General features: G+C 52.8%; 53 protein-coding genes. 34 read left to right on the forward strand and 19 right to left on the reverse strand.

Features of this window, described 5'->3' with window-relative positions; genetic code table 11:
• From FJM65_RS08340 to FJM65_RS08365, 6 genes are all read left to right on the forward strand, one after another.
• On the forward strand, nucleotides 1-877 hold an 877-nt coding region (locus FJM65_RS08340), incomplete at its 5' end, for a hypothetical protein (RefSeq protein ID WP_219855960.1).
• A gap of 104 nt (nucleotides 878-981) precedes the next feature.
• Nucleotides 982-1542 carry a DUF922 domain-containing protein gene (locus tag FJM65_RS08345; RefSeq protein WP_140621063.1) on the forward strand — a complete coding sequence of 187 codons (561 nt, stop codon included), beginning with the start codon at nucleotides 982-984 and terminating at the stop codon, nucleotides 1540-1542.
• An 83-nt stretch (nucleotides 1543-1625) separates the two neighbouring features.
• The gene (locus FJM65_RS08350) at nucleotides 1626-2102 is read left to right on the forward strand and encodes a hypothetical protein (protein WP_140621064.1); all 477 of its coding nucleotides are present in this window, start codon (nucleotides 1626-1628) and stop codon (nucleotides 2100-2102) included.
• A gap of 69 nt (nucleotides 2103-2171) precedes the next feature.
• Entirely contained in the window at nucleotides 2172-2585 is a 414-nt protein-coding gene (locus FJM65_RS08355) for a hypothetical protein (protein WP_219855961.1), read from the forward strand.
• 158 nt (nucleotides 2586-2743) lie between these two features.
• Nucleotides 2744-3100, forward strand: a complete 357-nt coding sequence (locus FJM65_RS08360) for a bleomycin resistance protein (protein WP_140621065.1) — start codon at nucleotides 2744-2746, stop codon at nucleotides 3098-3100.
• Between the two features lie 455 nt (nucleotides 3101-3555).
• A complete protein-coding gene (locus FJM65_RS08365) occupies nucleotides 3556-4119 on the forward strand; it encodes a DUF4256 domain-containing protein (protein ID WP_140621066.1) in 564 nt (187 codons plus the stop codon).
• Nucleotides 4120-4410: 291 nt separating this feature from the next.
• Here the strand turns inward: FJM65_RS08365 and FJM65_RS21220 are convergent, their stop codons facing one another.
• On the reverse strand, nucleotides 4411-4587 hold the full coding sequence (locus tag FJM65_RS21220) for a hypothetical protein (RefSeq protein ID WP_181163677.1): 177 nt from the start codon (nucleotides 4585-4587) through the stop codon (nucleotides 4411-4413).
• Nucleotides 4588-4673: 86 nt separating this feature from the next.
• A complete protein-coding gene (locus FJM65_RS08370) occupies nucleotides 4674-6068 on the reverse strand; it encodes a type III PLP-dependent enzyme domain-containing protein (RefSeq protein ID WP_140621067.1) in 1395 nt (464 codons plus the stop codon).
• A 178-nt stretch (nucleotides 6069-6246) separates the two neighbouring features.
• Here FJM65_RS08370 and rocF point away from each other — a divergent pair, with 178 nt between their 5' ends.
• From rocF to FJM65_RS08395, 5 genes are all read left to right on the forward strand, one after another.
• Nucleotides 6247-7218, forward strand: coding sequence for an arginase (rocF, locus tag FJM65_RS08375; protein WP_140621068.1), 972 nt, complete (start codon nucleotides 6247-6249; stop codon nucleotides 7216-7218).
• A complete protein-coding gene (gene argS, locus FJM65_RS08380) occupies nucleotides 7218-9008 on the forward strand; it encodes an arginine--tRNA ligase (protein WP_140621069.1) in 1791 nt (596 codons plus the stop codon). The genes rocF and argS overlap by 1 nt, the downstream gene beginning before the upstream one ends.
• A 119-nt stretch (nucleotides 9009-9127) precedes the next feature.
• Nucleotides 9128-9493 carry an endonuclease domain-containing protein gene (locus FJM65_RS08385; RefSeq protein WP_140621070.1) on the forward strand — a complete coding sequence of 122 codons (366 nt, stop codon included), beginning with the start codon at nucleotides 9128-9130 and terminating at the stop codon, nucleotides 9491-9493.
• 172 nt (nucleotides 9494-9665) lie between these two features.
• A complete protein-coding gene (locus FJM65_RS08390) occupies nucleotides 9666-10163 on the forward strand; it encodes a glutathione peroxidase (RefSeq protein ID WP_239022883.1) in 498 nt (165 codons plus the stop codon).
• Nucleotides 10164-10291: 128 nt separating this feature from the next.
• Nucleotides 10292-11227, forward strand: a complete 936-nt coding sequence (locus tag FJM65_RS08395) for a 1,4-dihydroxy-2-naphthoate polyprenyltransferase (RefSeq protein WP_140621072.1) — start codon at nucleotides 10292-10294, stop codon at nucleotides 11225-11227.
• A gap of 53 nt (nucleotides 11228-11280) precedes the next feature.
• Here FJM65_RS08395 and FJM65_RS08400 read toward each other — a convergent pair whose 3' ends face one another.
• From FJM65_RS08400 to FJM65_RS08425, 6 genes are all read right to left on the reverse strand, one after another.
• Nucleotides 11281-11799, reverse strand: coding sequence for a hypothetical protein (locus tag FJM65_RS08400; protein ID WP_140621073.1), 519 nt, complete (start codon nucleotides 11797-11799; stop codon nucleotides 11281-11283).
• 11 nt (nucleotides 11800-11810) lie between these two features.
• A complete protein-coding gene (locus tag FJM65_RS08405; RefSeq protein ID WP_140621074.1) occupies nucleotides 11811-12797 on the reverse strand; it encodes a DUF6624 domain-containing protein in 987 nt (328 codons plus the stop codon).
• A 112-nt stretch (nucleotides 12798-12909) separates the two neighbouring features.
• Nucleotides 12910-13461 carry a hypothetical protein gene (locus FJM65_RS08410; protein ID WP_140621075.1) on the reverse strand — a complete coding sequence of 184 codons (552 nt, stop codon included), beginning with the start codon at nucleotides 13459-13461 and terminating at the stop codon, nucleotides 12910-12912.
• Nucleotides 13462-13610: 149 nt separating this feature from the next.
• Nucleotides 13611-16067 carry an outer membrane beta-barrel protein gene (locus FJM65_RS08415; RefSeq protein ID WP_140621076.1) on the reverse strand — a complete coding sequence of 819 codons (2457 nt, stop codon included), beginning with the start codon at nucleotides 16065-16067 and terminating at the stop codon, nucleotides 13611-13613.
• Nucleotides 16068-16364: 297 nt separating this feature from the next.
• Nucleotides 16365-16973: a bifunctional nicotinamidase/pyrazinamidase gene (gene pncA / locus FJM65_RS08420; RefSeq protein ID WP_140621077.1), complete on the reverse strand. Its 609-nt coding sequence runs from the start codon at nucleotides 16971-16973 to the stop codon at nucleotides 16365-16367.
• 9 nt (nucleotides 16974-16982) lie between these two features.
• A complete protein-coding gene (locus FJM65_RS08425; RefSeq protein ID WP_449421257.1) occupies nucleotides 16983-18416 on the reverse strand; it encodes a DEAD/DEAH box helicase in 1434 nt (477 codons plus the stop codon).
• A gap of 645 nt (nucleotides 18417-19061) precedes the next feature.
• Between FJM65_RS08425 and FJM65_RS08430 the strand changes: the two genes are divergently transcribed.
• The 3 genes from FJM65_RS08430 (at nucleotide 19062) to FJM65_RS08440 (ending at nucleotide 21820) form a co-directional block, all read left to right on the forward strand.
• The gene (locus FJM65_RS08430) at nucleotides 19062-19817 is read left to right on the forward strand and encodes a YebC/PmpR family DNA-binding transcriptional regulator (RefSeq protein ID WP_140621078.1); all 756 of its coding nucleotides are present in this window, start codon (nucleotides 19062-19064) and stop codon (nucleotides 19815-19817) included.
• A gap of 61 nt (nucleotides 19818-19878) precedes the next feature.
• The gene (locus FJM65_RS08435) at nucleotides 19879-21003 is read left to right on the forward strand and encodes a CaiB/BaiF CoA transferase family protein (RefSeq protein ID WP_140621079.1); all 1125 of its coding nucleotides are present in this window, start codon (nucleotides 19879-19881) and stop codon (nucleotides 21001-21003) included.
• A gap of 118 nt (nucleotides 21004-21121) precedes the next feature.
• Nucleotides 21122-21820, forward strand: coding sequence for a hypothetical protein (locus tag FJM65_RS08440; RefSeq protein WP_140621080.1), 699 nt, complete (start codon nucleotides 21122-21124; stop codon nucleotides 21818-21820).
• Nucleotides 21821-22134: 314 nt separating this feature from the next.
• Here the strand turns inward: FJM65_RS08440 and FJM65_RS08445 are convergent, their stop codons facing one another.
• Both FJM65_RS08445 and FJM65_RS21225 read right to left on the reverse strand, forming a co-directional pair.
• Entirely contained in the window at nucleotides 22135-22878 is a 744-nt protein-coding gene (locus FJM65_RS08445) for a phenylalanine 4-monooxygenase (protein WP_140621081.1), read from the reverse strand.
• Between the two features lie 134 nt (nucleotides 22879-23012).
• On the reverse strand, nucleotides 23013-23156 hold the full coding sequence (locus FJM65_RS21225; RefSeq protein WP_181163678.1) for a hypothetical protein: 144 nt from the start codon (nucleotides 23154-23156) through the stop codon (nucleotides 23013-23015).
• 156 nt (nucleotides 23157-23312) lie between these two features.
• Here FJM65_RS21225 and FJM65_RS08450 point away from each other — a divergent pair, with 156 nt between their 5' ends.
• Both FJM65_RS08450 and FJM65_RS08455 read left to right on the forward strand, forming a co-directional pair.
• Entirely contained in the window at nucleotides 23313-24398 is a 1086-nt protein-coding gene (locus FJM65_RS08450) for an alkaline phosphatase family protein (protein ID WP_140621082.1), read from the forward strand.
• A 67-nt stretch (nucleotides 24399-24465) separates the two neighbouring features.
• Nucleotides 24466-25557 carry a hypothetical protein gene (locus tag FJM65_RS08455; protein ID WP_140621083.1) on the forward strand — a complete coding sequence of 364 codons (1092 nt, stop codon included), beginning with the start codon at nucleotides 24466-24468 and terminating at the stop codon, nucleotides 25555-25557.
• Nucleotides 25558-25598: 41 nt separating this feature from the next.
• Here FJM65_RS08455 and FJM65_RS08460 read toward each other — a convergent pair whose 3' ends face one another.
• The 3 genes from FJM65_RS08460 to FJM65_RS08470 all read right to left on the reverse strand — a co-directional run bounded on the left by FJM65_RS08460 (nucleotide 25599) and on the right by FJM65_RS08470 (nucleotide 28588).
• A complete protein-coding gene (locus tag FJM65_RS08460) occupies nucleotides 25599-27488 on the reverse strand; it encodes an ABC-F family ATP-binding cassette domain-containing protein (RefSeq protein WP_140621084.1) in 1890 nt (629 codons plus the stop codon).
• A 116-nt stretch (nucleotides 27489-27604) separates the two neighbouring features.
• Nucleotides 27605-27994 (reverse strand): SPW repeat domain-containing protein, encoded by a 390-nt coding sequence (locus FJM65_RS08465; RefSeq protein WP_140621085.1) that lies wholly within the window; start codon nucleotides 27992-27994, stop codon nucleotides 27605-27607.
• A 90-nt stretch (nucleotides 27995-28084) separates the two neighbouring features.
• Nucleotides 28085-28588, reverse strand: coding sequence for an RDD family protein (locus FJM65_RS08470; RefSeq protein ID WP_140621086.1), 504 nt, complete (start codon nucleotides 28586-28588; stop codon nucleotides 28085-28087).
• Nucleotides 28589-28912: 324 nt separating this feature from the next.
• On the opposite strand from FJM65_RS08470, the gene murI reads away from it, so the two are divergent.
• The 12 genes from murI (at nucleotide 28913) to FJM65_RS08530 (ending at nucleotide 46489) form a co-directional block, all read left to right on the forward strand.
• Nucleotides 28913-29728 (forward strand): glutamate racemase, encoded by an 816-nt coding sequence (murI, locus tag FJM65_RS08475; protein WP_140621087.1) that lies wholly within the window; start codon nucleotides 28913-28915, stop codon nucleotides 29726-29728.
• 345 nt (nucleotides 29729-30073) lie between these two features.
• Entirely contained in the window at nucleotides 30074-31177 is a 1104-nt protein-coding gene (locus FJM65_RS08480) for a complex I subunit 1/NuoH family protein (RefSeq protein ID WP_140621088.1), read from the forward strand.
• A gap of 174 nt (nucleotides 31178-31351) precedes the next feature.
• A complete protein-coding gene (locus tag FJM65_RS08485; RefSeq protein WP_140621089.1) occupies nucleotides 31352-31957 on the forward strand; it encodes a NuoI/complex I 23 kDa subunit family protein in 606 nt (201 codons plus the stop codon).
• Nucleotides 31958-32055: 98 nt separating this feature from the next.
• The gene (locus FJM65_RS08490) at nucleotides 32056-32610 is read left to right on the forward strand and encodes an NADH-quinone oxidoreductase subunit J family protein (protein ID WP_239022884.1); all 555 of its coding nucleotides are present in this window, start codon (nucleotides 32056-32058) and stop codon (nucleotides 32608-32610) included.
• Between the two features lie 2 nt (nucleotides 32611-32612).
• Nucleotides 32613-32924 carry an NADH-quinone oxidoreductase subunit NuoK gene (nuoK, locus tag FJM65_RS08495; protein ID WP_140621090.1) on the forward strand — a complete coding sequence of 104 codons (312 nt, stop codon included), beginning with the start codon at nucleotides 32613-32615 and terminating at the stop codon, nucleotides 32922-32924.
• An 8-nt stretch (nucleotides 32925-32932) separates the two neighbouring features.
• Nucleotides 32933-33730 (forward strand): cation transporter, encoded by a 798-nt coding sequence (locus tag FJM65_RS08500; protein ID WP_140621403.1) that lies wholly within the window; start codon nucleotides 32933-32935, stop codon nucleotides 33728-33730.
• Between the two features lie 121 nt (nucleotides 33731-33851).
• Entirely contained in the window at nucleotides 33852-36014 is a 2163-nt protein-coding gene (nuoL, locus tag FJM65_RS08505) for an NADH-quinone oxidoreductase subunit L (protein WP_239022885.1), read from the forward strand.
• 123 nt (nucleotides 36015-36137) lie between these two features.
• Entirely contained in the window at nucleotides 36138-37880 is a 1743-nt protein-coding gene (locus tag FJM65_RS08510) for a complex I subunit 4 family protein (RefSeq protein WP_140621091.1), read from the forward strand.
• Nucleotides 37880-39385, forward strand: coding sequence for an NADH-quinone oxidoreductase subunit N (locus FJM65_RS08515; protein ID WP_140621092.1), 1506 nt, complete (start codon nucleotides 37880-37882; stop codon nucleotides 39383-39385). Before FJM65_RS08510 ends, FJM65_RS08515 begins: the two co-directional genes overlap by 1 nt.
• Before the next feature lie 7 nt (nucleotides 39386-39392).
• Nucleotides 39393-41288: an amidophosphoribosyltransferase gene (locus FJM65_RS08520; RefSeq protein WP_140621093.1), complete on the forward strand. Its 1896-nt coding sequence runs from the start codon at nucleotides 39393-39395 to the stop codon at nucleotides 41286-41288.
• Nucleotides 41289-42033: 745 nt separating this feature from the next.
• Entirely contained in the window at nucleotides 42034-45060 is a 3027-nt protein-coding gene (locus FJM65_RS08525) for an amidohydrolase family protein (protein ID WP_140621094.1), read from the forward strand.
• 85 nt (nucleotides 45061-45145) lie between these two features.
• Nucleotides 45146-46489, forward strand: coding sequence for an amidohydrolase family protein (locus tag FJM65_RS08530; RefSeq protein WP_140621095.1), 1344 nt, complete (start codon nucleotides 45146-45148; stop codon nucleotides 46487-46489).
• A gap of 64 nt (nucleotides 46490-46553) precedes the next feature.
• Here FJM65_RS08530 and FJM65_RS08535 read toward each other — a convergent pair whose 3' ends face one another.
• Nucleotides 46554-47591, reverse strand: a complete 1038-nt coding sequence (locus tag FJM65_RS08535; protein ID WP_140621096.1) for an alkaline phosphatase D family protein — start codon at nucleotides 47589-47591, stop codon at nucleotides 46554-46556.
• 178 nt (nucleotides 47592-47769) lie between these two features.
• On the opposite strand from FJM65_RS08535, the gene FJM65_RS08540 reads away from it, so the two are divergent.
• Both FJM65_RS08540 and FJM65_RS08545 read left to right on the forward strand, forming a co-directional pair.
• The gene (locus tag FJM65_RS08540; RefSeq protein WP_140621097.1) at nucleotides 47770-48669 is read left to right on the forward strand and encodes a hypothetical protein; all 900 of its coding nucleotides are present in this window, start codon (nucleotides 47770-47772) and stop codon (nucleotides 48667-48669) included.
• Nucleotides 48670-48798: 129 nt separating this feature from the next.
• Complete coding sequence (locus FJM65_RS08545) at nucleotides 48799-49299, forward strand: META domain-containing protein (RefSeq protein WP_181163679.1); 501 nt, start codon at nucleotides 48799-48801, stop codon at nucleotides 49297-49299.
• Nucleotides 49300-49354: 55 nt separating this feature from the next.
• Here the strand turns inward: FJM65_RS08545 and FJM65_RS08550 are convergent, their stop codons facing one another.
• On the reverse strand, nucleotides 49355-49762 hold the full coding sequence (locus tag FJM65_RS08550; protein ID WP_140621099.1) for a hypothetical protein: 408 nt from the start codon (nucleotides 49760-49762) through the stop codon (nucleotides 49355-49357).
• A 357-nt stretch (nucleotides 49763-50119) separates the two neighbouring features.
• On the opposite strand from FJM65_RS08550, the gene FJM65_RS08555 reads away from it, so the two are divergent.
• Both FJM65_RS08555 and gnd read left to right on the forward strand, forming a co-directional pair.
• A complete protein-coding gene (locus FJM65_RS08555; protein ID WP_140621100.1) occupies nucleotides 50120-51643 on the forward strand; it encodes a gluconokinase in 1524 nt (507 codons plus the stop codon).
• A gap of 59 nt (nucleotides 51644-51702) precedes the next feature.
• Nucleotides 51703-52602, forward strand: a complete 900-nt coding sequence (gene gnd / locus FJM65_RS08560; protein ID WP_140621101.1) for a phosphogluconate dehydrogenase (NAD(+)-dependent, decarboxylating) — start codon at nucleotides 51703-51705, stop codon at nucleotides 52600-52602.
• 263 nt (nucleotides 52603-52865) lie between these two features.
• Here gnd and FJM65_RS08565 read toward each other — a convergent pair whose 3' ends face one another.
• Genes FJM65_RS08565 through FJM65_RS08575 form a run of 3 tightly spaced genes read right to left on the reverse strand, consistent with a single transcriptional unit; the run spans nucleotide 52866 to nucleotide 54543 of the window.
• Nucleotides 52866-53537, reverse strand: a complete 672-nt coding sequence (locus FJM65_RS08565) for an outer membrane beta-barrel protein (protein ID WP_140621102.1) — start codon at nucleotides 53535-53537, stop codon at nucleotides 52866-52868.
• Between the two features lie 10 nt (nucleotides 53538-53547).
• Nucleotides 53548-53832: a GNAT family N-acetyltransferase gene (locus tag FJM65_RS08570; RefSeq protein WP_140621103.1), complete on the reverse strand. Its 285-nt coding sequence runs from the start codon at nucleotides 53830-53832 to the stop codon at nucleotides 53548-53550.
• Nucleotides 53833-53841: 9 nt separating this feature from the next.
• Nucleotides 53842-54543, reverse strand: a complete 702-nt coding sequence (locus FJM65_RS08575; RefSeq protein ID WP_239022886.1) for a carboxypeptidase-like regulatory domain-containing protein — start codon at nucleotides 54541-54543, stop codon at nucleotides 53842-53844.
• A gap of 317 nt (nucleotides 54544-54860) precedes the next feature.
• On the opposite strand from FJM65_RS08575, the gene FJM65_RS08580 reads away from it, so the two are divergent.
• The gene (locus FJM65_RS08580) at nucleotides 54861-55427 is read left to right on the forward strand and encodes a pseudouridine synthase (protein WP_140621104.1); all 567 of its coding nucleotides are present in this window, start codon (nucleotides 54861-54863) and stop codon (nucleotides 55425-55427) included.
• Nucleotides 55428-55435: 8 nt separating this feature from the next.
• On the opposite strand, the gene FJM65_RS08585 is transcribed toward FJM65_RS08580, so the two are convergent.
• Complete coding sequence (locus FJM65_RS08585; protein ID WP_140621105.1) at nucleotides 55436-55675, reverse strand: DUF3820 family protein; 240 nt, start codon at nucleotides 55673-55675, stop codon at nucleotides 55436-55438.
• Between the two features lie 134 nt (nucleotides 55676-55809).
• On the opposite strand from FJM65_RS08585, the gene FJM65_RS08590 reads away from it, so the two are divergent.
• The gene (locus tag FJM65_RS08590; protein ID WP_140621106.1) at nucleotides 55810-57060 is read left to right on the forward strand and encodes a multidrug effflux MFS transporter; all 1251 of its coding nucleotides are present in this window, start codon (nucleotides 55810-55812) and stop codon (nucleotides 57058-57060) included.
• The last annotated feature ends 611 nt before the right edge of the window (nucleotides 57061-57671 follow it).

Raw genomic sequence — 57671 nt, forward strand, 5'->3', positions numbered from 1 at the left:
CAGAAGTACAAGCAGGCAAAGATTGTTTACCTGGAGCGAAAGCTCTCTAAACTTAAAAAAGAAGCTGCTTAAGAGAAGTTATATAGAAGTTAGGCCCAATATGAAGAAACATAAAAAGAGCATTTGTATAGTTGCATTGTTTCTGTCTTCCTGTGGCGGTGGAGAATGGGATACGTCTTTGCATGTTCAACGAATTCTGAATAGTACCAAAGTTATCTATGAATATGATGCGTGGGGTGGTCGCGACTCACATCAGTTTGGAATTGTGATAATGGACTCGTCAGAAGATTTCGAAGTAAACAAGGTGCGGAATCTACCGATTTCATATTTCACGGAAGTTCCTAACAGTAGCCGAATCCATGCGATAAACCTACAAAAAGCTGATGATAACAATACTTCTTTGAATCCTATAGAGAAACAAGAAGTACGTATTTCTGACATTCATTTAGAGATTGATAACTATAAAGAGTATAGTGGGTACTCGGACGCAGGCTGTGGCCTAAATGAATATCAATTTCAAACTTTTAAAGAAACGAAAGATAGTCTGTACCTTTTTGGCCTTCAAAAAATCTTTGGGATAAATCTGGAAGGAAAAGAGAATGTTGGTTTTCAAAAAGGTAACATAAAGCTCATTACTGACTCAAATGGTAAACTTATGCGTTTGGAAATAAAAGAGCTATTTAAGGGAAAAGCCAATAAGCATAAGTATAAAAAAGGCACGGCAGAAGTCATTGAGAGAAAAGAGAACAGTCCAGTTGTTTGCTTAAGAATCTATTATTTCAAGCCACTAAAAAACATTTACTCAAGCGAATTCACAGACTACGGAATTTTTAAGCCAATAATTAATAATACTATGCCTAACCAAGCACATGAGTAAAGCTGCGGCTACGCCTTGCTCACCTCATGTACGAGACCGCTGGGCTTAATTACTGCAATTTTTAGTTCTATATGGATTTTATGATTTAAGTAAATACAACCTTCATGATATTAATTATTTGTACTAATATTTTGAGCTTATTCATTTGCTGGCAGGACAATGTAAAATTAAAATGGAATGATTTCCAAGGAGAACCTAACAGCAAGTTCAAGACAACACTTAACACAGATGCTGGGGCGGTGACAGCAATAAGAACTGTAAGAACTCCGATTTCAGATGAAAAGGGATTTCTGAAATATGATATAGCAGTATGTTTTATGAAGGATTTATCTTTCACTACAGATACGACATCCTCTGAATTATTGCAACATGAACAGTTACACTTCGACATAGCGGAACTATACGCCAGAAAAATAAGAGAGCGTATATCTTTTTTAGTCGCAAAAAAAGTTAGAGACCAAAGAGAATTTGACAAAGTGTTTGATTTAATCCTTTTAGAGAAAGATGAACTTTCAAAGCAGTATGATATAAGGACGGGTAATGGGGGTGTAGACTTTGTACAACAAGAATGGAACATTAAAATACAGAAAGAACTGAATGAAATGAAAGCCTTTGCGACTTATACAAGCCAGTGTAGTTGCGAAACCATGAATAAAAATAACTAATCCCAACCAAGTATAGCAGGTATGCTTCGGCTACGCCTTGCCATCCGCTATACCAGACGTTAGTCAGGATCAAAAGTATAGAAGTGATAAAAAGAGCAATAATAGGTATTTTGATATTCCTTGTTGGAGTCGCAACAGCAGTACTTCTCGAGCAGAGTTTGAGAGTATTTATTCAAGATTTATACAAAAGCCTCTCGGGACAATCTATATACTTTGTTGGCAAAGACTTTAATCTTTTTGCGAGTCCTATTTACTACTGCAGCTTCGGTATTCTCGCACTTGTTCTTTGGAGTGCAACAGCAAAAGCAGAAAAAAAAGGAAGCATAGCATTATTGCTATTGACTGCTGTAGCTTTCTTTACCGCATTAATAGTTATCTGTTTTATAGATAGTCATTTAAAGCTTGCTCAATGTACAGCTTGTTTTGACGGAAGAAGGGGGCTTCACTATAATGATATAAACTATGACTTCATTCAAGTACTGAGTATCTTGATAGCATTGTTGCCAAGCTTAAAGAGATTTTGGACTAAAGTAAGAATGCCAGCGCCCAACAAAGTATAGCAGTACGGCTTGCTGACGCTTCACCATTCTGCTACACGAGTAACGTTATACGCAATCAAAATCATAAAAATGAAAACCTTCAGACATAGCTATTGCGACCCTTTCAAGCCTGATGTTATAGAATTAGGCGACATAGAGAGTCAAGAGATTATTAGCAGATTTGAGCAATTGCCTTGGGACGAAATCATAGCCAGGATGGGGAAAGCAAAGCAGTCAGATATACACTATTCTCCTTCATTAGAGTTTGAAGATAAAACTACAAAACATGGAGTGACTATAAGTGGTGTCGGAACTTCAAGCCTTGAAGAGTTTTGTGTATTTTACAAAAGGCCTAAAAGGGTAAAGAAATTCTTTGGATTTATTGAAAGCGACAATCCCGAATATCTTACTGATGTGACTGGTCAGACAAAAGAAGATGTAATTGACGTCTTGAACGCTCTCATCAATGGGAAGTATGATTTCTTAGACAATAAAATAAAATGAAAGCGTATAACAAGAGCTAAAAATCATAGCTGCCTATAGGACAGCATCGCTTTTTAGCCGAGCCGTTGGCTGCAACCTTTCCGTTCATAGCAAAGAATGCTTTCGACAATACACATGACAGCTTCGTGCAATTTACCTTTACCTCAAATAAAAACGTTATGCTGACGAACATCAATCCAAAACTACCAATGAGCAACAAAGCTGCGACTAAAGACTTTTACATCAATAAATTAGGATTCCAAAACGTGGGAAGTTCAGACTACGACGGTTATTTGATGGTCGAAAAAGACAATATAGAAATTCACTTTTTTGAATTCAAAGAGATTGACACTAAAGAAAACTATTCAGGAGTTTATATCCGAACAGATAACATTGACAATTTATATCAGTCATTTATTGACAATGAAGTAAATATACATCCGAATGGACCTTTAGAGACAAAGCCGTGGGGACAAAGAGAATTTGCTTTGCTTGACCCTGACAACAATTTATTGACCTTTGGGCAGAGCGTATGAGCAACGTTTGACGACAGGAACAAACAGCAGCTTTAGAAAATAAGGGCTGAAGAATGTGTGCTGAACTAATTAACTGTATTAAGCAGCAGAAAGTAGATGAAGTATAAGTTTTCCAAATACCCTTACTGCCTAAAGCTGTAAAACGTTGGTAACATAGTAATCAAAGATCCCAAAATGTCGAAAAGCTACCATGTAACCCGAAAAGACTTAAACAGATTCTCGAAACGAGAGCTTGACGAAATGGCTGAAGACGAAAGTTCTTTGCTGAACGAGTATGCTGAAAAAAGTAGTGTAAAGAGAGACGTTAAGAAGAAGAGAACAAAAGAAAAAAATTAAATACGACGGTACACCAACAAAACCCATAAGTTAGCCTCGCCATCGTATGGCTAACTCCCTTCCCCCTCATCTCAGGCAGTGCAACCCATCCTAACCAAACAGATTTATACTCTATGAACATGGCAAATAAACAGCAACTGGCCCCGCAGCAGCGCGAAGAGCTGCTCGGCATACTTAAAAAGCGCTTCGAGAAGAACATGCACCGCCATGCAGGCCTGGCATGGGCTGATGTGCAGGCAAAGCTGGAAGGCAGTATCGCAACGCTGTGGTCGTTGCAGGAGATGGAGAAGACCGGCGGGGAGCCGGATGTGGTGGGCTATGAGGCCAAAGCAGATAAGTATGTTTTCTGTGATTGCGCAGCCGAAAGCCCTAAGGGTCGCAGAAGCCTGTGTTACGACCACAAGGCGCTGGAGGCACGGAAAGAGCACAAGCCCCAGAACAGCGCCGTTGGTATGGCTGCGGACATGGGTATTGCGCTGCTGACGGAAGAGGAGTACCGGAAACTGCAGAAACTGGGCACCTTCGATACAAAAACCTCTAGCTGGGTGAAAACGCCGGACAATATAAGAGAACTAGGTGGCGCCCTGTTCTGCGACCGCCGCTACGACCAGGTTTTCCTGTACCATAATGGGGCGCAGTCATACTATGCCGCCAGGGGCTTCCGTGGGGTGCTCAAAGTATAAATTCTATACTTTCCAGCCGGTCCGGCAGGTTCATACCACTATCAGTTGGTTCGTGCGCAGTACCTGTTATAGATCTACAGCAGATTCCCCTCCTCTGGACTAGCCAAAACGAGAGTTTTGAGCTAGCGAGCGTAGCTCATAGGGGTGGGTTTTAGGCTATTGGTTAACTGAGGAACTGATCGATACGCATTCTTCAATCGATATTGGTATCTGTACTTTTACGCTAAACACAAAAAAACCGGCGCCAGGCCGGTTTTCTTATATATGGTTTAGTTGTAGCGGTGCAGGAGGCTAGATAGCAGCCTTGTCAGTAGTTGCAGCCTGCTCTTGCGCAGAGGCAGTTACAGTAGCGGCTTTTTCCTGAGCCTTTGTCTCCACGGAAGCGTAGTTGTACGCCGGGCAGTACGTTTTGCATGAGGCCATACCCAGTGCCAGGCACAGACTTCCCATTAAAATTACTTTTTTCATGATCTTGTATTTTGGAGGATTCTGTTTCAAAAATAGTATAAAAACTTTAAAAGCAAAAAAACTGGTTCAAAAATATAAGGCAGCTCCTATGCTTGATATCCTAATATTTTCATCATCGAGTCGCTGGACTGCTCCGGGGCAAACTGCCAGTGTTTCAGCTTGCCGTTCTCGTCCCTGTCGATGAGAATGTGCTGTGGCGAAGGAATAAGGCAGTGTTTAATGCCGCCGTACCCGCTCAGCTGCTCCTGGTAGGCACCCGTATGGAAAAAACCAATATACAGCGTTTCGCCTTTCGGAACCTTCGGAAGGAAAACCTGGAAAGAGTGCATTTCAGAATTGTAATAATCCTGGCTATCGCAGGTCATGCCGCCTATTTGTATTTTACGGTATTCCTTGTTCCAATGGTTCACTGCCAGCAGCGGCCAGCGCTGGTTTAGGGCCCAGGCGTCCGGCAGGTTCGTGATAAACGAGCCGTCGATCATGTACCACAGCTCCTTGTCGTTCTGCAGCTTCTCGTCTAGTACCGAGTAGATGGTAGCGCCGCTCTCGCCCACGGTGAAAATGCCAAACTCAGTAAAGATGTTCGGCTCCGGCACGCCCTCCTCGTTGCAGATGCGCTTAATGGTGCGCAGGATCTCCTCGGTCATGTACTTGTAGTCATAATCCGCCTGAATGGAGGTCTTGATCGGGAAGCCGCCGCCAATGTCAATCGTGTCCAGCTCGGGACATACTTTCTTCACCTCGGCATACTTGTGCACAAAGCGGCTAAGCTCCGACCAGTAGTAGGAGGTGTCCTTTATGCCCGTGTTGATGAAGTAGTGCAGCATTTTCAGCTCAAACTTAGGGTCTGGCTTGATCTGCTTCTCGTACAGGTCGATCACGTCGTTGTAGCGCACGCCCAGGCGCGAAGTATAAAACTCGAACTTCGGCTCCTCGTCTGAGGCCAGGCGAATGCCCAGTTTGGTTTTCTCCTGCACATGCTCTTTGTAGTACTCTATCTCGCCCAGGTGGTCCAGAATCGGCATGCAGTTCACAAAGCCCTCGTTAATGAGCTCAGAGATCCACTTGCGGTAGCGCTCATGCTTAAAGCCGTTGCAGACAATAAACGTGTTCTTGTCAATCTTGCCCTTCTCGTACAGCGACCGGATGATCTTGATGTCGTAGCCAGAGGAGGTTTCGATGTGAATGTCGTTTTTCAGTGCTTCTTCCAGCACGAAAGAGAAATGCGAGGCCTTGGTGCAGTAGCAGTAAGTATAAGTGCCCTGGTAGTCCAGTTTCTGCATTCCCTCGTTAAACAGGCGCTTGGCTTTTTGTATCTGCGAGCTGATCTTAGGCAGGTAGGTTAGCTTGAGCGGCGTGCCATACTGCTTTATAAGCTCCATGAGCGGAATCTCGTTAAAAAGCAGCTCGTTTTGCTCTACGGTAAACTCAGCGGTGGGAAAATCAAACGTCTGATGTATGAGATCGGTGTATTTATCCATTTATGGTACTTGAGTATAAGAAAACATGCAATATTGATGGTTATTTACCATCTTTGCAAAAACTTTGTTTAGATATTATGTGAAACGCAGGCCGATTAGGTATTATTTCGGAACAGGCAGAGAAGTAGAATGTTGCAGCGGAGCGTTTCATGTAATATGCACCAAACTCCGATAAAACATGAAAAAGATAAAACTGATAGAGGTAAGGTCTGAGCTGGGGGCCGGCACGCGAGGAGCCAGCATGGGTATAGACGCACTGAGGGTGGCCTGCTGGGACAAGGGCTCTGACTACTTTAAGCGCTTTAACTCTATCAGCGTGCCGGACCTGAACTATACGTTGTTCGACCCGGACGTTTTCCCGAACGCGCACCGCATCGACAGCATCCTGACGGTGCAGAAGAACATTGCCAGAGCCGTGGAGCAGACCATCGCCCAGGACATGTTTCCGCTGGTGCTGGCCGGCGACCACTCTAACGCCCACGGCACCATTGCCGGTATAAAAGCCGCCTACCCGGATAAAACCCTGGGCGTTATTTGGGTGGATGCTCACGCCGATATCCATTCGCCTTATACTTCGCCGTCGGGCAACGTGCACGGCATGCCGCTGGCCATGGCCCTGAACGTAGATAACCTGGACCGCCAGATAAACGACCCTGCCCCGGAAACGGTATTTTTCTGGAACTCCCTGAAAAAGCTGGGCTACGACGGGCCGAAGCTAAAGCCGGAGCACCTGGTATACATTGTGGTGCGCGACACCGAGGAGCCGGAGGATTTCTTTATCAAGAAGTACGGCATCAAGAACTTTACCTACGCCGAGTTTACGCAGAAAGGAGCCGAACAAGTGGCCCGCGAAGCCCAGGAGCGCCTGAAGGACTGCGACATTATTTACGTGTCTTTTGACGTGGACAGCCTGGACTCCAAGTTCTCGAAAGGCACGGGCACGCCAGTAGAGGTGGGCCTGACGGTGCAGGAGGCAAAGGACCTGAACTATTACCTGCTGCAGGACCCGCGCGTGGTGTGCTACGAGATGACCGAGATCAACCCGACGCTGGACAGCGAAAACACCATGGCAGAAAATGCCTTCGAAATTTTAGAGACGGCCACGGAGGCCATTTTACAGAAAGAATCTAAAAGTACAGCCATAAAGTAATGCACTTACAAAACGCCATTAGCCAAAGCATCAGCCAAGCCCTGCAGGCTGTGTTCGGAGTAACTGTTGACGCATCTCAGATTGCCCTGCAGCCTACCCGCAAAGAGTTTGCGGGCTCGTTTACCTTCGTTACCTTCCCTTATACCAAGCAGGTGGGCAAAGGCCCCGAGCAGATTGGGCAGGCCTTGGGCGAGTACCTGAAGGAGCAGGCCAAGGAGGTAAAGAACTTTAACGTGGTGAAAGGCTTCCTGAACCTGGAGGTGGAGGAGCGCGAGTGGCTGGACCTGTTCCGCGGCATCATGACCGACGAGAAGTATGGCTTCGGTGAGCCAAGCGGGCGCAACGTGATGGTGGAGTATTCTTCGCCAAACACAAACAAGCCGCTGCACCTGGGGCACCTGCGCAATAATTTCCTGGGCTACTCCGTGTCGGAGATCCTGAAGGCCAACGGACATGAGGTGATGAAGGTGAACCTGGTGAACGACCGCGGCATCCACATCTGTAAATCGATGCTGGCCTACGAGAAGCTGGGCAATGGCGAAACGCCGGAGAGCAGCGGCCTGAAAGGCGACCACCTGGTGGGCAAATACTACGTGCTGTTTGATAAAAACTATAAAGAGCAGATTGATGCGCTGGTAGGACAGGGCATGGACAAAGAGGAAGCCAAGAAAAAAGCCCCTTGGATGCTGGAGGCGCAGGAAATGCTGCTGAAGTGGGAGCAGGGCGATGCGCATGTGGTAAACCTCTGGAAAACCATGAACAGCTGGGTATACGCCGGCTTTGACGAGACCTACCGCACCATTGGCGTTGATTTCGATAAGTTTTATTACGAGTCACAAACGTATACTTTAGGAAAAGAGCTGGTGGAGGAAGGCCTGCAGAAAGAGGTGTTCTTTAAAAAGGACAATGGCTCTGTGTGGGTAGACCTGACCGGCGAAGGCCTGGACGAGAAGCTGCTGCTGCGCGCCGACGGCACCTCGGTATACATTACCCAGGACCTGGGCACGGCGCAGCTAAAGTATGATGATTTCCCGTACGACCAGTCGGTGTACGTGGTGGCTGATGAGCAGAACTACCATTTTCAGGTGCTGAAAGCCGCGCTCAAGAAGCTGGGCAAGCCTTATGCCGATGGTATCTATCACCTGTCTTACGGCATGGTAGACCTGCCTTCGGGAAAGATGAAATCCAGGGAGGGTACGGTGGTGGACGCCGACGAGTTGGTGCAGGAAATGATCGACACGGCACGGCAGCAAACCGAGGAATTGGGCAAAATAGAGGGCTTTACGCCGGAGCAGGCGCAGGAGCTGTACCATACGTTGGCGATGGGCGCCCTGAAGTACTTCCTGCTAAAAGTAGACCCGAAGAAGCGTATGCTCTTTAACCCGCAGGAGTCTATCGACTTCCGTGGCAACACCGGCCCTTTTGTGCAGTATACGCACGCCCGCATCTCGGCCATACTTCGCAAGGCCGGGGAGATGGGCATCACGTATGAGCCTGCTTCTTTCGACAACTTTGATAACCTGCACGAAGTGGAGCAGGAGGTGATTACGCAGCTGGTGAACTTCCCGGCTGTGGTGAAAGAGGCTGGCAACCTGTACGCGCCTTCTATCATTGCCAACTATGCTTACGAGCTGGCCAAGGCTTACAACCGCTTCTACCAGGAGATCTCGATCTTCAACGAAACGGATGAGCAAGCCCGTAGCTTCCGCGTTGCCCTGTCGGCCATGGTGGCCCGCTTTGTTCGCGAAAGTATGAAGCTCCTGGGCATTGAGGTGCCGGAACGCATGTAGGACCAGTGATTTTCTGAGTAGGTCATGGATGGGGAGGCCGTGGTTCTATGGTAGTTGAAATCGCATTGCTGAAAAGTCCCCCTTTGAAGGGGGCAGGGGGATGATAATCGTGCAGGAGTATGTCAAGCAATTCGCACTACAATAAAAGCCTTAGAACTTTTGCTAAAGCTCTTCGGTCTGAATCTACTAAAGCGGAGGTAAGGCTCTGGTGCGAAGTGTTAAGCAAAGGCAAAACAAGTTATACTTTTCTTCGTCAGCGGCCTGTTGAGAATTATATTGCTGACTTTATGTGTAAGGAGCTAAAACTTATTATTGAGGTTGATGGTTATTCGCATAATTTAAAGTTCGCTGAAGACGAGGGCCGGGATAAGAATTTAGAAAAGCTCGGCTATACTACATTAAGATTTAAGGATGAGGAAGTGATGAAGGATTTAGCAAATGTAGAACGTACTATAAGATGCTGGATAAAAGACTCACAGGTGTAAATCATCCCCCTGCCCCCTTCAAAGGGGGACTTTGTAAAACGTTTTCGACATACATCAAGTCATAAACCCAATGAACATGAAAAGCCTGCATAAACTTTTAGCGCTGGTGTTTGTATTAGGTGTAGCTGTGTCCTGCCAGCAGGGCAATAGCGCTAACCTAAAACAAGAAACTATGGCAACAGAGACTACCCCTAACACACAGACCGGCGATTTTTATACTTTCAAGATGAAGACGCTGGACGGAAAGGACGTGGACTTCTCGCAGTACAAAGGCAAAAAAGTGCTGCTGGTGAACACCGCCTCCGAGTGTGGCTTTACGCCGCAGTACGAAGATCTGCAGCAACTGCACGAAACGCACGGCGACGATGTGGTTATACTTGGTTTTCCGGCCAATAACTTTGGCGGGCAGGAGCCGGGCTCTAACGAGGAGATCGCCTCTTTCTGCCAGAAGAACTATGGCGTTACGTTCCAGATGTTTGAGAAAATATCGGTGAAAGGAGAGGACCAGCACCCGCTGTATACTTGGCTGGCGCAAAACGCCCCGGACCACGAGGAGCCAAGCTGGAACTTCTGCAAGTACCTGGTAGATGAGAACGGTAAGGTAGTGGCTTTTTTCCCATCCAAAGTAAAGCCGATGGGTGAGGAAATGCTAAGCGCCATACAACAGTAAGTATAGTAGATATTTTGCCTGGCGCAAGCGTCCGCTTGTGCCAAAATGTTCCTCAGGAGATACTGCTGTACAAGGCACAAGCGGACGCTTGCGCCAGAAATTAGCCAGTTTTTAGCACAGTATAGAAATTGAATACATCCCAACACACAAGTACCCCAAATCCAGGTCTGGTAAAGGCCTGGATTTCGGCTTTTAGGCCACGCACCCTGCCGCTGGCGCTTTCCTGTATCGGTATGGGCGGCTTTATGGCGGCGGCCAACGGCTATTTCGATGCTACGGTGGTAAGCCTTTGCGTGCTCACCACACTGTTTCTGCAGACCCTCTCCAACCTGGCCAACGACTACGGCGACTCCAAGCACGGGGCCGACAGTGTGCACCGCGAGGGGCCGATGCGGGCCGTGCAGGCGGGCCACATTCAGGCGGAGCAGATGAAAAAGGGTATGCTGGTGTTCAGCCTGCTCTCGCTGGTGTCGGGACTGTTGCTGCTGTGGGTGGCTTTTGGCGCGGAAGGTATGCTGCTGTTCCTGCTGTTTCTGGTGCTGGGGCTGGCCTCTATTTGGGCGGCCATTAACTACACCGCCGGCGACAAACCCTATGGCTATGCCGGGCTGGGCGATATCTTCGTGTTTATCTTCTTCGGGTTGGTGGGGGTGCTGGGTACCTATTTTCTGCAGGCGCAGGCGCTGGAGCCAACCGTTATACTTCCGGCGCTCATCTGCGGCTTTTTTGCCACAGCGGTGCTCAACGTCAACAACATTCGCGACATAAACTCTGATGTGCTGGCGGGCAAGCGCTCCATACCTGTGCGGCTGGGGCCAAAGCGGGCGCGTGTGTACCACCTTATACTTTTGGCTGGCGGTGTGTTGAGTGCTTTTGCCTATGTGCTGCTCAATTACCACAGCCCGTGGCAGTTCCTGTTTATACTGGCCCTGCCGCTGGTGCTGGTAAACGGCGTTAACGTGTGGCGCAAGCAAACTTCCCAAGAACTCGACCCATACTTAAAGCAGATGGCCATGACGACGCTGCTGTTCGTGCTGCTGTTTGGGGTGGGGCAGGTGCTGTAGCTTTAAAGTATAAAAATAAAAAGCAGCCCTTGCGGTGGCAGTTGGTTTATACTTTAGCAAGGCGACCAGTACGCTACCTTGTACAGCCTGCCATGCCGGAAACTGAACATCAAGCCATCTTCTGATTCTCTGGAAAGCAGCAAAACCCTTGTGCGGCCGTCGCCTGAGTCGTCCTGTTTGGTTTGTGCTTCCTGCCCAAAGATCTCCAAAAAATCTTCCCAGGTGGTGTGCTGGTTAAGCTTATACTTGCCGTATTGCAGCGCTAGGGTGCCATTGTCGTTGAAAACGACTGATTCAATACTATACCCATCCTCGGGGTTGCCTATAAACACCACCTGGTCGTAGCGCAGCTGCTCGAATTTCTTACCCTGCTCCCTAGCCGAAAAGTAGCCACAGTCATAATTTGGCTCAATGGTGCTGCGTGGCTGCCCAAACGCCTGCTCAATTGCGCTCCGCGTGGAGTTAAATGCTAAGCCTTTTAGCCTGATCTGTGTGAAGTCAAGCTCGGGTTGCTGGCCCAAGCAGCCTGTAAACTGGAGGAATAGTAGCGAAATAGTGAGGAGTGTTTTCATGCGCTAGGGGTTTAGGGCTTTTGCTTTTGTTTCGCTGCCTGTGCCTGCAGGTAACGTTCTCTGTACATTTTTTCGATCTCTGGCAGCCTTTGCTTATACGCTGCCAAGTCCCATGTCATACCGTCTTCCTGCAGCGCCTCTTGCAAGGGACCTAAACCAACTTCGGCTCGAAGGCTGTCTACGTTTTCCGGGTCCTGAAGCGGGATGATATAACTTTTAGCGGGATCGTCGGAAACAATTTTTTGGGTGCCGTAGATTTGGCGCTTGCCTTGGTTCATGAGTATCCTGTCTTGCAAGAAGGCGTACTGCCAGGGTTTAGCGTTGCCCTCTGTTACAGCCTTGCGCATAATCGGCAGGTATTTTTGCTGCACAACAGTGTCTTCTGCATGCTGAATAGCCAAAAAGTATACTTGGTTGCCAAAGTATCCCACTTTATCCACGCCCAGCCAGCCATACTTGTTTATAATTTCCTGAATGGCCATGGCGCTCGCAGCGTCTATTTCTTTCATTCTGGTGCGAAGGTCTAGGGCTTCGTTGCTCTCTTTGCCATACTTACGGTAAGCCTCCAGCACCAGCAGCCGTATACTTTGGTCATGTGCGTTAATGGCCAATAGCGCTTTTCTTGCTTTTTTGTGATAGCCCTGCTCAATGCGCTTGATCTTGAAGAGCAAGCTGTTCCACTCTTTAGCTGTATGCAAGGCCGCAAAACTCTTATCCGTTTGAATCTCATCCAGCAGCAAGCTGTCAGTAACAACTCTATCAAGTGCTGCAAAAGCCTTTGCCATATCGCCGTCTGCGGTGGCTGTAAGGGCGGCCTGGTAATCAGTGGCCTGTTCCTTTAAGTAGGCTGTAAAAAGTTTAGGGTAGGTATCTTCAAAGCTTTTATACTTGTTTTGCTCAAGATGAGAAAACGAAAGGCTGACTAACTCAGAGTAAGTCTGTGCAAAGGCGCCAAGGGAGGTGAGGAAAAGCAGGAGTAGGGTAAAGGTTGTTTTCATGTATAAAAGGTGGTTAGGGTAATAGATCGTAGCGTAACAGAAGTATAAAGTACTAATATACTTCATACTATCTTAATACTCTGTGCATGCTTGTTGGGTATTATTACATTCTTTAAGCAGCACCATTAATCATCAGGTTGCTTAACTCCTGCTGATCCAAATTTACATTTACTTGCCAGTAATAACTGCACCCATCAAATACCATTGTGTAATGCGAGTCATAGCTTAAACGGGAGTCGTTGGAGCCTCTTATTCTATCAAACATCCCATATTTGTCCCAATAAAAGTTTATGTGAATGACTCTTTCACCCTTGTCATTCTTTACCCCAACATACTGTCGAAAGTATGAATAAAGGTTGCTATGTATAACAGGGCAGCTCCCCATCTGATTAACTCTGTTTTTGTTCAAATCTTTAATCTGAGCCCTTAAGATTTTCTCGGCAAGCTCAATATCCTCTTTGTTGGGTGTCCATTGCGTAGTAGAGTCGACATCGATCACAAAGAAGTTATCGAAAGAATAATTTTGATTGAAGATAGTTCCTCTAGAGCTCTTATAGTTCACTCCAACTTTAGTATCATCTACTCTAAACAACTTTGCCTCTGGTGCACATGAGCACATAACTGCAAACAGAGTTAAAGTTAAAATTTGAGAAATCAGCTTCATCTGGCTACTGCCTAATATGCGTTTAAATTAACCTTCGGATCACCTGCCTCCCATGCAGTTCTAATCCGCTCAGACAACAAGATAAGAAAAAAAGTATAGCCCAACTCCTCCGAAGAGCAGCCGGGCTATACTTTATACTTTAGCTGGGCTTAGTTGCCGCCGCCTCCGCTGCTGTCGCCACCGCCGCTTTTCAGGTCATCGTTTTTAATGCCGCGTTTGGTGCGCTTGATGTCCTCCTTCAGCTTTCCGAACTTGTAGCTGAAGCCGATGCTGATGCGCCGCTGCACACGGCGGTACTCGTTGCGCTGCTCAAAGTTCGGGCCGTTCAAATCGTTATAAGAAGTAAAGTATTTTCTTGCCGGGCTTTGCACGTGCAGACTGATGCTGGCCTTCTCATCCTTCAGGAAACTCTTGCTCACAGACATGCCGTGCCAGAACTGCCCGGATGATTTACCTTGCAGCAGCACACGCGGCGCATAGTAGCCCATGTTCATGCCGGCGCGCCAGTTTTTCTCAAACCTGTAGCCAATGTAGCTGTACATATAGCCGCTCATGCCGCTGTTCTCCAGGTCCTGCCCCTCCAGGTTGCCGCTGAGGCTAGTGTAGGAGAGGGAGCCGTTCAGGCTCAGGCTCAGTTTTTTAAACAGGGTAGAGTTGCCGTTCAGCGAGAGGGTGGTGGTGCTGTTTTTGCCGATGTTGCCGTAGGTGGTGCTACTCACCGAGTCGGCGGGGTTAAAGGTGGTAAAGCTCTGGATAGCGTTGTTGGTGAAGCTGTGGGTAAGGGTGCTGTTCAGCGAGTTGCTGTTCTTAAACATGCTGTGCCCTACGCTAAACACGTGGCTGGTGGCAGCCTCCAGGTTGGGGTTACCAAACGAGATAGCCTTTTCGTTCTGGCGGTCTACGTACGGGTTCAGGTACCACAGGCTTGGCCGCTCAATCCGCTGCGTGTAAGATAGCTTCAGGCTGGCCATGTTCTTTAGCTTGCGCGTTAGGGTAATGTTCGGGATCAGGTTTAGGTAGTCCTGCTCTGCCACCGCCTCCGACGACTTAAAGTTGGCATCCACAACGGTTTGCTCCAAGCGCGTGCCCGCCCGGATTCCCCACTTGTCGTAGCGCAGGCTTACGGAAGAGTAGGCTGCATAAATGTCCTGGCTGTAGTCAAACTCGTTCGTGAGGCTCGGCACGTCCACATACCTTTCTGTTTCCGGGTCTAAGTTGCGGTAAAAGTAGTCGCTGCCGTTATCCCGGAAAATCGTTTTGGCCCCTACTTCCAGCGAGTGCTTCTTAAACGGGTGCACGTAATCTATCTGGGTGGTCTGTTCCAGAGAGGTGCCCTCGTTTTGGGTACGGGTGCTCAGGGGGCCACTGTAGTTTAGCACCGGCACAAAGTCCAGGTCGGTATCGCTGGTGTTGTCGTTGTCGCCAAGCTTGTACGACAAAGTAAGCAGCTGATTCTTGTTGCGCTTAAAAGTATGCTGGTAGTCCAGACCAACGTCATAACTGCCCCAGCTGCCCAGGCCATAGGTGTTGCGCTCAAAGTCCCGGATGCGGCTGCCGCCTTCCCCAAACTCCTCCACCGTCTGCAGGTTAGTGGATTCATACTTGCTCTTGTTTAGGCTAAAGTTGGCCGAAAGCAGGTTCAGGGTGTCGAGCTCATAGCTCATTTCCGTGTTGATGTAGTTAAAGCGGTTCGCGCTTTCGCCGCTGCCATTTTGTAACAGCCTGGTGTCGGTGTTGTAATCGGTGCGCTCGAAGGAGGAACGGTAACTGGGGCTGGTAAACTTGTTGACGCCTCCGTAGGCCGAGATGCCGAATTTGCCCACCTTCGCCCTGATGTTGCCAGAGACGGAGCGGCTATCCGGAACCGCCTGCGACATGTACACATTGCCGCTGTAGCCGTTCTGCGTGTTGGCGTGGGTAATGATGTTGATGATGCCGCCAATGCCCTCGGCATCATACTTAGCCGGAGGGTCGGTAATCACTTCGATGCGCTTAATGGTGTTGGCCGGCATGCTCCGGAAAACATCTTTGGGGTTGCGGGCAAACAAGGTAGAGTTCCGGCCATTGATGAGGACTTTATAGCTGCCGCTGCCGTTCAGCTTTATGTTGTCTTCAGAGTCGAGGCTGAGCATGGGCACTTTGCGGAGCATGTCCAGGGCCGTCAGAGTTTTGCTCTCGGGGTCAAACTCCACGTTATAGCTAATCTTGTCGATGTCCTGCGAGATGAGCATTTTCTCGGCGGTAACCTCCACCTCCTGCAGCTGTTTAGCCGACGAAGCAATGCTGAGTTTGCCCATATCCGTGGTTTCGCCTGCCTTTAGCGCCGGCACCTCCACCGAAAATGGTTTATAACCCAGGTAGTTAAGTATGAGCTTGTATGGTGCCAGCGGCAACCCTGCTACCTCGAAGCTGCCGTCGGGCTGCGTAAAGGTGGTCTTCACGGCTTCGTCTTTGCCCGCAGGGCTGATGACAACGGTTACATAGCTGAGCGGTGCCTGGTTGGCGGAGTCGGTCACGATGCCTTTGATAGTGCCGGTGGCGGGGCTTTGCGCCCAAGCCAAGGAAGTCAGCAGCAGGCACAGGGCCAGGAGAGCAGTTTGTTTCATGTATAATTTAGGTTAAAGTGAATACGCTACGCTGCACCAAGTATAAGCTGGCTTATACTTTTACCTTCAGGTTTCACTTCTTCCTTATCCGCTTTGCCTTGCCCTAAAAGTTGTGTGTTTAAATATAACGCTGAATAGGGGAATTATAATATATATAGCATAAAATATTTATAAAATATTTTATATAACAACAGGTATTGATGCATTTTTATAGCTGGAAAAATGCTTGTATGCGCCTTAAAACAGAAAAGCCACCTGCAGGAGCGGTGGCTTTTCTGTTGTCTCTTTCTTTATGCTTTATACTACATCGCTGCTTTGTACGAGGTGGGCACCGCGCTCTTGCAGGTCTGCTTTTGCTTTCTCAAACCCATCCCCACTGATGGCGCGCACGGCGTCTTCCAGGTAAAAAACGCTGAAGCCTTCTGTCAGCGCATCCTTGGCTGAGTAGTACACGCAGTAGTCGGCGGCGAGGCCGGCCAGGTATACTTCAGTTACCCCTTTGCCACGCAGGTAGTCGGCCAGGCCGGTGCTTTTGCGGTGGCCATTGTCATAAAAGCCGCTGTAGCTGTCTATTGCCGGGTCGGTGCCTTTCCGGAAAATGGCCTCAATGCGGTGCTGGTCCAGCGCCTCAGAGAACTCTGCTCCGGCAGTGCCCTGCACGCAGTGGTCGGGCCACAGCACCTGCTCCAGCCCGTTTAGGTCTGTCACATCAAAAACGCTTTTGCCGGCATGCTGCGAGGCGAAGCTCTTATGGTTTTCCGGGTGCCAGTCCTGGGTGGCTACCACCAGGTCAAAGCGGGGCTGCAGTTTGTTTACTACAGGTATAATGGCATCCCCTTCGGGCACAGCCAGCGAGCCGCCGGGCAAAAAGTCGTTTTGAATGTCTATTAAAAGTAGCGCGCGCATAGCGGTAAGTTATGCCTGTGGAGTGGCAGGAGCACTGCTAGCCGGGCTGCCGCCTTTGTTGTTGTTGCGGTTACGGTTCCTGTTGCGGTTTCTATTCCTGTTCCTGTTTCCGCTTTTCTTTTCGCCTTCAGCCTGCTGCCCTGCGGGAGCCTGGGCCGTGGCCGGGCTTGCCTGCGCCTGCCCTTTGTCGCCTTTCCTGTTGTCCCGGTGGTGTTTGCTGCGGTTGCGGTCACGGTTGCCGCCAGCGCCCGGCTTGCCGCCGCCGCGCTGCCGATGGCTTCCCCCCATGCGGCGGGTAGGGTCATACACCGGCGCCGGGCCAAAGCCCTCCGGAAGTGCCAGTTTCGGCAGCTCCCGCTCAATCAGGCGCTCCACCTTCTGCACCCGGAACATGTCGTTCTCGTTCACAAACGTGATGGCCATACCTGTAGAGGCGGCACGCGCCGTGCGGCCCACGCGGTGCACGTAGTCTTCCGCGTCCTGCGGCATATCAAAGTTCACCACATGGCTCAGGCTGTCAATGTCAATGCCTCGGGATAGAATATCGGTGGCCACCACGATCTGGTACTGCTTGTTCTTAAAGCCCTGCAGCGCCTTCTCGCGCTCCTCCTGCGTCATGTCCGACGAGATGCCCTCTGCCGTAAAGCCCATCTTCTTGATAGAGCGCACGATAGGGGTTACGTTAGACTTGCGGGAGGTAAAGATGATCATGCTCTGCACATCCAACTGGCGCAGCAGGTGCTCCAGCAGCGGCAGTTTCTGGTTATCATAGGTAAGGTAGAGGCGCTGGTCAATGCCCTCGGCAGGCTTCGAGATCGCCAGGTTCACCTCCGATGGGTTCTGCAGAATCTGCTGGGCCAGGTCCCGGATCTTGCGCGGCATGGTAGCCGAGAACAGGAGCGTCTGGCGCTGCTTGGGCAGTTGGTTGATGATCTTGATCAGGTCATCCATAAAGCCCATGTCCAGCATCTTGTCGGCCTCGTCCAGCACCAGGTGGTTCAGTTGGTCCAGCTTTACGTAGCCCATGGCCATGTGCGACAGCAGGCGGCCCGGCGTAGCGATGATAATGTCGGCGCCACTGGTCAGGGCGCGTTTCTGCTGCTCCCAGTCGTCGCCTTTATTGCCGCCGTAAATGGCGATGGAGCTAACAGATGCAAAGTAGCCGAAGCCCTCCACCTGTTCGTCAATCTGCTTGGCCAGCTCGCGGGTAGGCACTAGTATAAGCGTGCTGGTGTGGTCGTAGTCTCCGTGGGAGATGCGGTCGATGAGTGGCAGCAGGTAGGCAGCTGTTTTCCCGGTGCCCGTCTGAGCACAGGCAATCATGTCTTTCTGCTCAAGTATAAGCGGGATAGCCTGCTGCTGTACCGGGGTGGGGGAGTTATACCCCATCGAGTTAATGCCCGTGAGTACATCCTCGTGTAGGTTAAAAGAATGGAAGTCCAATGTTATATGCTTTAAGTTTTCTCAATGGCGGCCATCTTTTTCCATCAGCCGCTTTTTCACAGTAAAGATACTATAAATATGGCTACTAAAAATATATGAACTTTTTCAAATATTTTTTGGATAATGTTGCTTCGTATATTTTAAATGTATTATGTTTGTAAACAATTGCACAGGTAGGGTGGTCGAGTGATGTGATAAAATTTAAATAGTGCAATTTTAGAATCAGTTTTTTTGCCTTAAAAGGTAGATTGAGCGGGAGAAGGGTAGATTTTAATATAATTATATGTTAATATTTATAGCTAAAATGATAAAAGCCTGAAACCTTGTCGTAACACCGGCGTAAAGAACATCAACCAATACGGTTTATAATATCATAAAAGATATATATTAACTTCAATAAAGTCATGAAAAAAGTTATACAAGAGTCTCCTAACTTCTTCTTGCTGTTGGGTTTAAATATTGTAAATGCTGTCTTCATGCTGTTGCTGTAGGCGCAGCACCACAGACATACCTATACGTATCAAAGGCGGCCCTGTAAAAGCAGGGCCGCCTTTTTTATGCCTTTTCGCCGGAATTTTGCTTATTTTGTTTAGGAGCACCGCCTCCCGACGTTTGTAGTTACTCAAAAAAAGAATCACGACACACATGGCAGGACACAACAAATGGTCGCAGATTAAGCGTAAGAAAGGAGCCCTGGACGCCAAGCGCTCTAAAATATTTACCAAGCTGATAAAAGAGATTACCGTAGCCGTAAAAGAAGGCGGCGCCGACCCCGACGGAAACCCGCGCCTGCGGCTGGCCATACAGCTGAGCAAGGCGGCCAACATGCCCAAAGATAACATTGAGCGGGCCGTGAAGAAAGGCGAAGGAAGCGATGCCGGCGATTACCAGGCAGTGAACTACGAAGGCTACGGGCCAAACGGCGTGGCCGTGTTTGTAGAGTGCCTTACCGACAACATTAACCGCACCGTGCAAAACCTGCGCACCATGTTTAACAAAAGCGGCGGCAGCCTGGGCACCAGCGGCTCTGTCGATTTTCTCTTCGACCGCAAAGGCGTGTTTGTGGCAAAAGTAGAGCCGGAGCAAAGTATGAACCAGGATGAGCTGCTGCTGGAGCTGGCTGACGGAGGCGCCGAGGAAGTAGAGTTTGAGGACGGCTATGTTACCATTTACAGCGCCATGGAGGATTTTGGAGCAGTGCAGAAGAAGGTGGAGGAACTGCACCTGGACCTGGAGAGCGCCGAGCTGCAGCGCCTGCCCCAGACAACGGTAAAAGTAGAAGACCCCGAGGCCGTGCGCAAGGTCCTGAAGCTGATAGACGCCCTGGAAGACGACGACGATGTGCAGCAAGTATACCATAACCTGGAGCTGAGCGAGGAGGTGCTGGCAGAGCTGGAGTAGTGCCGCTAAAAGTATAAATTGGGCCGCAGACAGTTGTTTGCGGCTTTTTGTTTGATGATGTATGACACAACCGATATGTAAGGACATGCTGGTGCTGGAGCTGGCGAGCGTGCTGGCCGGGCCAAGCGTGGGGCAGTTTTTTGCCGAGTTGGGCGCACAGGTGCTGAAAGTAGAGAACGCCGCCACCCACGGCGACGTGACCCGCAGCTGGAAACTGAAGTCAGAGCCCGCGGAGCTGGAAACACCGGCCTACTTCTGCGCCGCCAACTGGGGTAAAACCTCCCTGGCCCTAAACCTGACCGAGCCGGAGCAGCTGCAGCGGCTGTACGAACTGGTAAAGCAGGCCGATGTGGTGATTGCCAGCTACAAGCCCGGCGACGCCGAAAAGCTGCAGGTAGACTACAGCACCCTCCAACAACTGAACCCACGCCTGATCTATGGCCACATTACCGGCTACGGCCCCACCGATGCGCGCGCCGGCTACGATGCGGTGGTGCAGGCCGAGAGCGGCTTTATGCACCTGAACGGCGAACCCGGCAGTGGGCCTCTGAAGATGCCTGTGGCTTTGATGGACATACTTACGGCGCACCAACTAAAGGAAGGCCTGCTGGTGGCGCTGCTGCAGCGGGAACGCACAGGTAAGGGGCAGCTGGTGGAGGTATCGTTGCTGCAGGCAGCGGTGTCGGCGTTGGCAAACCAGGCGACGGCCTACCTGGTGGCGGGGCAGGAGCCGCAGCGCATGGGCTCGGAGCACCCCAATATCGTGCCTTACGGATCGGTTTATACTTGCAAGTGCGGCAAACAACTGGTGCTGGCCGTCGGAGACGACAGGCAGTTCCGGAGGCTGTGCGCCATACTGGGCGCGAAAAGTATGGGCGATGATCCGAAGTATAAAACCAACTATGCGCGGGTGCAGCACCGGCAGGAGGTAAACCAGCAGCTGCGCCAGCTGGTTGCGCAGCACGAGCGGGAGGCCTTGCTACGGCAGCTGCAGGCGCAGCATGTCCCGGCCGGTGCTGTGCATACCATCCCCGAGGTGTTCGAGCAGCCGCAGGCGCAGCAGATGCTGCTGCAGCACAAGGGCGCCAAACCGGGCCTGCGGCAGGTGGCGTTCCGGCTGCAGGGGCAGGAGGCGCCAGCGCTCACGCCGCCCCCGGCCTATGCGGGTGCTGGCAATAACCTGTAATAGTTAGCTGGTGGCCTGTGCCTACCTATGGCTGGTTGTATTCGGGCTTAGCTAAACAAAGTGGCTAAAATAGCGGTAAAAACAGAAGCTGATGATTCCTTAACGGCAAAACTTAACTATGGAAGAAAAAGAAGACAAAAAGTTAGATGATATCCTGAACGGCTTGCACCACAAGTCCAAAACAAAGCAAATTATTTTTCGCAACACCAAAGACACCTTTGCCCGGATGAAGGTGATTTCGCAGCTGCTGGTATCGGAGCTGACGGAGCGGGTGGCGGCCCAAGGCGATGAGCTGGAGGTGGAGCTGGAGTTCAGAAACATAAGCGACCATGAGTTTCAGATCAAGTTCTCCGGCGATTTGCTGGTGTTCGTGATGCACACCAACGTCATCACCTTCCCGGACGACTATGAGATCATGCGTAACGATTACATTGATGAGGATTTCAGGAGAAGGTTTTTCGGGACGATCATGGCCTATAACTTCATGGCAGACACCATCAAGTATAACCGCCTGGATGACCCGGGGTATCTGGTGGGCCGCATGCTGATCAACATCGAAAACCATTACTGCATAGAGGGGGTGCGCCAGCTAGACCTGCCACGGGAGAAAATTAGCGACATCGCCAACAACGTAATTACCGACCGGGTGCTGCGGGTGATCGTAGAGAGCGCCATGATTGCCGCTGTGAACAACGACCTGATGGGCCAGGACGTGAGCGACATAGAGCGAATCACGCTGAAGCAGAAGCTGGAGAACACGCATTTGGTGAAGCCGCACAAACTGGGCTTCCAGATCAGCCCCGAGCTAACGCATTAAAAGCCAGCCCCAACAAAAACGGCCCGGATAGTACCCGGGCCGTTTCCATGTTAACCTTTAAACTAAGAACAATATTTTCTGATCGGAGGCGACGGCGCCATGCTTCGCTGCTAGCCCACGAAGTGCAGGTATGGATCTGCCTCGGATTTATACTAATACCACTATGGATCAGATTCACAGTTTTCAAACAGCCTAAAACCCACCCCTAAGAGCTACGCTCGCTAGCTCAAAACTCACGTTTTGGCTAGTCCAGAGGAGGGGAATCTGCTGTAGATTTGTAAAAGGTACTGCGCACGAACTAACCGATATTGGTATTACAGGGCCTCTACCGGCTCTTCGCGCAGCTTCAGGATGGCAGCCTCGATCTGCGGCAGGCTGTGCAGCAGCTGCTCAAAGCTCTCGATGCAGAAGTACTGGCTCTGGAAAGTTTCCTTTATGTAGCCGGTGTCCAGGATGTGCTGCACGTCAAAACCATACTTTATACTTTGCTCCGACACCGACAGCCTGCTCTCCCCAACGGATGAAAGTATACCTGCCCCATAGATGCGCGCCTCCGTGCCTGGCTTGCGGAACAGGCCAAACTCAATCGTGTACCAGTAGATGCGCGTCAGGCGGTCCACAATGTCGGGGCGGTCTACGTGCTGCAGGGCCATGGCCGATAGTTTAGCCAAAAACTCGCAGTATACCGGTATGGTAAGCAGCGGCACGTGGCCGAACACGTCATGGAACATGTCCGGCTCCTCCAGATAATCCAGCTGCTCCATACTCCTGATCCACACCGTAGCCGGAAACTTCTTTTCGGCAATCAGCCCGAAAAACAGCGCATCGTCCACGATGCCGGGGGCCGCCACCACCTCAAAGCCGGTCAGGGGCTTCAGGCGCTTGTTCACTTCCTCAAAGTTGGGGATGCGGTCCGGCTGGAAGTTCACGAGCTTCAGGCCCTCAAAAAACTCAGGTATGGCCTTGCTGGGCAGGTTCTCGATCTGGCGCTGGAAAAGGATGGCCCAAACGTTATGGTTCTCTTCGGTGTAGGTGCTGTAGTTTTGTGTCAGGTTCATAAAATTATGTTTGATGTTTTGAAATCGGTATAAAAAGAAAAAAGCAGGGGCTTAGGGCCGCTGCTTTGGCAGGTTCACCGGTGGCGGGAGCGTTACCTCCTCAGTGCTATAAAGTTGCTTTTTTGGTGATTGCCTTAGCTGCGGGTGCGGTAATAGCGATAATAATAGCTGTAATAGCTATACACGCTCAGGCAATAAGAATAGGCAGTAGACAGCAGCGCCATGCCAGGGGAAGTTGGCAAAGGAAGTGTGGTCGCTATGGCTGCTGGTTTGTGCATGTTTTTCTGTTACTGCAATAAGGTAAACTTCTGGGTTAAACGCAAGACGGACAGGCAGGTTGCCTGATTTTTATAAAGGCATTGTAATTTTAGCCTGATTTTGCCTAATATTTTATAAGAATCGTATAAAATATTGATATTGGATATGGATAAAGTATGGCTGCAGCAACTGGTAAAAAAGGTATACTTCGGCATGGCCGCCGCTCCCGAAAGCTGGTGCTGTTGCTGTTATGGCTGTTGGTTGGCTGTGCAGCGCCTCCCTCCGGCACTAAGCGGCTTAAAACAAAGTATGTCGTGATAGTGGTGATAGACGGGGTGCGCAACTCAGAGACCTGGGGAAATGTGCCCGGCATTATTCCGAACATGGCGACGGCCCTGAAACCGCAGAGTGCTTTTTTGCCGAACTTCTACAACGATGCCTACACGTATACCAACTCCGGGCATACGGCCATCATCACCGGCGTTAACCAGCCTATTGATAACTACGGCGATGAGCTGCCAGCCAATCCTTCCATTTTCCAGTACTTTCTGAAACAGAGCGGCAAGCCGGCAACAGCAGCCTGGATCGTGTCGAGTAAGGATAAGCTGCACATACTGGCAAACACCTGGCGCCCTGACTGGAAAGGCACGTATCAGCCCTCACTAAACGCAGGCGTAAACGGCCCCGGCACGGGCTACCGCATGGACTCCCTGACGCTGGTGGTGGCAAAAAATGTGCTGCAGACCTACCACCCGAACCTGATGCTCATCAATTTTATGGAACCCGACGGCTACGCGCATGCCGGCAACTGGCCTTACTACCTGCGGGGCATTGCCCGCGACGACCGCTATGTGAAGGAACTGTGGGATTTCCTGAACAGCGACAAGACTTTTAAAGGAAAGACCACCTTGCTGATAACCACCGACCACGGCCGCCACCTGGACGGCATAGACGGCGGTTGGCAGGAGCACGGCGATCACTGCGCCGGGTGCCAGCAGATCTTTCTGATGGCGCTGGGCCCTGACTTTAAAAGGGGGCAGGTTGAAACTCCGCATACCCTCATCGACATTGCCCCCACGGTGGCAGCGCTCCTTCGCTTTAAAATGGACTCGCTGGTAGTAGTGCCCCGCATAGACACTGTAAAAGTTACAGCTGCATTAGATACCGCAGCAATAGAGGGGAAAGCTGACTCTATCCGCCTGGTGCTGGTGCCGGACACTACTGTGCTGAAGGGGCGCGTAATGCAGGAGCTTTTCAAATAAATAGAACCGGGTTTATACTTCAAGCTCCTCCCAAAGCCGAAAAGTAAAACCGTAAGCCGCTGCAAGTATGAAAACGTGGCTGTTATACTTTCTTCTGTTGTTGCCGGTTTGCTGCAAACCGCAGCAACTGCTGGCACAGGCCGACACCGCTGCGCTTACAGCTGAAGAACTGCAAAACCCGCTTTTCCTGACCGAGGAGGTGCTGCGCTTCACGCTCCGGGTAGATATGAACTCACTATTGAAGGACAGGGGAGAGCACCGCAAAGACCACCAGGCGGTCATCACTTATTTAAACCCGGATGGCACCACTGTGGAGGAGAAGCTGAAGGTGAAAGTTCGGGGCAACCGCCGCCGCGACCCCAGAGTATGCGATTTCCCGCCGCTGCAGCTTAACTTCTCGCGCAAAACCGTAGCGGGCACTGTTTTCGGGAAGGTGAACAAGCTGAAAATGGTGACGCACTGCCTGAACGACGAATATGTGCTGCGCGAGTTCCTGGTTTATAAACTATATAATGTGCTGACGGATACCAGTTTTCGGGCGCGGCTGTGCCAGGTAACGTACCAGGACCAGCGGGGCAAGGGCAAGGAGGAGGTGCGGTATGCGTTTCTGCTGGAGGACGATGACATTATGGCCGCTCGCCAGAAGGCCGTGGTGATGCCGGAGGAACTGCTGGTGCGCATGGACCGGACAGAGACTATGGCGATGGCAAAGCTGGCTTTTTTTCAGTTCATGATCGGAAACACGGATTGGTCGGTGCCCTACCGCCACAACATAGACCTGCTGGCATTCCGCGTGGCGGGCCCACCCGTACCTGTTCCGTTCGATTTTGACTATGCAGGCATTGTGGCCGCTCCCTATGCCACACCGCCGCCAGAGCTTGGCATCACGTCGGTAAGGCAGCGGCTATTTAGGGGCTATAGTTACCCCGACGAAGTATACGTGCAGGTGCGGGAGTTCTTTAACAGGCGCAGGCCGGCCATTTACAAAGTATACCAAAGTTTCCCGCTGCTGGACAGGCGCTATATCCGGCAGACCACCAAATACCTCGACCAGTTTTACGAAGTCCTGAACGACTCCAAAGACTTTAACAATGCCTTTGTGCGGCAAGGGCAGCAGAACGAACGGGTAAGGGTGGTGGTGAAAGGGCTGGAAAAATAAAATCCCTTCCGGCTAATCAGAAGGGATTTTATACTTTATACTTACATCAACTCGGCGAGCTCCAGCCAGCGAAACTCTTTTTCTTCCAGCTGCTCGTTTATACTTTCCAGTTCCGATGCCAGGGCGTGCAGGGTTTCATGGTCAGTTACGGTGCCGCTGTTCATGGTTTCTATGATCTCCGCTTTGCGGTTTTCCAGCTGCTCAATCTCCTGTTCCAGGCGCTCATACTCCTTTTTCTCGTTATAAGTGGCTTTGCGCTTGTTGTTTGGCTGTTCTGGCTTCTTCTCGGCAGCAGGTGCCGGGGCGGCCGCTTTGGCCTCTTCCTGCTCCAGCTTGCCCTGTTTCTCCTGCTCTTTCTGCCACTCGCGGTAATCGGTGTAGTTGCCGGGGAAGTTGCGGATCTTGCCATCACCCTCAAACACGAACAGGTGCTCCACCAGTCGGTCCATAAAGTAGCGGTCGTGGCTCACGATGAGCAGGCAGCCGCCGAAGTTCAGCAGGAAGTCCTCCAGGATGTTGAGCGTGATGATGTCCAGGTCGTTGGTGGGCTCATCAAGGATGAGGAAGTTCGGGTTTTTGATGAGCACGCGCAAGAGCTGCAGGCGGCGCTTTTCGCCGCCGCTCAGCTTGCTTACAAACGTATACTGCTGCGGCGGCGCGAACTGGAAGTGCTGCAGAAACTGGCTCGCCGTGATCACCTCGCCGTTGGCCATCTCCACCACCTCGGCTATTTCCTTCACAATGTCGATCACGCGCTGGTCTTCCTTATACTCCAGCTCATCCTGGGTATAGTAGCCGAAAACAGTAGTCTGGCCAGCGTCAATGATACCTGCATCCGGCTGCAGCTTGCCCGTGAGCATGTTCAGGAACGTGGATTTGCCGGCTCCGTTTGGACCAACAATGCCAATGCGGTCCTTCTTCTTAAACACATAGCTGAAGTCGTCCACGATCTTCTTCTCGCCAAAAGATTTAGAGATATGGTCTACCTCGATGATCTTACCGCCCTGGCGCGTGGTCTTTACCGACAGCTCCAGCTGCGGGCCAGCGGTTTTCTTGGCGGCTTTCTCCTTCAGTTCCTCAAAGGCATCCACTCTATACTTGGCCTTGGTGCCACGGGCCTTCGGCTGCCGTCTTATCCAGTCCAGCTCCTTGCGCATCAGGTTGCGGGCCTTCTCGGTTTCGGCGGCGGCAGATAGCTCGCGCTCGGCTTTCTTCTCCAGGAAATAGCTGTAGTTGCCCTTGTAAGTATAAATCTCGCCGTTGTCGAGCTCCGCGATCTCGTTAGCCACCTTATCCAGGAAATAGCGGTCGTGGGTTACCATTAGCAGCGTGGTGTTCTGCGTGCTCAGCATCCCCTCCAGCCACTCAATCGTGTCCAGGTCCAGGTGGTTGGTGGGCTCGTCGAGTATGAGCATGTCCGGTTCCTCTATCAGCACACGGGCCATGGCCACCCGCTTGCGCTGCCCGCCGGAGAGGCTCTTGATCGGCACATCCAGGTTGTTGATGCCCAGCTTGGAGAGGATCTGCTTCACCTTCACCTCAAAGTCCCAGGCCTGCAGCTCGTCCATGCGCTCCATGAGTTTCTGCATTTTCTCGGCGCCGGTGTTTGGGTTGGCGATGGCGGCCTCATAGTCCTTTATCAGCTGCAGCGTGTCGTTCTGCATCGAGAAAATGGTCTGCTGCACGGTCAGCTCTTCGTCGAACTCCGGGTTTTGGCCCAGGTAGCCGATGCTCACCTCTTTGCGCACGCTCACGCTGCCCTCGTCGGGCGGCAGCTTGCCGGCCAGTATGTTGAGCAGGGTGGTTTTTCCGGAGCCGTTTACGCCCACCAGCACCACGCGCTGCCCCTGGCTGATGCCAAAGTTCAGGTTCTTGAAAAGCCAGCGGTCGCCGAAGCTTTTGGATATATTCTCAGCTGATAAGTAATTCATACTACAAAGTTAGCGATGTGCCGACACAAAAGATAATGCAGCAGCTACAAAACAGGCAAGTATAAAAAAAGGCCGGCCTTGCGGGCCAGCCTTTCCGTAGCTTTTAAAGTTTGTTTTTAATGGATAGTCTCCTGCGTGGCGTGGCGCCTGGCGAAAGACTCGCTCGGTTTGCGGTGCGTGGTAAGCGAGGCAAGTATGGCAAACACACCACCGATGAGGTGCGGCATAAATACGCGGTCTGCAAAGTTAAATATCCACGGCGACAGGGCCAGAATCACACCCAGGCCAAAATCCACCATCAGGTGCGACTGCATCGGTATCTTGTGCACCAGGCCTACCTCAAAATCTGTCATCACGGTCATTAGCAACGTAGCTATACCTGCTATCACTATTGTCCAGGTTGCCCAACTGGCATCCGAAAAATCGAAAAGCCAGGGGGCGGCTATAAAAATAAGCCCTACCACATAATCCAGTATCCCGTGAAAACGGGTCGGAATAAATCTCATAATAATCCTCCTTTCGTACTTAGTTTACAGTGTTTTATACGGCACGGAGCGGAATAGTATGAAAAAATGATGCAATTTTTGAGGGAATGGCTATTCGTTTACGACCAAGGCGCGGGCAAAGTAATCGTGCAGCATTTGGCTGCGGCGCGAGTTTACCATCAGTATAAAGCCAAGGCCAAAGGGCAGCAGCGACAGGATTTTGCCGAAGTAGCGCAGGTTAGCCTGTGCAAATGTTACAGGTTTGCCGCGCAGGTCGGTTACCCGCAGGCCAAGCGTAAACTTGCCAATGGTAGCCTGTTTCTGCGACGACTCCAGCAAGGTATAGTATGCCCAGTGAATGATCGGGAAGTATGGGTTCAGGAACATGACTTTAGCCACCAGCAGGAGCTCCGCCATGTTAAAGCCGTTCAGGGCCAGGTGGTTCCACGACTCAAACTCATCGGGCACAACGCCCAGGCCATAGGCAATGAAGGTATAGGAAAACACCAGGAGGGTCGTGTCTACCAGAAAAGAAACCAGGCGCGCCGAAAGTGTTCCGTAAAGGGGTGACCGTTTTACAGTAGGGGCAGACGGAAGAATATAGGTGCTTTGCATGGCTATAGGGCGTTTAAAGAGTTTGTGGCGCGGCGGCCAGTTCTTCGTTATCAACTTTCCGTGGTCAGGAACACCTTTGGCAAGGATAGCACCCTGGTGGAGTGCTACAGTGGCGTAAAACTTTTATAAAAATAAAATATTATTGTTTATCAACAAACTTTTTGCAGTTTATTTATTCAGAGCGATTTATGTTTGTATGTATTTTGTTGCTAATATAACTTTTCGGTGTAAAGCATGATTCAAAAAGGTTACAAAACTTGGTGAATGTATATTTTGAGAGGGTGAATGACACAACTATTCAGCTAATCGTTAATTTAGCCTGAGATGAAGGAAGAAAAAAGAGACAGACCTATCGGTATTTTTGATAGTGGAATTGGAGGCTTGACTGTGGCTCAGGCGATTATAAACCTGCTGCCCAACGAGCGCATCGTATACTTCGGCGACACAGCCCACTTGCCCTACGGCGACAAGTCCACGGCGGCCATACAAGCCTACGCGGTTAAGATCTGCGACCTGCTGATCAGGCAGAACTGCAAGGTTATACTTATCGCCTGCAACTCGGCCTCGGCGGCAGCCTATGAACTGGTGAAGGAGTATGTGGGCAGCAAAGCCAAAGTGCTGAACGTGATTGATCCGACGGTGCAGTACGTAGGCCAAACCTACCCGCATAAAACCATAGGGCTGATCGGAACGAAGCAAACCGTGAACTCCAACGTGTACCGCAAAAAGGTAGATGAGTTGGACAAGGGCATAACTCTGAAGTCGGTGGCCACGCCGCTGCTGGCCGCCATGATAGAGGAAGGCTTTTTTAACGACTCCATTTCCGAAAGTGTGATCAACGCTTACCTTTCCGACCCGCAGTTGCAGGGGATTGAGGCACTTATTCTGGGCTGCACGCACTACCCGCTCATCAAAAAGCAGATTGAAAAGTATTATGGAGGGCAGGTAGATGTGCTGGATGCCAGCCAGATTGTGGCGCAGCAGGTAAAAGATTACCTGGAGCAGCACGGCCTTTTGGCCAAAGAGCGCTCCGGCGACCACCACTTCTACGTCTCCGACTTTACCCGCTCTTTCGAGGAAAGCACCCGCATCTTCTTCAAGCGCAAAGTGCACCTGGAGCATTACCCGCTGTGGGAGTAGGGGGAGATAGAAAGTTAGAGATTTAGAAAGTTAAAGAGTTAGAAAGTGTTTGTTTGTAGGGACAGGTCGCGACCTGTCCGCACGATAGCCTAAACCTTCTAGCGCAAGCGTCCGCTTGTGCTGCCGCAGTATAAAGAGTTTCCCTCCTTCACCAAGCCTAATATCCAGGACCTGTTCCAGGAGAGGGGCAGGGGGCGGCATGGCGGATAATCCTAAAAGTCGAATTTAACCCACTTGATCACTGGTCTAAAATCCTGTCCATCCCTTAATCCCTAAATCCTGATTCTGACAAAATTCAATTCTCCGAATTTAACCCTACCTTTGCGGGAATAAAAACAAACGCCTATGCTCGCTTTTCTGCTGACTTTGGGGGCCTTGCTGGGAGTGGTGATTGTGCTGGCCTATGCCGAGCGCAAGGTGGCCGCTTTTATGCAGGACCGCATGGGGCCTACCGAGGCGGGGCCGCAGGGCTCGCTGCAGGCGGTGGCCGACGTGCTGAAGCTGCTGCAGAAAGAAGACATTGTGCCCGCCGCCGCCGATAAGAAGCTGTTCAAGCTGGCGCCCATCCTCATTTTCGCGGCCGTTTTCGCTGGCTTTGCCGTCATTCCGTTTACGCCGGCCCTGGTGCCGGCCGGGATCGGTATCGGCGTATTTTACCTGCTGGCCATCGTGTCGCTGGATGTGGTGGGGCTGCTGATGGCAGGCTGGGGCTCGAATAACAAGTATGCCATGCTGGGGGCGATGCGCTCGGTGGCGCAGATCGTGTCGTATGAGATTCCGGCCGGGCTGGCTATACTTTCGGCGGTGATGGTTTGCCAGTCGTTGGATTTCCAGGAGATCAGCTACCAACAAGGTGCTTTGATGAACCAGTTTCCGGGGCTGGAGTATGAGATGAACTGGCTATTCGGTATCGAGGCGCTGGGTATCAATACCACCACCATTGGCGGTATCACCACCTGGAACATTTTCCGGGCGCCCATACTTCTGGTAGCCTTTGTGATCTACTTTATCGCCTCGCTGGCCGAGAGCAACCGCGCCCCGTTCGATATTCCGGAGGCGGAGTCGGAGCTGGTGGCAGGTTTTCACGTAGAATATTCAGGCTTCCGGTTTGCGGTGCTGTTTCTGGCCGAGTATAGTATGATGGTGCTGGTATGCCTGGTGGCTGTAGTATTGTTTCTGGGCAGCTGGAACACGCCTTTGCCGAACATCGGCCCTGTGGCGCTGGCCTACTGGACCTCCGGCACGGCAGGAGAAGTATCAAGTATAGGTTGGGGCATCTTCTGGCTCCTGAGCAAAACCTTTGTGCTGCTGTTCCTGCAGCTGCAGCTCCGCTGGACGTACCCGCGCCTGCGCGTGGACCAGCTCATGCACCTGTGCTGGAAAGTGCTGACGCCCATTGCCTTGGCTGTTGTATTGATAGCCGGTATTTGGCGGTTGTTGATGATATGATTTTAGTGTCATTTCGAGTACTCTTGAGGCGAGAGCCGAAAAGAGCCAGCGCAGCTGTGAGAAATCTATCTGGAATTCTAAATAGATCTCTCATTACATTCGAGATGACAGAACTATAGAACTAATTCCCCTCCTCGGAGGGGTTAGGGGTGGGTTAACACTCCACATAAGATTATGGAGCAAAAAGCCATAAAACATAAAACCGGTTTCTGGTACGTGGTGAAGTCGCTGCTGAGCGGCCTGGGTTTGACGTGGAAGCACTTCAAAAACGCCCGCAACCGCCGCACGCCGGAGTATGTGTCGGACGAGAACTACTTTAAGCAGCCTGATGGCATGGCAACGCTGAAGTATCCGTACGAGGCCATTCCTGTGCCCGACAACGGCCGCTACCGCCTGCACAACGAGATCGACGACTGCATTGTCTGCGACCTCTGCGCCAAAGTATGCCCGGTCAACTGCATCACCATTGAGTCGGTGAAGGCTACGGAGGATATCGGCACCACATCAGACGGCACCAAGAAGCGCCTCTACGCACCGGTGTTCGATATCGACATGGCCAAGTGCTGCTACTGCGGCCTCTGCACCACCGTCTGCCCCACCGACTGCATCACCATGACGCCGGTGTACGATTTCTCGGAAGTAGACATCAAGAACATGGTCTACCACTTCACCGACCTCAGCCCGGAGCAGGCCGAGGAGAAGAAGCTGCTGCTGGCAAAGCAGCAGGAGGAAATGGCGGCAGCCAAGGCAGCTGCGCTGGCAGCGAGGAAACAAGGTTAATTGTTAAATTGCTGCATTGTTAAATTGTTAAAAGAAAGACATAGCGCAAGCGTCCGCTTGTGCTGCTGCAAGGAGCTAAAAAAGGCACAAGCGGACGCTTGCGCCAGAAGACTAACAACGAACAACGAATAACTGAAACCGTGCTTTTCTACCTCTTCGCCATACTTGCCATACTATCTGCAGCCTACATGGTGCTGACGCGCAACCTGCTGTATGCGGGCTTTTCGCTGCTGATCACGCTGCTGAGTGTGGCCGGTATTTACGTGTTGCTGTTCGCTGATTTTATCGCCGTTACGCAGCTGATGGTGTATGTGGGCGGGGTGCTGGTGCTCATACTTTTCGGCATCATGCTCAGCAGCCGCGTGCACGACAAGTCGGTGCTGTCGGAGAGCGTGAACAAAGTATGGGGAACGCTGGTGGCCGGGCTTATACTGGTGGGCTTGAGCTATACTATATTGAAGGCGAATATCAGCGCGCTGCCGTGGCTGCAAACCACGCAACTAGATGTGTTGGGAAACCAGAAAAGTACGGTGCAAAGTATAGGCATCAAGCTGATGACGGATGTGGTGGTGCCGTTTGAGCTGGCCTCGCTGCTGCTGCTCGTCGCCCTGATGGGGGCCGCCTACATCGCCACCGACAAACAGAAAGTATAAGTATGGAACAGATCCCGTTAGAGCATATTTTACTCCTGAGCGCCGTGTTGTTCAGCATCGGCATCCTGGCCGTTATCTCCAAGCGCCACGCGGTGGTGGTGCTGATGGGTATTGAGCTGATCTTCAACGCCGCCAACCTGAACCTGGTGGCTTTCAGTCGGCACGATCCGCAGCTGCTGCAGGGGCAGGTGTTTTCGCTGTTTGTGATATTGGTGGCCGCCGCCGAGGCTGCCGTGGCGCTGGCCATCGTGCTGCGGGTGTATCAGTATTTTAAAACGGCTAACCTGAATCAGATCATAATTCCGGAAAAATAACGGCTATGGTGCAGAAATCTACCTTCAGAGTATCAAAAATGGACTGCCCGTCGGAAGAGCAGATGATCCGGATGAGGCTGGAAGGTGATGAGCGCATTAAACACCTGGATTTTGATATTCCGGGTAGGCAGTTAACCGTCTTTCATTCCGGGGAGGCTACTCCTATAGCGGGTGCCATCAACGAGCTGAAGCTGGATGCGACCTTACTCTCTTCGGAAGAAACAGAGGCAGCAACCGTGGCGCCACAACCTGCCGCAGAACGGAAGCTGCTGTGGATCGTGCTGCTGATCAATTTCGGTTTTTTCGTGCTGGAGATGATCACCGGCTTCCTCTCCAAATCCATGGGCCTGGTGGCCGACGCGCTGGACATGCTGGCCGATGCCTTTGTTTACGGGATGGCGCTGTTCGCGGTAGGAGGGGTCGCCAGCCGCAAAAAAAGCATCGCCAGGATCAGCGGTTACCTGCAGCTGGGCCTGGCCATACTTGGTTTTGCGGAGGTTATCCGCAGGTTCCTTGGCTTTGAGGCCACGCCTGTATTCCAGACCATGATCATCGTGTCTTTCCTGGCCTTGCTGGGCAATGCCGCCTCCCTTTACGTGCTGCAGAAGTCGAAGAGCAAGGAGGCCCACATGCAGGCCAGCGTCATCTTTACTTCCAACGACGTGATCGCGAACATCGGCGTGATCTTGGCAGGGGTGCTGGTATACTTTACCGGTTCTAACATCCCTGACCTGGTGATCGGCGCCCTTGTGTTCCTGCTGGTGGCTAGAGGCGCTTTCCGCATCCTGAGCCTGTCCAAGCAGTAAGAAAGCCCTTTCTGCTATATAGAGTTCAAGATTAGCTATTAAGAGAAGCGCATTCTCCTTAACTTTGCCCGCTGTTAGCTGGCCCGGCCACGCGTACCAGAAACCAAACCAGAAGCATACCTTGGAGCTATCCGAACTTTTGAAGCCTTTGGCTGCCACCCCCGAAACCGCTGCCGCACTGGTGGTGCTGTTGCTGCCGCTGCTGGGTTTCCTGGTGCTGTTTCTGGCGGGTAAGCGCCTGCCGCGCCACGGCGACTGGCTGGGTATTGGGCTTACGGCAGTGGCCTTTATACTTTCCGGCTGGCTGTTCTCGCAAGTATGGAATACCGCCACTTTCCACACACGCACCACCTGGTTCAGCGTGCCGGGGAACTCCCTGGCTGATTTTACGGCCGGAATCCTGCTCGACAACCTCAGCGTGCTGATGCTGGTGATCGTTACATTCATCTCGCTCTTGGTGCAACTGTTCTCGGTGGGCTACATGCACGGCGACAGGGGCTACAGCCGCTATTTTGCCTTCCTGGGCCTGTTTACCTTTAGCATGCTGGGCATTGTGCTGGTGGATAACCTGCTGCTACTGTTCATGTTTTGGGAACTCGTGGGCCTGTCTTCATACCTGCTCATCGGATTCTGGTTTGAAAAACCGGCAGCGGTGGCGGCCAATAAAAAAGCTTTTCTGGTAAACCGCATCGGCGATATCGGCCTGCTACTCGGGCTGTTCGCCTTCTATACTTACTTCCGCACTTTTGATCTGGAAACGCTGCGCGCGCTCATCGGCAACGGCAGCTGGGAGAGCGGCAGCTTCATCGCCACCTATACTTTAAACGGCCAGGACTGGCTAGTGGAACTGGGGTCGGTGTTCCTGACGGCGGCGGGGCTGGGGCTGTTCATGGGCTGCGTGGGCAAATCGGCGCAATTTCCGCTGCAGGTCTGGTTGCCGGATGCCATGCAGGGCCCGACGCCGGTTTCCGCGCTCATACATGCGGCAACCATGGTAGCGGCAGGTGTATATTTGGTGGCCCGCTGCTACGCCTTCTTCACCCTGGAGGCGCTTACCGTTATTGCTATTGTTGGAGCCATTACGGCCCTGATAGGTGCCCTGGTGGCGCTCACGCAGTACGATATCAAAGCCGTGCTGGCTTTCTCCACGATCTCACAATTAGGCTACATGGTGATGGGCATGGGCACGGGCGCACACGACGCGGCACTGTTCCACCTGTCTACCCACGCTTTCTTTAAGGCGGCCCTTTTCCTCAACTCCGGCATCATCATCCATGCCATGCACCGCGGGCTGCACCACCATCACCTGCACCTCGATGCACAGGATATCCGAAACATGGGCGGACTGCGAAAAGCAATGCCGCTCACGTTTTATACTTACCTCGTAGCCACGGCCGCACTGGTGGGTCTGCCGCTGTTCTCCGGTTTTCTTTCCAAGGATGCCATACTTTCCGGCAGCTGGGCCTGGGCGCAGACCATGGGAGGCGGTTTATACTTTGTGGTGCCGGTGATCGGATTTACAGTGGTGTTACTCACGGCTTTTTACATGGCGCGGCACATGTGGTTCATCTTCTTCGGGGAGTTTCGGGCACCTTTTGCGGTGCAGGATGTGCGGCTGAGCGTAGGGCAGGAGGTGGAGCGCGTAATGGTGCTGCCGGTAATTCTGCTGGCCATACTTTCGCTGGGTATCTTCTTCTCGCTCAACCCGCTGAGCTTCGGCAGTAGCTGGCTCATGCAGGGCGTCAGCCTACATAGGCTGAGCCACTCGGCCATACTTTACGGAGAGCTGCTGCAGGCGGTGCAGGCGCAGGATACGGCCAATCATACTCTGCACATTGTCTTCGGCATTCTTTCTACCTTACTCGGTGTGGCAGGCATCAGTTGGGCCATACTCAAGTATAAAAACAGAACGAACGAACAGCTGTGGCAGGAGGAGCCGCAGGGGAAACTGGCGCAGCTCTCGCACCAGCACTTTCGCCTGAACGAGTTTTACGACAGAACCTTTGTGCAGCCAACGTTGGCGTTGGGTCACCAACTTTACCGCATCGACAAGCGCATCATCGATTATACTTTAAACAACGGCAGCAAAGCGCTGGTGATCCTGGCTAAGGTTGTGGCTTGGATAGACCGCTGGGTAGTGGATGGACTGGTGTGGCTGGTAGGGGCGCTCTCAAAGGTGCTGGGACGCGTGGGACGCGGGCTGCAGAACGGCAAGGTGCAGAGCTATTACGCTTACTCCCTGTTCGGATTTATTTTACTGATGCTATATATCATCCTGTTTTGATTTACCTTTGGGATCAGGATTTTCAGGATAAAAGGATTGACAGGATTTGTATCCGGGCTGGTAAAACAATCAGCAATGAACAATCAACAATCAACAATAAACAATCAACAATAAACAAGGTTGATGGATTTTATACTTAGTAGCCTCATTTTTACACCCTTGCTGGCAGCGCTTGTTGTGCTGCTGCTGCCGGTGCACCTGCAGAAGCCGATAAAGGCCGTTACGCTGCTGGGCGCGCTGGTGCAGATGGGGCTGAGCATACTTTTATACTTCCGCTTTGACGGCTCCGCTTTTGCCAACGGACAGCAGGGCTACCAGTTTGTGGAGAAACTGAACTGGATCGGCTTCTCGCTCGGCAATTTGGGCCGCTTCCAGATCGATTATTTTGTGGGCGTGGATGGCGTCAGCATCAGCATGGTGCTGCTCACCGGTATCGTGGGCGTGATCGGGGTGATCTCCTCCTGGAGCATCACCAAAAACGTGAAGGGGTATTTCCTGCTCTACCTGCTGCTGCTCACCAGCGTCATGGGCTGTTTCCTGGCCCTCGACTTCTTCCTGTTCTACCTCTTCTTCGAGTTCATGCTCCTGCCGATGTACTTTTTGATCGGCATCTGGGGCGGGCCGAAACGCGAGTATGCCTCCATCAAGTTCTTCATTTATACCTTGGTGGGCTCGCTCTTTATACTTCTGGTGATGATCGGGTTGTATACTTCAGTGATTGACCCGCAGGCCACGGCGGTGCAAATGGGGCTGCTGGAGCAGGGCAAGGCGGCCAGTGCCGAGGTGCTGACGCAGGTGCAGCAGATGCTGCAGCGCAATCAGGTCAGCAACTATAACCTGGTGCGCACCTTCAGCATTCCGGCCATGATGGAGCCGGCCAATTTTATCCCGAACAGCCTCCTGCACGTGCTTTCCGGAACCATACTTTGGGACTTGCCGCTGCGCTTTATCGCCTTCCTGCTGCTGTTCGCCGGGTTCGCCATCAAGGTGCCGTCGGTGCCGGTGCATACCTGGCTGCCCGATGCGCACGTGGAGGCGCCTACGCCTATCTCGGTGCTGCTGGCGGCCATACTTCTGAAAGTGGGCGGTTATGGTTTGATCCGCATCGTGTACCCGATCTTCCCGGATGCCGGTACCTACTTCTCCATACTTGTAGGGGGGCTGGGCGTGCTGTCGATCATTTACGGGGCGATGAATGCGCTGGCGATGAAAGACCTGAAAAAGCTGATCGCCTATTCGTCGGTATCGCACATGGGCTTTGTGCTGCTGGGGCTGGCCTCGCTCACCAACGAGGGACTGAACGGTGCCATCTATATGATGTTCAGCCATGGCATCATCTCGGCCATGCTCTTCCTGGTGGTAGGCGTAATTTACGACCGCGCCCACGACCGCATGATCCATAACTTCCGTGGCCTGGCCAGCGAGATGCCGGCTTATACTTCCTTTGTGGTCATCGCCTTTTTTGCCTCGCTGGGCATGCCGGGCTTCTCCGGGTTTATCTCGGAGTTGCTGGTGCTGGTGGGCGGGTTCGGAGCGCCGGAGGCTACGGGGCTGCTGCCGCGCTGGCTTACAATAGTAGCGGTGTTTGGACTGCTGCTGAGCGCGGCCTATTACCTGTGGGCACTGCAACGCATGTTCTTCGGCAAGTTCTGGATTTTCCCGGAGTTGCGCGAGCATGCCGTTATCACCGACCTGAACACAAGAGAATACCTGATGCTGGTGCCGCTGGCGGTGCTGGCGCTACTCTTCGGCATTTTCCCGCACCTGCTCCTCGATAAGATCAGCCTGACAGTGAATGGCTTCACTGAAATGGTGCTGCTGCGCGGGCAGGAGCAACTGGGGTTAATTTTTTCAACGCTTAAATAGTGAACGAACAGTCCGCATACTTATCAGAAAAGCTGGATGCCATACTTGCCGGGGCAGGTTCGCTGCTGCCTGAGCTGGTGCTGGCACTGTTCTTCCTGCTGCTCGTTACACTCGACCTGTTCAAAGCTAAAAGTATAAAAAAGCTGCTGCCCTGGCTGGCGCTCACTGGTCTGTTCTGGGTACTGGTGCTGCAGGTGCTGGGCGGCTATACCTCCGGCGACGAACCTTTCCTGAACCTGCTACTCTCGGATGGGCTGGCCCGCTTTGGGGGCATCCTGTTTAGTGCGGCGGGTATTTTTACCATACTGATGGCGCTGCAGCTAAAGCGGCTGGAGAAGCTGAAAGAGGGCAGGGGCGAGTTCTACGCGCTGGTGCTCGTGCTGGTGCTGGGCCTGAATTTGATGGCTAAGTCCGTGAACCTGCTGATGGTGTTCCTGGCCATAGAGACCGTTTCCATCGCCTCCTACATCCTTACCCTTACCTTTAAGCAAGAGAAACGTGCTGTGGAGGCAGGTTTGAAGTACGTGCTGTACGGCGCGCTGTCGGCGGGGGTGATGCTGTATGGCATGTCGTTTTTCTATGGCCTTACCGGTACGCTGAACTATACTTCAGAAGGCTTTGCGCTGGGGCTGCTGCAGGCGGATGCGCTGCTGGTAACCGTGGCGGCCACACTTATACTTGCCGGCTTTTTCTTCAAGATCTCTGCCGCGCCGTTTCATTTCTGGGCCCCGGATGTGTACCAGGGGGCGCCGATGCCGGTGGTGGCGCTGTTCTCTACGGGGCCAAAAATAGCGGGCATCCTGGTTATACTTCGGTTCATCAGCAACTTTACGGACGCTGGATCTTTTGCCGATGTGCAGCTGCTCCTGGGCGTGGCGGCTATCGCGACGCTGGTGATCGGTAACTTCACGGCCTTGTGGCAACGCACGCCGCGCAGGCTGCTGGCCTACTCTTCTGTGTCGCATGCCGGTTTTCTGCTGACGGCGCTGCTGGCTTTTGGTACCGCTTATACTTCCGGTGTGCTGTTTTACCTCTCGGTGCTGCTGTTCATGAACTTCGGCATCTTCCTGCTGCTGCAGGTGGCCGAGGAGAAGTATGGGGTGCAGACGTTGGAGGAATTTTCCGGGCTGGGCCGCCTGCAGCCATACTTTGGCGTGATGGCTATACTATATCTGCTCTCGCTCACGGGCCTGCCGCCGCTGGCCGGTTTCATGGGCAAGCTGCTGATATTTAGTAATGTGTGGGAGGCTTATACTTTGTCCGGAAACACGATGCTGCTGGCGCTGCTGGTGGCCGGAATCCTGCTGACGGGGGTGGCGCTGTTCTATTATATCAAGATACCGTTCTACCTTTTCTTCAAAAGGAATCAATCTCAGGAAAATTTAGTTATTTCACCGTCAGAAAAACTGTTGCTGGCGCTGTTCGCCCTGCCGCTGCTGGTCTTCTTTTTTAAACCCGACCTGCTGCTGCGCTGGATAGAGCAATTGCTGGCCCAGACACTATAAAGCACTCATGAGCGACGCAATTAAGCACGAATGTGGTATCGCCTTAATCAGGCTCCGAAAACCGATTAGCTATTACGCCGAAAAGTATGGCACCCCGATGTATGGCGTCAACAAGCTGTACCTGCTCATGCAGAAGCAGCACAACCGCGGCCAGGACGGTGCGGGTGTCGCCAGCATCAAGATCAACGCCCTGCCCGGCATCGACTACATCAGCCGTTTCCGCTCCGTAAAAACCCGCGCCATCGACAGCATCTTTGGCAAGATTGGCAAGGAGTATAAGGGGTTGAAGGACCAGTACCCGGAGCGCGCCGAGGATGTGGAGTGGGTGTGGGAGAACATGCCTTTCTTGGGTGATGTGTACCTGGGCCACCTGCGTTACGGTACCCACGGCGTAAACAGCGTGGATAACTGCCACCCGATGGTGCGCGAGAACAACTGGCGCAGCCGTTCCCTGGCCGTGGCCGGTAACTTCAACATGACCAACGTGGACGAGCAGTTTCAGAAGCTGTTGGAGCTGGGGCAGCACCCGAAGCAGAAAACCGATACCACCACGGTGCTGGAGAAAATCGGCCATTTCCTGGACGAGGAGAACCAACGGCAGTTCGACTACTACAAAAAAGGCGATTACTCTAACAAGGAGATCACCCAACTGATAGAGCAGAACCTGGACATGCAGCGTGTGCTAAAGCGCGCCGCGAAGGACTTTGACGGCGGGTATGCGATGGCAGGCCTTACCGGGTTTGGCGCCTCCTTTGTGATGCGCGACCCCAACGGCATCCGTCCGGCCTATTATTATGTGGATGACGAGGTGGTGGTAGTGGCCTCGGAGAAGCCCGCCATTAAAACTGCCTTCGGCATTGAGTACAGCGAGATAAAGGAGATTGCTCCTGGCCACGCCCTTATTGTGGACAAAGCCGGTAACCCGGAGATGCAGGAGGTGGTGGAGCCGCGCGAGAAACTGTCGTGCAGCTTTGAGCGCATCTACTTCTCCCGCGGCAACGACCCGGAGATCTATACCGAGCGCAAGAACATGGGCAAGCTGCTGTGCCCTCAGATCCTGAAAGCGGTTAACTACGACCTCAAGAATACAGTGTTCTCCTACATCCCGAACACGGCCGAGACCTCCTGGCTGGGTATGATGAAGGGCATTGAGAACTACCTGCGCGACTACCGCAAAAATGCCATCCTGAACAAAGAACTGAGCGAGGAGCAGCTCGACGATATTCTGCAGTTCAAGCCGCGCGCCGAGAAACTGGTGATCAAAGACGCCAAGCTGCGCACTTTTATTACCGACAACGATAGCCGCGACGACCTGGTAACGCACGTCTACGACACGACCTACGAGGTGGTGAAGAAAGGCGTGGATACGCTGGTGGTGCTGGATGACTCCATCGTGCGCGGCACCACGCTGGAGAAGAGCATCATCAAGATGCTGGACAAACTGGAGCCTAAGAAGATCATCATCGTGTCCTGCGCGCCGCAGATTCGCTATCCGGACTGCTACGGCATCGACATGTCGAGGATGAAGGAGTTCGTGGCCTTTAGAGCGCTGCTCGGATTGCTGAAAGACACGGGCCAGGCCGACAAAGTGCAGGAAACCTATGATAAGTGCTTGGCCGCCGCTGGTACGCCGGCCTTTAAGGAGACTAACTTTGTGCAGGAGCTTTACGACCTGTTCACGCATGATGAGCTATCGGATAAAGTAGCTGAAATCGTGAAGGCACCGGATGTGAAGGCGGAGGTAGAGGTGATTTACCAGACGATTGATGATCTGCACGAGGCTTGCCCGAACCACAAAGGCGACTGGTACTTTACCGGCAATTACCCTACGCCAGGCGGTGTAGGTGTGGTAAACCGCGCCTTCATGAACTTTGTGGAGAACAAATCCGGAAGAGCTTACTAAGAAGTATAAAGTGTAAACTCATACCTGAGCCGGCCGCTGTACCTTGTGCAGCGGCCGGTTTCGTTTTTTCCCCTCTCAGCTAAGAACAGGCAAGATCTCACGCCGCTGTTCCGGGCTTCCTAGTCCGGAACATGATCTGCTTCGGATTTCTTAATCCGCGTTTGCCGAATCCAACCACCCCTGCCCCTCTCCCGAAGCAAGTCCGGGATCCAAGACTTGGCTAAGGAGGGGTATTATACTTCCTACTCTCCCTGTCATCTCGAGTACTCTTGAGGCGAGAGCCGAAAAGAGCCAGCGTAGCTGTGAGAGATCTATCGGGAATTCTAAAGAGAAATCTCTCCCGAAGGTCGAGATGACAGCAAGAACACAGGCTATTGAATTTTATCCCAGCCAAAGGCGAAGCCTCCCGGCCTTGGAGGGAGCCAAAGTATGAATTTCAACTTTAGGCATGTAAGACTGAGGATGAGCAGCAGCTAGAAAGGATAGCTTGGTTCAGGGTGCAGAAAGCAGCGGCTATTAGAGAGCGGCACAAGCGGACGCTTGCGCCAGAGAAGTATAAAAGCAGCGGCTATGAAAGTATAAACTTTAATGCGGGAGCAAAATTATGCCTCCATTAAACTTTACCCCACCGCTACAGTCAAAGTTTGCAATATAGCATTGCCATAGTATAGCATTTTATCCTCCTGATGCTTAACTTGATAGTTGAAACTTGTCTAAACCTTAATTACTTATTCCAACCTTACGAATGAAGAAAATCTTTACCATTGCAGCCTGCCTTGCTTTAAGCGCAGGGAGTGTGATGGCGCAGGAGACTTTTCCGCGCAACGGCGTGTATGATGAACGCGCCGGACTCGTGGCCTTTACCAACGCCACCGTTCACACCGATTATAAAACCACCATTCCTAACGCCACGCTTGTTATCCGCGACGGCAAAGTAGAGGCCGTAGGCGAAAATGTGAAAGTGCCAGCCGGAGCCGTGGTGATGGATGCCAAAGGCAAGCATATCTACCCAGGTTTGGTGGATATGTTCAGCGACTATGGCCTGCCAGAGGTAAAGGCAGAGCGCCGCAGCTGGACTGCACCGCCACAACTGGAGTCCACTAAGGAAGGAGTTTATAACTGGAACGAGGCCATACGCCCGGAAACGGATGCGGTAGCGCTGTTTAATGTAAATGGCAAACAAGCCGGGGAACTGCGCAAGCTTGGCTTCGGAAGTGTGCTGGCCGTGCACCGCGATGGCATAGCCCGTGGCACTGCCACCCTGGTGACACTGGCGGAGAAGCGCGGAAACGAGGTGGTGCTGAAAGACAAGGCTGCCGGAGCGCTGTCCTTCGACAAAGGCTCTTCAAAACAAGATTACCCAAGCTCGCTGATGGGCGCTGTGGCCCTGTTGCGCCAGACCTACCTGGATGCCCAGTGGAATGCGCAGAATCCGCAGAAAGAGCAGAACATATCGCTTACAGCCTTTGCACAGGCCAACAAATACCCGCAGATTTTCGAGGCTTCCAACAAGTTGAATATCCTGCGGGCCGATAAAGTAGGGGATGAGTTTGGCAAGCAGTACATCATGAAAGGTGCCGGCGACGAGTACCAGATGCTGCCGCAGATCAAAGCCACCAACGCGCCTATCATCCTGTCGCTTGATTTTCCGGAGGCTTATAACGTAGAGGACCCGTTTGATGCGCGGCGCGTGTCGGTAAAGGACCTGAAGCATTGGGAAATGGCACCTGCCAACGCGGCGCTGCTGCAGCAGGCAGGCGTCACCATCGCTTTCTCTGCCTATGACCTGAAAGACAAAAAGGACTTCCTGCCAAACCTTCGCAAAGCCGTGAAGTATGGCTTGAGCGAAGAGGAGGCCCTGAAAGCCCTGACTGCCACGCCAGCCAAGCTCCTGAACGCGGAAAACCTGGTGGGTAGCCTGAACAAAGGGATGGTAGCCAACTTCCTTATCACCAGCGATAACCTTTTCTCGGAGGATGGCGTGATCCTGGAGAACTGGGTGCAGGGCGAGCAGTACAAAATCGCTGACGTGCCTGCCGATTACCGTGGTGTCTATACGTTGAAGTTGGGCAACGACACGGGCCGCAAACTATTGGTAGCGGGCACCGCCGAGAAGCCGGAGCTGAAGGTAATTGCCCAGGACACCGTGAAAGGCAACATCAGCTTTAACGGAAACCTGGTAACGATCTCTTTTGCCGAGAGCAAAGACAGCAAGCAAAGCATCCGTCTGAGCGGCTGGGTAGCCGGCAAAAACCTGCAGGGCGAAGGCCAGTTGCCAAATGCCTCATCTGTAAAATGGACTGCCGCCTACTCTGAGGCCATGACCGAGAAGGAGAAAAAGGACCGGGCAAAGCAGGCGGAGGAGAATGCCGCTTTCGGCAGCACGATCTATCCGTTCCAGGCGTTTGGCCAGCAGGAGCTTCCGAAGCAGGAGACGGTGCTGATCAAGAATGCCACCGTTTGGACGAACGAGGAGGAAGGCAGGCTGGAGAACGCTGATGTACTGATAAAGAACGGCAAGATCGCCAAGGTGGGCAAGAACCTGAGCGAGTCCGGGGCCAGAGTGATAGACGGTACGGGCAAGCACGTAACGCCGGGCATTATTGATGAGCACTCGCATATTGCGCTGGATGCCGTGAACGAGGGCACCCAGGCCGTAACGGCAGAGGTACGCATGGCCGATGTGGTAGACCCGGAAGACATTAACATTTACCGCCAGTTGGCCGGTGGCGTTACCACGTCGCAGCTGCTGCACGGCTCTGCTAACCCGATTGGCGGGCAGTCGGCTATCGTGAAGCTGCGTTGGGGCAAGAGCGCGGACGAGATGCTGGTAAAGGATGCCGACGGCTACATTAAGTTTGCACTGGGCGAGAACGTGAAGCAGTCGAACTGGGGCAGCGCGCAAACCGTACGGTTCCCGCAATCCAGAATGGGGGTGGAGCAGGTATACGTAGATGCCTTTACCCGCGCCAAAGAGTATGAGAAAGCCTGGAAAAACTACAACAGCCTGTCTAAAAGACAAAAGGCTAAAACCGCAGCCCCGCGCCGCGACCTGGAACTGGACGCCCTGGTGGAGATCCTGAACGACGAGCGCTTCATCACTTGCCACTCTTACGTGCAGTCTGAAATTAACATGCTGATGAACGTGGCCGATGAGATGGGCTTTAAGGTGAACACGTTTACGCATATCCTGGAAGGCTACAAAGTAGCGGATAAGATGAAGGAGCACGGTGTGGGAGGCTCTACCTTCTCCGACTGGTGGGCCTATAAAATGGAGGTGAAGGATGCTATTCCACACAACGCCGGCATCATGAACCAAATGGGCATCGTGACTGCCATTAACTCTGATGACGCCGAGATGGCGCGCCGCCTGAACCAGGAGGCTGCCAAAAGTGTGAAGTATACCGGCATGAGTGAAGAAGACGCTCTGAAAATGGTGACCCTGAACCCGGCCAAGCTCCTGCACCTCGACGATAGAATGGGCAGTATTAAAGCAGGTAAAGACGCCGACGTGGTACTCTGGAATGACCACCCGCTGTCGATCTACGCCAAGCCGCTGAAGACCTTTGTAGACGGCATTGCTTACTACGACCTGGAGCGCGACGAGCAGATGCGGGAGACGCAGGAGAAGGAGCGCATGCGCCTGGTGCAGAAAATGCTGCACGAGAAGGACGGCGGTGCCAAAACGCAAGCCCCACGCACCCAGAAAGCACGCGTGCTGCATTGCGAGGATGTAGCGCAGCAAGAAGAGGAGTTATACTTTGCTTATTAAATTGTTAGTTGTTGATTGTTAATTGTTGTTTTTGAACTATCAACAATAAGCAATCATCAATCAAATAAATGCAACAATTAAAAACATGAAAATCCATAAAAGATATATATCCGCTTTGGTGGCGCTGCTTTTTGCGGTGCCGGTAATGGCGCAGGTGCCGGCCCCGGCGCCAAAGCAAAGCAAGCCGGTGCTGCTGAAAGGCGCTACCCTACATGTGGGCAACGGCCAGGTGGTGGAGAACGCTGCCGTCGGCTTTGAGAACGGTAAAATTACGTATGCTGGCCCCCAGAGCGGCGCTAACCTGAGCGGCTACGAGGTAGTGGACGTGACCGGGCAGCACATTTACCCGGGCCTGATCCAGCCAAACGCAGCGCTTGGCCTGAACGAGGTAGAAAGCGTGCGGGCCACGATTGACTGGCGAGAAGTAGGCGAGCTGAACCCGAACGTGCGTTCCATCATAGCTTATAACACCGATTCTGATATCATCCCTACCGTGCGTGCAAACGGTGTGCTCATGACACAGCTCACGCCAATCGGCGGCACAATCTCCGGCACGTCGTCGGTGGTGCAGCTGGATGCCTGGAACTGGGAGGATGCCATTGTGAAAGCGGATGAGGGCATGCACTTGAACTGGCCGAACATGCTGATCGAGACGGGCAACAGCCGCGGCAACGAACGCCTGAAGCGCATGCAGGAAGAGCGTGAGAAAACAATGCTGGAGCTGGAAAAGCTGTTTCGGGATGCGGCGGTTTACAAAGCCGGCAAGCACGACAGCAAAAACCTGAAGCTGACTTCTATGACGGGGCTGTTCGACGGTTCACAGAAGCTCTACATCCACGCCAACTATGGCAAAGAGATAATAGAGGGAGTGAACTTCGCTAAAAAGCATGGCGTGAAAAATGTGGTGGTGGTAGGTGCCCGTGATGCCGTGGCAGTGGCCGATTTCCTGAAAGCCAACAACATTCCGGTGATTTACTCGGGTGTGCACGTGCTGCCGTCGCGTGCAGAGGAGGATGTGGACATGCCTTACAAAACGCCATACCTTCTGCACAAAGCAGGCATCCTGTTTGCCCTGGACTATGACTTGGCCATTCATGGCATCCGTAACCTGCCGTTCATCGCCGGTACCGCCGCTGCCTATGGCCTGGACAAAGAGCAGGCGCTGGCGTCGGTTACCCTGAACACAGCCAAAATCCTGGGTATTGAGAAGCAGCTGGGCTCCGTGGAGGTTGGCAAAGACGCCACGCTGGTTGTCTCATCCGGCGACCTTCTGGACATGCGCACCAACAACGTGACCTATGCCTACATCCAGGGCCGCCACATCGACCTGAACAACAAGCAGAAATACCTCTACGAGAAGTTTGAGAACAAGTATAAACACCAGCAGCAGCCAGCGCCAGCCGGCGCTACTTCGTCTGCAGGCAAGTAATTTTATACTTGCCCAAAGTATAAATCCGGGCTGCCCAGGTTGGGCAGCCCGGATTTTTTTATGCCTATTGTATAGCCTCCGAAGTAGTTTCCAGGGTGATCTTCTGCTCCAGCAGCGCCTTGTTTTCCACGCCGCGTATCTGCATGGTCATGGTTGGTTGTGGGGCTGCCCAGTCAATGGTGAGTATGCCGAAGTTCAGTGCCCCGACCTGCTCGCCTACCCGGTAGCGGTTGCCGCCTCTGCTGGGCTGGCGGTGGTGCGTCATGCCGCTGGAGGTAATCTCATAAACTGGTTGTCTATAGCCTGCCAGTTCTATTTTTGCCAACTCGCCTACATGCCGGTCGCCGGAGAGCAGGATGGGGTTGGCTGGGTGCGTGTTTTCGAGGAGCTGTAGCAGGCGCTGCCGGGCCTTGGGGTAGGCTGACCAACTGGAGTAAGCATGGCCGTTCGGCAAAACCTGCATGCCGCTGGCGATGATATGGACCTGGGCGTTGCTGTTGGTTAGCTCCTTTTCCAGCCACTGCCACTGCGCCTCTCCCAAAATATCCCCCTCAAAGTTAGGTAAGTACAGGCCAAACAGCTCGTTAAACGGGTCCAGGTGATAGCGGCCATCCAACAGAAGCACTTTAATTTTTTGCTTGCCGGAGCCTAACGTATAGCTGCGGTAAATGCCCTCCTGCTTCCGCACAGGGTCTTGGGCGGGCACTCCCATAAAATCGAGGAACAGCTGCTGGCTTTCTGCTTTTCTGGCAAAAGTGGCATCGGCATCGTTATACCCGAAATCATGGTCGTCCCAGGTGCCGGTAACGGCGGCAGTTTGCAGCAGCGCCTGGTAGCCGGGTTGGTGCAGCTGCCGGTTATACTTGTGTGTCAGCGTGTCCATGTTCTGGGTATCGGCATAGATGTTATCGCCCAGCCAAACCCACAGGTCCGGGGCGGCGGCTACAATGGCAGGCCAAAGCGGCTGCGGCTCGTCCTGGTTGTTGCAGGAGCCAAACGCAATCACGGTTTTTTGCTGCGCCCTCGTGCCGGTGCCCCTTACCAGAAGCAGTGCGAGGAGAAACAGCAGTTTATACCTGAAGCTAAAGTTGCTGGTGTTCATATACACTGTACACCACCGTGCGCGCTTGCGTTCCAGAGATCATGAAAGAATGAAAAGCGCAGCGCACCCAAACGTAAAGTATGAGCGGGCAAAGAGGCCAGGCAAGCAGAAAAGGCCAACGTATATGTTGGCGGTGCGTTTATAGGTATAGAATCTGTGAAACTTAAAAAGATTAACTATGGAAAGAAACAACCAGAATTACCATCGGGAGTTCGATAATAAACTACATAACGAAGAGCGTTGGGACAACCGCGGCGCACAGAGCAGGCACAGTGGCCATGAAAACGAGCGCCGGGACGGTTTCCAGAATTACAGAGACCGCTACAGCAACCGCCACGGCAACTACTACGGCATGCAAAACGAGAATGCGGCCTACCAGAACGTGCGCAGCTCTAACCCTGACCCAAATTTCGGGTATAGAAGCGGAGGGCCGGTTGGGGGCTACGATGCCAGCAGCTACCGTGGCACCACAGACAGCAGCCGCGACCATTACCACTACGGAGACCCAAACCCATACATGCAGAACAGCCGCAACAGGCAAAACGAAGGGTATGAGCGTACCCGCGGCACCGGCTGGGGAGCCGAAGACAACTATGGCACCTATGGGTCCTCGCGCGGCACGAGCTACAGCCAGGGCGGCTACAACCGCCAGGACAACAGCTACCGCACCGGCGGCGAAGGACGCCGCTACAACGAGTATAACCGCGATGAGGACAGGAAAATGTACCGTGGGCGCTCAGACCATGGCTACAACATGCTGGGCATAGACGCCTACTACGACCGGGGCGAGCAGCCGCAGCGCCGGGAGGATAACAACTACCGTGGCAGAAACCAAAGCGACTACTCTAACCGTCATTTCGACGATGAGGACATGCGCTACAGCGGAGAGATCCGCAACAGCGATCGCCGCGACAACTATGCTTCCGGCCTGTATGCGAGCAACCGCTCTTATGTAAGCGACCACGACGACCACAGCCAACGCAGCAGCCGCTACAGAAGGCCAGGCGAGACTTCCGGGCCAGACTATGGCTACGAATCCCGCCAGAGCAGCTACGGCAACGAAACGCCGCGCGCATAATAGCAGCTGATCTAAAATAAAAACCGCCCATGGCTTAGCCATGGGCGGTTTTTATTTTATACTTTCACCCAAAGCCTGCGTAGGTATAGGCAGCCTCCTGTGGTAGGAGGAAATTTATACATGAGTGTGATGAAAAACTGGATACGTATACTTCCGGCCATACTACTGGCCATTTTATTGGTGAGCGCCTGCACGGTGCAGAACAAAAACCCCAACGCCGAGGAAGACACCATCCTGGATGCCTACTGGACGCTGATGTCGCTGGAGGGGCAGGAGGTGCAACGGCCGCAGAGCACCATGACGGCCTTTATCCGGTTTGAGGAAGGAAAGAGCCGCGTGCACGGCTACACCGGCTGCAACAGGTTTAACGGAACGTATACTTACGGCGATGAAAGCCTGGCTATTTCTGAGCTCAGCACCACCCGTATGGCCTGCCCCGACATGGAAATGGAAAACAAGTTCATGGCCATCCTGCGCCGCGTAGACCGGTACGAGGTTTCCGGCGACGTGCTAACGCTTTTTTCCGGCGGCAAAGCAGTAGCTACGTTTATGTCCGGCACGGAGCGCAGCATCGACAACAGGGTAGGTGGAAGCGGCACCCTGGATCTGGACAGTGTAAGAACCGAGTAAAGGCAGCACGGCACTTCTGTTACCCCTTATCCGAAACTGAGAAGGAACAATCCAACTATACCTGGGTCTTCAGCAGAAGGTCGTTAAATTTCTCGAGCAGGTTGATGTATTTGCGCTGCAGGTTTACAAGCTCCTGCTCGCAATCGCGCAGGTTGTTTGGCTTATAAACTTCCTGTGGCTCGCTGTCGAAGGGCAGGAGCAGGTTGGTGCTAAGCTGGGGCTGCGGTTTGGTAGTTTCTTTTTTTACAGTTTTACTCAGGTGTGGGAAATCCTGTGAAAAGTCGTGGTGAATTACCTCGCCAAGCTTCAGGATGAAGCTGTAAGGAATGCTGGACTCTTTAAACTTATTGTAAAGCGTTTTACGGCTGATGCTCATTTTCTCGGCTACTACGCCAATTGCCACGCCGCTGGCCTTTACGGCATCACGTATTACCTCGCCTCTGTGTACGTTTGTCTTTACCATCGTTCTGCTGTCTGTTACCTGTCTGTGTAAGGGGGATTTCTTTTACAAAAATAGGTAATCGGTATGTACGAAATGTGAATGTGGACAAATTTTACACGTTAGGCTGCCTAGTGTAAACTATGCTTTGTACAAGTTGTTGATTTGTACGTTGATAGCTTGTGAAGCTTTTCCCAGTACCCACAGTTTATCTACATTCCCACACATTATCCACAGCCGTCGGGCCACCATACTGGCACCCGGCATGGCCACTGCCCGAAAAATTGTTAGCTTCATGGCAGCAGGTATAAGGGGCTACGCGGGAATAAACTTGTAAACCTATGCCAGATGCTACGTAAGCAACTCTAAAAACCGTTGGGCATGCAGCAAAGCGCCATCATTGGCATCGATATCGGCACCACCAGCACCAAGGCTGTAGCTTTTGGGCTGCAGGGCGCGGTGCTACACCAGCAAGTGATGGAATATCCCATCCTCAGCGAGGAGCCGGGACAAGCGGAGCAGGAGCCGGAGCAGGTGCTGCAGGCGGTGCTCTCAACGCTAGGGGCGGTGGCCGCATGGCTGCAGCAGGAGAAGTATAAAGTAGAAGGCGTGAGCTTTAGCAGCGCCATGCACAGCCTTATTCTGCAGGACTCTGAAGGCAAACCCCTTACCCGCTGCATCATTTGGGCCGACTCCCGCAGTCATGTTTGTGCCGATGAGATCAAAAAAAGCCCGCTGGGGCACAAGGTCTACCTGCAAACCGGCACGCCCATCCATCCTATGTCGCCGCTGCCCAAGCTGTGCTGGCTCAGGCAAGAGCGCCCGGAGCTGTTTGCCCAGGCGGCCATGTTTATCGGCATTAAAGAGTATGTGCTGTACCGGCTGTTTGGCAAATATAAAATCGACTATTCGGTTGCCTCGGCCATGGGGCTGTTCAACATATTTGAGTTTAGCTGGCACAAGGATGCCCTGGCAATGGCCGGTGTAAAACCCTCACAGCTGCCGGAGCCGGTGCCTCCCACCTATACTTTTCGCGGGTTAAGCGCTGCCGATGCCGAATTGCTGCGCCTGCCGCCCGACACTCCCTTTGTGATAGGGGCCAGCGATGGCTGTTTGGCTAACCTGGCCTCGCATGCCGTGCGCCCGGGCGAGGCCGTGGTGACGATCGGCACCAGCGGGGCCGTGCGCACCATGGCCAGCGAGCCCGCCACCGATATAAAAGAGCGTGTCTTCAGCTACATCCTGAACGAAAACCATTTTGTGCTGGGAGGCGCCGTAAACAACGGAGGCGTGGCCTTGCGCTGGTTCCGCGATGCTTTCTACGCTACAGAAACAGCAGAGGCCGTCGCCAAGGACCAGGACATGTATGAGCTGCTGAACGAGGTGGCAGAGGGCATAGCGCCCGGCGCCGAGGGATTGCTGTTCCTCCCCTACCTGCTGGGCGAGCGCGCCCCTATTTGGGACGGATCGGCCAGGGCCTGCTTTATCGGCGCTACCTACGCGCACACGCGGGCGCATTTCCTGAGGGCGGTGATGGAGGGGGTGATCTTCAGTGTGAACAGCGTGGTGCAGGCGCTGGAGCAAACGGTGGGCCCGGTATCCACTATCTACGCAAACGGGGGCTTTGCCTTCTCGGAGCTTTGGGTGCAGATGCTGGCCGACGTGACGGGCAAAAAGGTGCAGCTGACGGAAACGCCGGAAGGCTCGGCCTTTGGGGCAGCCATTATGGGGATGTACGCCCTGGGGCTTTTGCCCTCGCTGGAGGCGGCAGAAAGTATGATTCGGGTATGCAGGACGTTTGAGCCACACCCGGAGCGGGGGCAGGTGTACGGCAAGCTGTTCGCCGTTTTTGAGGAGCTCTACCCGAAACTAAAAAGCAGCTTCGAGCAGCTGGGGCAAGTTTAACAGGCTGAAAGACGGCCAAGGAAATCCATACAAGTATAGATCATCAAAAAACAACACACATGCAGATAGGACTGATAGGATTGGGCAAAATGGGCTATAACCTGGCGCTGAACCTGCGCGACCACCGCCACGACGTAGTAGCTTACGATATTTCGGAAACGACCATGGAAGCCATTGCGGCAGAGGGCGTAGCCACGGCAGCAACCATAGGCGAGCTGGTGCAGCAGCTGCAGGGGCGCAAGGTGGTGTGGGTGATGGTGCCTGCCGGTGCCCCCACCGATGCCGTGCTGCGCCAACTGGCGCCCTACTTAAGTATGGGAGATATTGTGATAGACGGTGGCAACTCGAACTACAAAGACAGCATGGCGCGGGCCGTGCAGCTAAAGCAGGCGGGCATCCATTTGCTGGACTGCGGCACGAGCGGCGGCCTGACCGGTGCACGCCACGGCGCCTGCACCATGGTGGGCGGCGACGCGGAGGCGTTTGATTTTTGCGAGGAGGTGTTACGGGACGTGTCCGTGGAAAAAGGCTACCTGTACACCGGCAAGTCGGGAAGCGGGCATTTTGTGAAGATGGTGCACAACGGCGTGGAGTATGGCATGATGCAGGCCATTGCGGAAGGCTTCGAGGTGCTGCACAAGAGCGACTTTGACCTGAACTACAAAGAGGTGGCCCGCGTCTGGAACCACGGCTCGGTGGTGCGCAGCTGGCTGATGGAACTCGTAGAGAGTGCCTTTAGCAAAGATCCGGAGCTGGCTGCCTTAAAAGGGGTGATGCACTCTTCCGGCGAGGGCAAATGGACCGTAGAAACCGCTTTGGACATGGAAGTGGCGACGCCGGTGATCGCGCTCGCGCTGCTGATGCGGTATCGCTCTCAGGAAAATGATACATTTTCGGGAAAGGTGGTGGCGGCGCTGCGCAACGAGTTTGGCGGCCACAAGGTAGAGTCGGCGGAGTAGCAGCGTGTAAAAATGAATAAGGCCGGAGTTCCGTTTCCAGAAGCTCCGGCCTTAAATCAATTTTCAACTTTTAGCCATACTCTTTAACGGCACTAAAGAAGTAAAGTTGCGCTGTGCTGAAAAAAATGCAGAAAAAATCTACACCTCTGCCGCCTGAGCAAGTATAAATAACTCGGAAAAGTGCTTTTACAGCCTGTATGGGTAGATTTTAATATTATGCCGGCACAGAAAAAATTGTAGATTTTTTTCCCATCTACTTCCCGCTACAGTCTGTATTGTATGCCTAGGCTCAGGTTAAAGGTGTTCATCGGCTGGCGGTGCTGCATTAAATTGCCTCGTGTGTCGGGCACGGTAAACCTTGGCTTGGTATAGAGCATGCCTGCCTCCGCGACTACCCAAAAAGGGGCGACGCGAAAGCCGATGCCGCTGCCCCAGCCCAAAGCCAGCGCTGTAGCCTTGTCCGCCGGCATGTTGATGTCGCCGTAAGTAGTCTGCACCTGCCAGGAGGCGCTGCGGTTAAAAGATGCGCCCGCCGAGCCGCGCAGATATACTTCTACCTCTTCGTGCACCGGCACCAGCAGATAGGCATCGGCCAGGGTAAACCAGGAGCGCCAGGCGGTGGAGCTTTTGCCTGTCACCAGCTCATCCCCCGGCTCGGCAAAGTTGTTGAGGTTGTAGCGGTTGTGGCGATAGCTCGCCGAGGCCCCGGCAGCCAGGTACCTGCCCAGGTGATAGCGGTACGTGCCTGAGAGCAACAGCCCGTCGCGGGCAAAAGCCGGGTACTCATCCTCAAAGGCAGACTTGTTAAAACTGCCGTTCACGAAGGAGTTGCCTACCTGCAGGCCGAGCACGTGCTTTTCTGCCGCCTCCTGTGTTTGCGCCAGCGCCGGCAAGCAGCTGAGCAGGAGCAAAGTATAAAGTATAAATCGCTTCATAAAGTATAAATTAGTGGAGCAGGTCCTGGTGCTCGGGGTGCTGCGCGATGTGCTTTTTAACGGCCACACAGGTGGCGATTATCTTCAGGTTGTGGCGGCGTGCATAGGCCAGCGCCGTTTCTATCAGTTCCTGTGCCAGGCCGGTGCCGCGGTACGCCTCCGGCACATACGTGTGCGTCAGGTCCAGCACGCCCTGATTTGGTTTGGCATAAGCCAGCTCGCCTTCCTCGTCTTCTGTTCCTATCTTGGCCGTGAACTGCTGGTACTTCTCCTCATGGATGATCTGATGCTTCATACTCTCTAGCTAAAGGTCAAGGCTATACTCCAGCTGCTCGCCGGGCTGCAACACTAACGTATCTTTTTGGCTGCTGCGGCTGCCGTCTGCCAGCGTCTTTTCGGTACGTACAATTACCGGCTGCCCGGCAGGCACTGCTACGCTATAGCCGTAAAAGCCCCAGTGCTGGCTGTCGTACAGGTGCATGCAGCTGTCGGGGTCTGAGGCGGCGAGCTTATAGGTGATGGTGCTGATGAGGCGCGCATACCGCTGCGGAGCCTCTTCGGCATCCACCGTTAGGCGGAGCGCAGCGGCGGGCGCTACCGTGAAGTTCTGCAGGATGGTGGAGTCGCGGGCAAGGTTGTAGCCGGCGCTCCAGATATTGTCTTCGTTGCAGCTCAGGTAGCCCTCGTCCTTAAAATCGGTGATCAGCTCAAAATACCCCTCCGCAAATTCGTCATCGCGCAGCAAAAAGCGCAGCTCGTAGTTGCCGTTGGCATCGGTGCGGGTCATGGCTTTGTCGCGGGTATATTTTGGCTGTAAATAGCCGGAGTCTCTCCACTTTATACGCAGGGCAGCGCCGGCCACGGGCGCACCGTTGGCATCGGAAACACGGCCTTTTATAACGGTGCAGGAGCCGGGGCAGTACTTGCTGATGTAGTCGTTGTCGTGGGTGTCGCAGGCTGCCAGCAAGGCAAGCGGCAGCATTAAAAGCCAGCGGGTTAGTTTCATAGGGGCAGCCTGTTTGGTGGTATAAAGTTAATGTTTTTTATGTGATTTAAAAGATGCGGCCCCTTAAAGTATAACTGCCCTGCCCGAGGATAGAAACCTGTTTGGCAAGTATAATTTAGACCAGTACCTTTGCAGGCTTCGAGCCTGTTTAAATTTCGTTTTTGTAAGCGAAAATTGTTCAAGATGGGTTCTGGCGAAGTGTTTTTTGAATCGCATAGCAGCGCTATGTGGCGAAAAAAACATGATGCCAGGTTCCGTTTTGAGCGATTTGCAGCACAAAGTATGAATTTTAAACAGGCTCTTAATTCCGGAACGCCATGCACCGCCACTTCATCCTTTTCAAACCCTACGGATTTATCAGCCAGTTTGTAAGCGAGAGCCGCAAAAAGAAGGTGCTGGGCCAGCTGTATGATTTTCCGGAAGGGGCTATGGCGATTGGCCGCCTGGACGAGGCAAGCGAGGGCCTGCTGCTGCTCACAACCGACGGCAAAGTGAGCGAGGCGGTGCGCAGCAGTAAAGTGGAGAAGGAATACCTGGCGCAGGTAGACGGGGTGGTGACGGAGGAGGCGCTGCAGCAGCTGCGCGAGGGCATCACCATCCGAACCGAAAAAGAGTGGCACCGCACCAAGCCCTGCCAGGTGCGCAGGCTGGAGGCCGGGCCTGAACTGCCAGAGCGGGCGCGGCGCATCCGCGACGAGCGGCACGGGCCCACCAGTTGGGTGTCGCTGACGCTAACAGAGGGTAAATTCCGGCAGGTGCGCAAAATGACGGCCGCCGTGGGCTTTCCGACGCTTCGCCTGGTGCGGGTGCGCATCGGCAGCATCCGGGCAGCGGGAATGGCGGCCGGAGAGGTGCGCGAGGTCAGCTGCTTCGACCTAGGCTGAGCCAGCGCTTAAGGGCGCTTTTGCCTGAGTGGGGCGAGCAGGTACTCCAGTCCGTTTATCTTGATCTCGTAGATGGTGGCCAACTGCATGCCCAGCTTGCCGGGCGGGAAGCCTTTGCTGTAAAACCACTCCAGGTACGATACCGGCAAATCGCAGAGAAGCGCGCCTTTATACTTGCCAAAAGGCATGCGGTGCTGTACCAGCTCCTGCAGGATGTGTGGTGTGGGTTGTGCGTGTGGGGTGCTCATAAGCCGAAAAGGTAGGCAAACTGAAACATTGCACCAAGCATAATGTTATATACTTCTGTTGCTTCTGCAAAACTACCAGACAGGCAACGGTTTTGAATTTGTGTTGCAACTTTAAATCATAGGAAAACGACCGCATGACGCGTAAACAATACTTTGTAATCATCCTTATACTAGGCTCGCTGGCCACGATCAGTCCCTTCTCGATTGATATGTATTTGCCGGGCTTTCCGGCCATTGCAAAAGATCTGGGCACCACCATCGCGCAGGTGCAGCTTTCGCTGACGGCCTACCTGGTGGGTATATCGGTGGGGCAGCTGCTTTACGGTCCGCTGCTGGACCGCTTTGGGCGCAAAAACCCGCTTTATGTGGGGCTGGTAATCTACATCATCACCTCGCTGGCCTGCGCCTACACCGATTCTGTTAACTCGCTCATCCTGATGCGTTTTCTGCAGGCCATTGGCGGCTGCGTGGGCATGGTGGCGGCACAGGCCCTGGTGCGCGATATTTTCCCGGTGAACAAAACGGCTCAGGCTTTCTCGCTGCTTACGCTTGTTATTGCCGTATCGCCGATGGTGGCCCCGACGCTGGGGGGCTATGTTACTGCTGCCTTTGGTTGGCACTCGGTGTTTATCATACTTGCTGTGATCACAGCCCTGATTATGCTGGGCGTGCACTTTGCCCTGCCGGAGGGCCGTCCCGCTGACCCGTCCATCTCGCTTAAGCCCAAGCCGGTGCTGAAGAACTTTATCACGGTGCTGAAGCAGGAGCAGTTTCTGCTTTACGCGCTGGCGGGGGGTATCGCCACGGCAGCGCCCTTTGCCTACATTGCTGGCTCCTCGGATGTGTTCATGAACATCTACCATGTAAGCGAGCAGGAGTATGGGTGGATTTTTGCCCTGTTGGCCTTCGCCATGATCGGCTCTACGCAGCTCAACCACTTTATCCTGAACAGGTTTAAGAGCGAGCAGGTGATCAACTTTACGCTGTATTACCAGGTGGCGGTGGGGCTACTGCTGGTGGTGGGCACGTACTATGGCTGGTTCGGAAAGATTGCGCTTATCGTGCTGCTCTTTATCTTCCTGACGGGCCAGGGCCTGCTGAACCCCAACTCCACGGCACTGTCGCTGGCACCGTTTACCAAAAACACGGGTAGCGCCGCTGCTTTGCTGGGCAGTTTCAGGATGGCGATGGGCGGTTTGATGTCGGCGATGGTGAGTGTACTGCACACGGGCACTACCTTGCCCATGGTGAGCGTGATGGCCGCCTGTGCTGTAACAGGGCTAGTGATTCTGCTGCTAGGCAAACGCACCATCCGCTTCCGTGCCAGTCGCCGCTCGGTGGAGGAGGATACTTCCGTGCTGGTTTCGACAGGGCAGGAGCATTAGGGGAAGTTCTTTATAATTACTGCCTTAACCGTAGTAGGTCCAGTTGGCCTAATTGCCGGAGGCTGGAGGTTTGTCCACTTGTGCCTTTTTGATTTCGGGCAAAGTAAACCCACCCCTTAGAGCTACGCTCGCTACCTTCGAACTCCCGTTCTCGGTAGTCCAGAGGAGGGGAATTCCGCGGCACCGGGCCCAACCACCCCTACTAAGGAGGGGAGTTCGGTTCAAGCTCTGTCAGCCGGGGCTATCAAAAACTGATCCCAGTCCTTGGGTTGAGCGCCTTCTAGATTTCTGGTTTCGCTTTAGCGAAATTGCGACGCAGGAGCAAAGGAAATGTAGAGAGCGCGATGCCCGAGGACGAGGCCTCCCGGCCTCGGAGGGAGCCAAGTATGAGGTGAAACAGCAGCCTTCGTAAATCTTAGGATGAACGGAGGCTAGAAAAGATAGCTTGGTTCAAGTTGCAGGAAACAGTGGCTAATAGCGGCACAAGCGGACGCTTGCGCCATGGAAATTTGTGGCTAAAGTATAAAAGACAGAAGAGGACGCAACGAAATGCACGAGGGCTTTCAGCTTAGGCCATGACAAATGCAGAACAGCAGAAGCCACTTCAAGTT

The organism is Pontibacter mangrovi, assembly GCF_006385705.1.
Taxonomy (GTDB): Bacteria; Bacteroidota; Bacteroidia; order Cytophagales; family Hymenobacteraceae; genus Pontibacter; species Pontibacter mangrovi.

Bases quoted from the DNA above. Each gene is read 5' to 3' on its own strand.
- FJM65_RS08370 (WP_140621067.1), bottom strand. From the start codon at position 6,068: ATGGATAAATACACCGATCTCATACATCAGACGTTTGATTTTCCCACC.
- FJM65_RS08355 (WP_219855961.1), top strand. From the start codon at position 2,172: ATGAAAACCTTCAGACATAGCTATTGCGACCCTTTCAAGCCTGATGTT.
- rocF (WP_140621068.1), top strand. From the start codon at position 6,247: ATGAAAAAGATAAAACTGATAGAGGTAAGGTCTGAGCTGGGGGCCGGC.
- pncA (WP_140621077.1), bottom strand. From the start codon at position 16,973: ATGCGCGCGCTACTTTTAATAGACATTCAAAACGACTTTTTGCCCGGC.
- FJM65_RS08590 (WP_140621106.1), top strand. From the start codon at position 55,810: ATGACGCGTAAACAATACTTTGTAATCATCCTTATACTAGGCTCGCTG.
- FJM65_RS08510 (WP_140621091.1), top strand. From the start codon at position 36,138: ATGGATTTTATACTTAGTAGCCTCATTTTTACACCCTTGCTGGCAGCG.
- FJM65_RS08585 (WP_140621105.1), bottom strand. From the start codon at position 55,675: ATGAGCACCCCACACGCACAACCCACACCACACATCCTGCAGGAGCTG.
- gnd (WP_140621101.1), top strand. From the start codon at position 51,703: ATGCAGATAGGACTGATAGGATTGGGCAAAATGGGCTATAACCTGGCG.
- FJM65_RS08440 (WP_140621080.1), top strand. From the start codon at position 21,122: ATGGAAGAAAAAGAAGACAAAAAGTTAGATGATATCCTGAACGGCTTG.
- FJM65_RS08360 (WP_140621065.1), top strand. From the start codon at position 2,744: ATGCTGACGAACATCAATCCAAAACTACCAATGAGCAACAAAGCTGCG.
- FJM65_RS08565 (WP_140621102.1), bottom strand. From the start codon at position 53,537: ATGAAGCGATTTATACTTTATACTTTGCTCCTGCTCAGCTGCTTGCCG.
- FJM65_RS08405 (WP_140621074.1), bottom strand. From the start codon at position 12,797: ATGAAAACAACCTTTACCCTACTCCTGCTTTTCCTCACCTCCCTTGGC.
- FJM65_RS08545 (WP_181163679.1), top strand. From the start codon at position 48,799: ATGAAAAACTGGATACGTATACTTCCGGCCATACTACTGGCCATTTTA.
- FJM65_RS08455 (WP_140621083.1), top strand. From the start codon at position 24,466: ATGAAAACGTGGCTGTTATACTTTCTTCTGTTGTTGCCGGTTTGCTGC.
- FJM65_RS08525 (WP_140621094.1), top strand. From the start codon at position 42,034: ATGAAGAAAATCTTTACCATTGCAGCCTGCCTTGCTTTAAGCGCAGGG.
- FJM65_RS08345 (WP_140621063.1), top strand. From the start codon at position 982: ATGATATTAATTATTTGTACTAATATTTTGAGCTTATTCATTTGCTGG.
- FJM65_RS08530 (WP_140621095.1), top strand. From the start codon at position 45,146: ATGAAAATCCATAAAAGATATATATCCGCTTTGGTGGCGCTGCTTTTT.
- FJM65_RS08480 (WP_140621088.1), top strand. From the start codon at position 30,074: ATGCTCGCTTTTCTGCTGACTTTGGGGGCCTTGCTGGGAGTGGTGATT.
- FJM65_RS08465 (WP_140621085.1), bottom strand. From the start codon at position 27,994: ATGAGATTTATTCCGACCCGTTTTCACGGGATACTGGATTATGTGGTA.
- FJM65_RS08435 (WP_140621079.1), top strand. From the start codon at position 19,879: ATGACACAACCGATATGTAAGGACATGCTGGTGCTGGAGCTGGCGAGC.
- FJM65_RS08555 (WP_140621100.1), top strand. From the start codon at position 50,120: ATGCAGCAAAGCGCCATCATTGGCATCGATATCGGCACCACCAGCACC.
- FJM65_RS08535 (WP_140621096.1), bottom strand. From the start codon at position 47,591: ATGAACACCAGCAACTTTAGCTTCAGGTATAAACTGCTGTTTCTCCTC.
- FJM65_RS08460 (WP_140621084.1), bottom strand. From the start codon at position 27,488: ATGAATTACTTATCAGCTGAGAATATATCCAAAAGCTTCGGCGACCGC.
- FJM65_RS08570 (WP_140621103.1), bottom strand. From the start codon at position 53,832: ATGAAGCATCAGATCATCCATGAGGAGAAGTACCAGCAGTTCACGGCC.
- FJM65_RS08520 (WP_140621093.1), top strand. From the start codon at position 39,393: ATGAGCGACGCAATTAAGCACGAATGTGGTATCGCCTTAATCAGGCTC.
- FJM65_RS08430 (WP_140621078.1), top strand. From the start codon at position 19,062: ATGGCAGGACACAACAAATGGTCGCAGATTAAGCGTAAGAAAGGAGCC.
- nuoK (WP_140621090.1), top strand. From the start codon at position 32,613: ATGGAACAGATCCCGTTAGAGCATATTTTACTCCTGAGCGCCGTGTTG.
- FJM65_RS08400 (WP_140621073.1), bottom strand. From the start codon at position 11,799: ATGAAAACACTCCTCACTATTTCGCTACTATTCCTCCAGTTTACAGGC.
- murI (WP_140621087.1), top strand. From the start codon at position 28,913: ATGAAGGAAGAAAAAAGAGACAGACCTATCGGTATTTTTGATAGTGGA.
- FJM65_RS08550 (WP_140621099.1), bottom strand. From the start codon at position 49,762: ATGGTAAAGACAAACGTACACAGAGGCGAGGTAATACGTGATGCCGTA.
- FJM65_RS08575 (WP_239022886.1), bottom strand. From the start codon at position 54,543: ATGAAACTAACCCGCTGGCTTTTAATGCTGCCGCTTGCCTTGCTGGCA.
- FJM65_RS08470 (WP_140621086.1), bottom strand. From the start codon at position 28,588: ATGCAAAGCACCTATATTCTTCCGTCTGCCCCTACTGTAAAACGGTCA.
- FJM65_RS08485 (WP_140621089.1), top strand. From the start codon at position 31,352: ATGGAGCAAAAAGCCATAAAACATAAAACCGGTTTCTGGTACGTGGTG.
- FJM65_RS08385 (WP_140621070.1), top strand. From the start codon at position 9,128: ATGTCAAGCAATTCGCACTACAATAAAAGCCTTAGAACTTTTGCTAAA.
- FJM65_RS08445 (WP_140621081.1), bottom strand. From the start codon at position 22,878: ATGAACCTGACACAAAACTACAGCACCTACACCGAAGAGAACCATAAC.
- FJM65_RS08540 (WP_140621097.1), top strand. From the start codon at position 47,770: ATGGAAAGAAACAACCAGAATTACCATCGGGAGTTCGATAATAAACTA.
- FJM65_RS08415 (WP_140621076.1), bottom strand. From the start codon at position 16,067: ATGAAACAAACTGCTCTCCTGGCCCTGTGCCTGCTGCTGACTTCCTTG.
- argS (WP_140621069.1), top strand. From the start codon at position 7,218: ATGCACTTACAAAACGCCATTAGCCAAAGCATCAGCCAAGCCCTGCAG.
- FJM65_RS21225 (WP_181163678.1), bottom strand. From the start codon at position 23,156: ATGCACAAACCAGCAGCCATAGCGACCACACTTCCTTTGCCAACTTCC.
- FJM65_RS08580 (WP_140621104.1), top strand. From the start codon at position 54,861: ATGCACCGCCACTTCATCCTTTTCAAACCCTACGGATTTATCAGCCAG.
- FJM65_RS08450 (WP_140621082.1), top strand. From the start codon at position 23,313: ATGGCTGCAGCAACTGGTAAAAAAGGTATACTTCGGCATGGCCGCCGC.
- FJM65_RS08390 (WP_239022883.1), top strand. From the start codon at position 9,666: ATGGCAACAGAGACTACCCCTAACACACAGACCGGCGATTTTTATACT.
- FJM65_RS08365 (WP_140621066.1), top strand. From the start codon at position 3,556: ATGGCAAATAAACAGCAACTGGCCCCGCAGCAGCGCGAAGAGCTGCTC.
- FJM65_RS21220 (WP_181163677.1), bottom strand. From the start codon at position 4,587: ATGAAAAAAGTAATTTTAATGGGAAGTCTGTGCCTGGCACTGGGTATG.
- FJM65_RS08410 (WP_140621075.1), bottom strand. From the start codon at position 13,461: ATGAAGCTGATTTCTCAAATTTTAACTTTAACTCTGTTTGCAGTTATG.